The sequence below is a fragment of the Actinomycetospora sp. CA-053990 genome, assembly GCF_050948445.1.
Classification (GTDB): domain Bacteria; phylum Actinomycetota; class Actinomycetes; order Mycobacteriales; family Pseudonocardiaceae; genus Actinomycetospora; species Actinomycetospora callitridis.
Genome location: NZ_CP192043.1, coordinates 4,254,256 through 4,308,756 on the forward strand (window position 1 = coordinate 4,254,256; position 54,501 = coordinate 4,308,756).

The window sequence follows — 54,501 nt, forward strand, 5'->3', positions numbered from 1 at the left end:
AAAGTGTGGTTCGATCTTCGGCGGCGTTCGCCGATCATGGGCTGACCTGCGGCGATTGTGGGGCAGGTCGGGCTCGAACCGACGACCTGACGGATTATGAGTCCGCTGCTCTGACCAGCTGAGCTACTGCCCCCCGGGCACCGCGGACCTCCGGAGACCCGCCCCCGGGCGTCGCGGCGGGGCGAGCGTACGACACCGCCGGGCGAGGCAGGCGGGCTCGGGCGTCCACCTCGCGCGAGGGGCGCCTTGCGCATGATCGACCGGCCGGAACGCCTGCCGAACGTGCCCCTCGCCGGACGAGGCACCGGAGTTGATCGCTCCCGGTGCTCCGTCCGCCCGACGTCATCGCGTCGCCGGAGCACTCGGAGAGATCTTGATAGGTGTCGATCATGTGACGCCCCGTTTCCGAGACATGACATCCCCGAGATCCACCGACGCGCGACCGAACACGGTCTTGACATGCGACATCGACGACGAGGCGCGACGAGCGGTCGTCACGGCTCGTGATGATCTCGTTACCGACCGGCCGAATGGGCCGTTCCGGCTTGAATCGGACGTCTGACGGCGGTCATGGTTCGGCCGTTCGGTCCACTACTGGTCCGAACGTGTTCACCGTCCTGATCGGGAAGGACCCCCATGAAGAAGAGCACGATGCGTCTCGCGTTCGCCGCTGTCGCCGTCCCGGCGGCCGTCACCGGCTTCGCCGCCCCGGCGGCCAACGCGGTCGAGCTGGCCCCCTACGCCCACCAGCTCGACAAGGACGTCGCGGCCACCGAGGCCGAGGTCGGCGCGGTCGTCGACGACCTGGGCTTCGCCGCCGAGTAGGACCGAGCACCACCAGCACCACCAGCACGACCAGTACGACGAGCCGCTCCCCACAGCAGCTTCCGCGAGGGCCCGGGCCGGATCCGCTCCCCACAGGAGCCCGACCCGGGCCCTCGGCGCTGCGCAGGTGAGCGCAAGGGCTGGACATGGTCGCGATCGCCGACGACTCTGTGGGGACGTCACCCCGAACACTCGGAGGCCGCCATGCGCCTGGGACGTCGACTCTCCGCCGGCATCGCTGAAGACCCGCCGGACACCCCGGAGATCCCCGCGGACGAGGTTGCCCCGATCAGGGCCGACGAGGTGAGGGCGGTGCAGGCAGGGACGGAGCAGCGTGAGCCGGCCGAGCAGCTGGTCGATCGCTAGGTACCGCGGGCCGGAGGGTCCGCTCACCGGGTACAAGATCGCCTACCCGATGATCTCGGCGGACGCGCGGCGCGTCGGCTTCAACGGCGTGGCCCTGGGACGCACCCAGGTCTACGGCCAGGTGGCCGACGCCGTCTGCATCCAGAGCCCCCGCCACCACCCGCCGTCGTCCTGGTGCGACTGCGGGTTCTACTGCTTCCACACCCTCGAGGACGCGCGCGACCTCGCCTGCGACCCGCAGTACCAGCACTGCGTCCTGCTCGAGATCGCCGCATCCGGCCGGTTCGTGCGGTACGAGCTCGGGCTGCGCTACGCGCGCCAGACGGTCCGCACCGTGCGCCTCGGCCGGTGCGGCTGCGGTCGGGTGTCGACGGCCCTCGCCGACGGCGGGCCGGGCGTCGTGGGCTGGCGGCGGCTGCACCCGGTGTGCGGTCTGTGCGCCGGACCGCGGCCCGTCCTCACCCTGGCGGCGTTCGGGACGCTGAGCGGCGGCATCACGGTCTGCAGCGACCAGGCCGGCGACGATCCCGACGCCGTCTTCGCCCCGCTCGCCGGCGTGGCCGACGACGTCGACGAGGCCTCCCTGGTCCCGCTGCTCTCCGCCGAGGTCGCGCTCCTCCAAGCGCGCCTCGACCAGGTGCAGAGCCGCCTGGAGCAGCTGACCCACCGCTCGGAGTGATCGCGCCACGCCCGACCTTCGGGCGACGTGCCGCGATCCCCCGGCTGGGGTAGGCAGGACCCGTGAGCACCCTGGAGCTGGGCCCCCTCCTGCGCCACGTCGGCACGACCACCGCCACGATCTGGGTGGAGACGAGCGAGGCGTGCACCGTCGAGGTGCTGGGCGCGTCGGCGCCCACCTTCCAGGTCTGCGGGCAGCACTACGCGCTCGTCGTCGTCGACGGGCTCGAGCCCGGCAGCTGCCTCCCCTACGAGGTCCGCCTCGACGGCGAGCTCGTGTGGCCCCTCGAGGGCGCCGGGACGCCGCCGAGCTACCTGCGCACGCGCACGGAGGTCGAGGACACCGGTCGCCTGCGGTTCGTGTTCGGCTCCTGCCGCTACCCCCCGACCGACGACGCCGAGCTCGAGGCGTCGCTGGGCATCGACGCGCTCGACGCCTTCTCCGTGCGCCTGATGGAGGAGGTCGAGGCGACCGACGACCCGGCGTCGGTCCTGCCCGACGCCCTCTGCCTGCTCGGCGACCAGGTCTACGCCGACGAGATCACCCCGCGCACCGAGCGGTGGATCCGCTCCCGCCGCGACCCGGACGACGAGTCCGGCCCGGGCATGGAGATCGCGGACTTCGGCGAGTACGCGCACCTCTACAGCGAGTCCTGGACCGACCGCGAGATGCGGTGGCTGCTCTCGACGGTGCCCACCGCGATGATCTTCGACGACCACGACGTCCGCGACGACTGGAACACCTCGCAGGCCTGGCGCGACGAGATGGCGAGCAAGCCGTGGTGGCCGCAGCGCATCCGGGCGGCGCTGTCGTCGTACTGGGTCTACCAGCACCTGGGCAACCTCGACCCCGCGACGCGGGACGCCGACCCGCTCTACCGCAAGGTGCTCGAGGCCGACGGGGACGTCTACGACCTGCTCGCGGACTTCGCCGGCCGCGCCGACGCCGAGGTCGGCGAGCCCACCGGTGTGCGCTGGAGCTACCGCTGGGACCTCGGGAGGACCCGGCTGCTCATGGTCGACTCGCGCTGCGCCCGGGTGCTCAACGAGAACGACCGCCTCATGATCAACGATCACTCGTTCACGTGGATCGAGGAGAACGCGACCCCCGACGCGGGCGAGGAGGTCGACCACCTGCTGCTCGGGTCGTCGATCCCGTGGCTGATGCCGCCCGCGGTCAGCCACGTCCAGTCGCTCGACGAGTGGGCGGCCGCGCGGGGCAGCACGCTCGCCGAGAAGGTCCGCCAGGCCGTCGACCTCGAGCACTGGCCGGCGTTCCGGGCCTCGTTCGACCGGCTCGCGGACCTGGTCCGCGGCGTCGCGTCCGGCCCGGACGCGCCCGCGACGGTCTGCGTGCTCTCCGGCGACGTCCACCACAGCTACGCCGCGGAGGTGCGCTACCCCTCCCCCACCCGGTCGCGGATCTACCAGCTGACCTGCTCGCCGGTGCGCAACGGCGTCCCCTGGTTCATGGAGTACGTGTTCGCCCTGGGCTGGCGGAAACGCCTCACCTCCGCGCTGGCCCGGGTCGCCCGGGCGGCCGGGATCGGTGACCTGCCGATGAGCTGGTCGCCGATCGGCGGGCCGTGGTTCGGCAACGCCGTCTCCACGCTCGAGGTGAACGGCCGCGCGGCACGGATCCGGGTGGAGCGCTCGGGCACCCGCGGTGGCCTCGAGGCCGTCGCGGAGCTCCCTCTGACCTGAGGTCCCGGGGTTCGTCAGCCTGGGGGCCATGCTGACGTCCACCGTCAGGAAAGCCCCCCGCTCGAACGAGTCGACGAGGACCGGGAACCGTCGGTGCCGTCGCTGCGTCGAACCCCATGTGCCGGATCGAGTGCGATCGGGTGCATGTCGCTACCTGCCCTGGTCGCGGCGTCGTTCTACGGTCGAAGGTCGAGCAGCGGAGGGAGGCGAGCGTGCGGTTCGTGCACACCGCCGACTGGCAGCTCGGCATGACGCGCCGGATCCTCGGCGCGCGCCCGCCCAAGGAGGCCGGCGGGCTCACGGGTGAGGCGCAGGCGCGCTTCGCCGAGGCCCGGCTCGACGCGGTCCGCGCGCTCGGGCAGATCGCCGACGCGCAGGACGCCGCGTTCGTGCTCGTGTGCGGCGACGTGTTCGAGTCCAACCTCGTCGGCCCGGACGTCGTCGCCCGCGCCTGCGAGGCGCTCGGGTCGTTCCGCACGCCGGTGCTGCTCCTGCCCGGCAACCACGACCCCGCGGACGCCGCCTGCGTGCTCCGCAGGCCGGACTTCGTGCGGCGGTGTCCCGCCCACGTGCGGGTGCTCGACACCCCGGGGGTGCACGAGATCGCGCCCGGCGTCGAGGTCGTCGCCGCCCCGTGGCGCTCGAAGCACCCGCTCACCGACCTCGTCGGCGAGCAGCTGGCCGCCCTCGAGCCGGCGCCCGCGGGCACGCTGCGGGTCCTCGCCGGGCACGGCGAGCTCGACGTGCTCGACCCCGACGACGACGAGCCGGCCCGCATCCGCCGCGCCGGCCTGCTCGCGGCGTTGGCCGACGGCCGCGTGCACTACGCCGCGCTCGGCGACCGGCACTCCGCCTGGACCGACGCCGTCGACGACCGCATCCGCCACGCGGGCACGCCGGAGGTCACCGACTTCGACGAGGTCGATCCGGGCCACGTCCTGGTGGTCGACCTCGACGACCGCGCCGCGCGGGTGAGCACCGAGACCGTGGGCCGCTGGCGGTTCGTGCGCCACGACGCCGCGCTGGACACCGACGCCGACCTCGACGCGCTCGACGCCCGGCTCGCCGCGCTGCCCGACAAGGAGCGCACCGCCGTGCGGCTCGCCCTGGTGGGCACGCTCTCGCTGCGCCAGCGCTCCCGCCTCGACGACCTGCTCGCCGGGCACGGGCTCGCGTTCGCGGCGGTGGAGGTGGTCGAGCAGCACTCCGACCTCGCGACCGTTCCCGACGACGCCGACCTCCACGAGCTCGACCTGCACGGGTTCGCCGCCGACGCCGCCTCGGAGCTCTTCGCCGCGGCCGCGCCGGCCGAGGGCACGGGCGACGCCGAGTCCCGGGACGCGCTGCGGCTGCTGCACCGGCTGGTCGGGAGCCCTCGATGAGGCTGCACCGGATCCGGCTGCGCGACTTCCGCGGCGTGCACGACCGCGAGGTGTCGCTCGCCGAGCACGGGGTCACCGTGCTGCAGGGCGACAACGAGGTCGGCAAGACCTCCACGCTCGTGGCGCTCGACCTGCTCTTCGACGCGGCCGACTCGTCGCGGCGTGCGGAGATTCGCGCCGCCCAGCCGGCCGGGGTCGACGCCGGGCCCGAGGTGGAGGCGGAGGTCTCCACCGGCCCGTACCGCTTCGTCTACCGCAAGCGCTGGCTGCGCCGGCCGCGCACCGAGCTGCACGTCACGGCGCCGGCCCCCGAGCAGCTCACCGGTGCCGACGCCCACGCCCGCGTCACCGCGATCCTCGACGAGACGATGGACCGGGCGCTGTGGCGGGGCCTGCGTGTCGAGCAGAACGGCGTCGTCGGGCAGGCCGACCTCGGCGGGCAGGACGCGCTGACCCGCGCGCTGGACCGCGCCGCGTCGGGGCCGGGCGCCTCCTCCCGCGCCGACCCGAGCGCCGACGACGGGCTGATCGATCGCGCCGCCGAGGAGCTGCGCCGCTACCGCACCCCGAGCGGCCGGGCCACCGGCGAGCTGCGGGCCGCCGAGGTGCGCCTCGCCGACGCCGAGGCCGAGGAGGCGCGGTGCCGCGCCGCGCTGGAGGCGGTGGAGCGCGACGTCGCCGCCCGCGACCGCCTCGACGCCGACGCCGCGGCCCTCAAGGCTCGCAAGCACGCGCACACCGCCGAGGTCACCGGTCTCGAGGACACCTGGGCGGCCCTCCAGTCGCGGCTGCGCGAGGTCGACGCCGCCCGCCAGCACGCGGTGCTCGCCCGGGAGCGCGCCGACGCGGCCCGCGAGCGCCGGGAGGCCCGCGATGCGCTGGTCGCCGCGGTCGAGGACGAGGCCGACACCGGGGCCCGTGCGGCCGAGGCGGTCGCCGCCCACGAGGCCGAGCACTCCGCTGCCCGCGACGAGCGCGACGCCCGCCGCGCCGCCGACACCGCGGCCCGCGCACGGGCGGGCGAGGCCCGCCGGGCCGCCGACGCGGCCGAGCGGGCGGTGTCCGCCGCTCGCGACCGCGCCGAGCTCGCCGACCTCGCCGAGCGGCTGCGGCGCGTCGACGAGGCCGGCGCCGGCCTGGCCGCCGCCGAGCGGGCGCTCGCCGCGAGCACCGTGGACGCCGACGACCTCGACGAGCTCGAGGACCTCGCGCGCGACGTGGTGCGCGCCGAGGCCGCGCGCGACGCCGCCGCCGCGCGGGTCGAGCTGGCGGTACCCGAGGACGCCGGCGAGCTGACCGTCGTGGTCGACGGGGAGACCGTGGTGCTCGCGCCCGGCGGCTCGCACACGCTGCCCGTCGCCGGGTCGCGGGCGCTGTCGCTGCCCGGGGTCCTCGACGTGCGGGTCACCCCGGGCCTCGACGACGCCGGCCGCGACGACGCGGTCCGCGAGCGCTCTCGTGCCCTCGCCGAGGCGTGCGAGGACCTCGGGGTCGCCGATCTCGAGGCCGCCCGCGCCGCCCGACGGGCCGCCGAGGACGCGGCCCGCCGGGCCGACGAGCACCGCGCCGCCCTCGCCCGCGAGCTCGCCGGGCACGGCGACGCCCCGCGCTGCGCGCCGCCCACGACGCGGTGCGGAGCCGGTTGCCGGACGACAGGACGGCGGCGACGTCCGCGACCTCGGGGACGTGACGGAGCTGCGCGCCGCCGCCGACACCGCACGCGCCGACGCCGAGGACGCCGCCCACCGGGCCGACGAGGCCGACGCCGCGTGCCGGAGCGCCGAGGACACGGTGCGCGAGGCCGACACCCGCGCCGCCGTGCTCGCCGAGCGCGCCGCCGAGGCCCGCCACGCGCACACCCGCCGTCTCGAGGAGCTCGACGCCGCCCGCGCCGCCGAGCCCGACGCCACGCTGGCCGAGGCCGAGACCACGCGGCTCGCGCGCGCCCGCGATGCCGAGCGCGAGCACGAGGCGATGGCCGCCGCGCTCGCGGACGACGACCCGGACACCGTCGAGGCCCGCGTCCTGAACGCCCGCGCCGTCGCGGAGCGCCTCTCCGGCGAGGGCACGCGCCTGGAGCGCGAGCACGCCGAGACCACCGGCCGCCTGCAGGCCGCAGGGCTCGCCGGCTGGCACGACCAGCTGGCCGCCGCCGAGCTCGAGCTCGACGCCGCGGTGCGCGAGCACGCCGCCGTGGCCCGCCGCGCCGTCGCCGCGCAACGCCTGCACGAGACCCTCACCCGGCACCGCGAACGCGTCCGCCGCTCCTACGTGGCGCCGTTCCGCGCACAGGTCGAGCGCCTCGCGCGCATCGTGTTCGGCCCGTCGCTGGCCCTCGAGATCGACGAGGACCTGCGGATCACCCACCGCACGCTCGACGGCACCACCGTGCCCTTCGGCGCGCTCTCCAGCGGCGCCCAGGAGCAGCTCGGGCTGTGTGCGCGGCTCGCGTGCGCGGCGCTCGTCGACCCGTCCGAGGGCGTCCCGGTGGTCATCGACGACGCGCTCGGACACTCCGACCCCGAGCGGCTCGCCCGCCTCGGCGCCGTCTTCACCGCGGCCACCTCGGCGCACGGCGCGGCCCAGGTCGTGGTGCTCACTTGCACGCCCGAGCGCTACCACGGCATCGGCGCGGCGACGGTCGTGCCGCTCGCGCCGTCCCGCAGGCCCGGCGAGCGCGCCGCGTCGGAGCGCTCGGGCCCCGAGGTCGTCCGGGCCGCCGAGGACACGCCGGCCGCAACGGCGGGCACGGTCCTCGACCTCCCCGGGCTCCTCGCGCAGGCTGAGCTCAGCGCCGCCGGCGCAGCGACCGCCGGACGCGCGCCCACGCCGACGGCCCCGGCACGTCCGCTGCCGGCACGTCCGCGGCCGGCACGTCCGGCGCCGCCACCTCGGGCCCGGGCAACGACCGCGCCGCGCGCCCGACCCGCCAGGCCTCGACGACGTCGTCGGCGCGGGGCATGCGCACGCTGATCTGGGGGCCGTCGGGGAAGCGCAGCCACTCCGCGACCCGGCGGGCGAGGGCGGCGACGGTGTCGCGGACCTCCCGCTCGGTGTCCATGTCCCGCACGGTCTCGGGAAGGCGGTCGATCTCGCGGCGCAGGCGCAGCGGCGTCGGCAGCAGGACGTCGTTGGGCAGGCCCTCGCGCTCGAGGTAGGAGCGCAGCCACCAGTTCTCGTCGTGCGGACCGTTCAGGCCGCGCAGGGGACGTCCGGCACCGCGCAGGTTCTCGAACGCACCTTCGTCCTGCGCGTCGCGGATCCGCTGCTCCACGACCGACTCGTAGCGCTCCCAGTAGGCCTCGTTCGCCATCGGGAACCAGATTACGACGAGCCGGCCCCCAGGGCGATCGCCGTGATCACCAGGCCGTCGCGCACCACCCAGCGCCCGGTGAACGCGGTGACCTCGGCGTCGTCGACCACCGGACCGGGCACGCGCAAGGAAGCCCGGAAGGTGCCGTCCGGCGCGGGCGCGAGCTCGGCGTCCTCGAAGCCCAGCCACAGCCCGGTGAGCGGGAACCAGGCCTTGTAGACGCTCTCCTTGGCGCTGAACAGGATCTTGTCCCACCGCACCTCGGGCTGCTCGCGGGCGAGGCGCTCGAGCAGCGCGCGCTCCCCGGCGTCCGACACCGCCTCGAGCACGCCGTCGGGCAGGGCCGTGTGCGGCTCGGCGTCGAGCCCGACCGTGCGCACCTGCGCGCGCCACGCCACGGCCGCGGCGCGGAACCCGGCGCAGTGGGTGATCGCGCCGACCACCCCGTCGGGCCACACCGGCGCGCGCCTCTCCCCACCGGTACGGCCGGGGCGGCCAGGCCGAGCCGCGTGAGGGCGTCGCGGGCGCACGCCCGCGCGGTGGTGAACTCCGCCCGCCGGGTCGCGACGGCCTTCGCCACCGCCGGCTCCTCCTCGGGGGCGAGCACGGCGTCCGGGTCGTCGTCGGTGCGCGCGGAGACCACCACGGCCGACGGCAGGACATCGGCGAGGGAGCCGAGGACGCCGGTCACGACCGTGCCCACCGGGCGTACCGCTCGGCGGCCCAGGCGGTGAAGGGATCGGGGCCCTCGCCGACGGGGCCCGGCAGGATCTCGCGCAGCGCGCCGCGCACGAGCCCGTGGCGCTGCCACTCGCGCGGATAGCCGACCGACACCTCCTCGAAGCGCACGCCGTCCTCCTCGGTGGTGCGCGGGATGTGCAGGTGGCCGTAGACCACCGCGACGGCGTCGTGGCGGACGTGCCAGTCGGCGCTCGCGGTCGTCCCGCACCACAGCGAGAACTCGGGATACCGCAGGATGCGCGTCGGCTCCGGGGTGAGCGGCCAGTGGTTCACCAGCACCGTCGGCACCCCCGCCGGACGCTCGGCGAGCCGCGCCTCGGTGATCGCGACGCGGTCGGCGCACCAGGCGGCGGCGTCGGGGAACGGGTCGCTGGACATGAGGATCTCGTCGGTGGCCACGACGCCGGCCTCGCGGGCGACCTCGAGCGCCGCCTCGTTCGACCAGTCCGCGGGGATCGACGGCGGGCGCACCGAGTAGTCGTAGAGCAGGAACATCGGGCAGACGAGCACCGGCCCGCCCGCCCCGTCCCACACCGGCCACGGGTCCTCCGGCGTGAGCACCCCGAGGTCGCGGGCTGCCTTCACGAGGTGGTCGTAGCGGGCGGGACCGACGAGGTCGACCTCGTCGCCGGGCGGGGTCCAGAGCTCGTGGTTGCCCGGCACCCAGATCACCCGCGCGAAGCGCTCGGCCAGGATCCCCAGGGCCCAGGTAGTCGTGGCGACGCGGTCGCCGACGTCGCCGGCCACGATCAGCCAGTCCCCGGGGTGGGTGGGGTGGAGGTCCTGGACCAGGCTCTCGTTCTCCGAGCGGTTCACGTGCAGGTCGCTCGTGGCCAGCAGACGCGGGCCGCTGCTCATGGGGTCCTCCCTGTCTCCGACCCGCACGCTACGTGCCTGCTCTCCCGGGACATCGCCCTCGTGAGCGGACTCCCACACCCTGACCCCACCTCGCATCTTTGGCACCATGAGCCGGTGCCGCCCCGCCACCGCACATCGCTGCCGATCCCGGCGCGGATCCGGGCAGTGATGGCGGAGGGCGACTACGAGCGGGCGGGGCTCCTCGACGGCCTCACGGGCGAGGACCGCCGCACGCGGGTGTCGGTGCTCGAGTCGCTGGCCGCGGACGGCGTCGCCATCGACGCGATGCGCGACGCCATCGACGGCGACCGCCTCGGCCTGCTCCTGCTCGAGCGGACCCTGCGGCCCGAGGACGGGCACTCGTTCACCGACGTCTGCACGCTGACCGGGATCGACCCCGACGTCGTCCGGCTCTGGTTCCAGGCCCTCGGACGACCGCTGGCCCCGAGCCCCGACGACCCGATCTACACCGACGAGGACGTCGAGATCGCCCAGCGGATCCACCGCTACCGCAGCCTGGGCTTCACCGACCAGGAGATGATGCCGGTCGTCCGCGCGATCGGGCGCGGCGTGCTCAACATCGCCGACGCGCTCGGCGGGCTGCTCGGCGAGGCCCTCCTGCGTCCCGGCGAACCGGAGCCGGAGCTGGCCCTGCGCTACGCCACCGAGGCCCGGCGCATCGTCGAGGACGACTCGCTGCACCTGGTGCACCTCGTCGCCGCCGCCCTCGCGGACCGCATCCGCTCGCACGCCCTGGCCGTCGAGGAGTCGAACGCGGGGCGGCTGCGCGGCGCGCAGGAGGTCACCGTCTGCTTCGCCGACCTCGTGGGGTTCACCGACCTCGGCGAGACGGTGTCGGCGGTGGAGCTCAGCGAGGTCGCGGAGCTGCTGTCGGCCACCGCCACCCAGGTCGCGGCATGGCCCGTGCGTCTGGCGAAGGTCATCGGCGACGCCGTCATGCTCGTCTCGCCCGACCCGACGGCCCTGCTGCGGGCCACGCTCGACCTCGTCGAGTCCTGGTCGGAGGCCGACGACGGGCGGCCCGCGCTGCGCGTCGGGGTCGCGATGGGGGTCGGGGTCCCGCACGCCGGCGACTGGTTCGGGCCGCCGGTCAACCTCGCCAGCCGCGTCACCGAGACCGCGCGGCCGGGCCACGTCACCGTCACCGCGGCCGTCCACGACGCGATCGTGGCGAGCGCGCCGGAGGACCCGCCGTTCCGCTTCCGGGCGGCGGCACCCCGGAAGTTCAAGGGCGTCCGGGGCGCGCAGCGTCTGTACCGGGTCCAGCGTCGCCCGTCCGGGTCAGACGGCGACGCCGCGCTCACCGATCCGGTGAACTAGGCCGTCGGCACGTGGTTTCTTAGGCCATTCGGTCTAACTCCTGTCCGGAACGTCGGGGAAGTACCGGTGTCGGAAGGAGTGTTCGACGTGGAGACCACCACCAAGAGGCGCCTCGGCGCCATCGCCGGCGGCATCGCCCTCGCGTGCGTCGCGGGCGTCGCCCTTGCCGCCTGGCTCTCGAGCGGTGCCGGCACCGCGGAGGGGACCTCGACCACCGCCGTCAACTCGACCATCTCCCCGAGCGGGGGCGGCGCCGGCCTCTACCCGGGAGCCACGGTCGACACCACCGTGACGGTCAACAACCCCAACCAGTACCCGGTGGTGGTCGCGTCCATCTCGCCGGGCACCTCCGACGCCACGGCCGGCAACTGCCCCGCCGGCACCGTCACCACCGGCGGCCTGACCAACCCGCCGGGCCGCATCGACCCCGGCGGGACGCGCACCTACACGCTCCCCGCGAAGATGATCAACGACCCGAGCAACAGTTGCCAGGGCAAGACCTTCGTCCTGCCGCTCACCGCCAGCCTGGCCTCCGCGGCCGGCTGACCGGTGTCCCCCGTCGCGCCCGCTGGTCCTCGGACCGCCGGCTCTCGTGGCGGTGGTGGGTCCGCCGCCTCCCGGCCGTCGGGGTGATCGGTGTCGTCGTCGCCGTCCTGCTCGGTGCCGGGCTCGCCTCGGCCGCCTGGCTGTCGAGCGGCGGCGGCACCGCGACGTCGCGGGCGGGGCAGGCCCTGCCCCCGACGACCACCACCGTGGCCGGGTCGGCGATCACCTCCGGCCTGCTCTACCCCGGCTCCAGCGGCGATGTGAAGATCACGGTGAACAACCCGAACACCTACCCCGTCACGCTGACCTCGGTCACCGCGAACGGGTCGCCGACCGCCACCGGCGGCACGGGCTCGTGCTCGACCACCGGGGTCACGCTGACCTCCGGGTCGTCGGGCACGACGATCCCGGCGAACGGGTCGGCGACGCTGACCCTGAACAACGCGGCGTCGATGTCCAGCGCCTCGGACACCGGCTGCCAGAACGCGACGTTCACGATCCCCGTCACCGTCGCGATCACGAGCGCATGAGGCGGCGGGCTCTCGCGGCCGTCGCCGCCGTGGTCGTCACGCTGCTGCTCGCGGGCGGTGGCGTGGCGGCCGCGGCGTGGCGCACCACCAACACCGGTACCGGCACCGCCCGGGCCGGCCAGATCGGCACGCCCGCGAACGTCACCATCGGCGCGATCACGTGCACCACCAGCGGGTTCACGACCACCGCGACGGTCCCGGTCAGCTGGTCGTCGGTGACCGGGGCGACGCAGTACACGGTCGAGTCAGGTCGGGTCCTCAACCTGGTGCAGGCCGAGAAGAAGACCGTCACCGGGACGTCGACGACGCTCACGACCTCGACGCTGCTGCTGAACATCCACGTCCGCGTCACGGCGAGCGCCGGTAAGTGGACGGGTACGCCGAGCAGCACCGTCAGCAAGCCCGTGACCTGCTCCTGAGCGGCGGACACTCGCGATGATGGTGGGCCGGGGCCCGCTCCCCAGCTGCCTGATCCGGCCCACCACCACGCGGACGGTGCCCCCGGGCACCGGCACCGGGAAGGTCCTCACCGGTGTACGGAGGAGCGTGCGGCCAGTTCGGCCCGGGCACCAGGGGTTTCCCCCGAGGTTCACTCGACGAGGGCACGGGTTCACTCGACCTGGCTAACGACGGCGTCGCCCCCAGGCGCTGACCAGCGGTGACGTGGCGAGGTCGGGGAGCCGGCCGGCGGCGAGATTGTCGAGGTGCTCCTCGACCTCGGCCGCGGTCGCGACGCCACCGGCGACCAGCCGCTCGCGGATCTGCTCGACCGTCGCGATCTCCAGGGCCGTGCAGGCAGGACCGCTGATCGGGAAGTAGGCGTCGGCGGCGACGTCGTCGAGTCCCCGCTCGCGCAGCAGCCTCGGCAGCGTGCGCCCGAGGGCGAGGTCGGCGTCACGACCGGCCATGAGCGTGCGGAAGCCCCGACGCAGGCGGTTCGCCAGACGCTCGGCGGGCCCGTGCTCGTCGGGGCACAGCAGCGGCTGCAGGCCCGGGTCGGCCTCCTCCAGCAGCAGCCACCCACCCGGTCGCAGCGCGGAGATCATCGAGGTCAGCGCCTGCTCACGCCGCGGGACGTGCGCCAGGACCAGGCGGGCGTGCACGAGATCGAGGCCGTCGGCCGGCGGGCCCTCGAGCCCGACGTCGTGGCGCCGCACCTGTAACGGGCCGTCGGATTCTCCGAGCCAGGCCGTGTCGATGTCGGTCGCCACGACCAGGCCGTCCGCGCCCACCCGGCCGGCGAGCCACGCGGGGACACCGCGCCCACCAGCCCCGACCTCCCAACAGCGCCACCCGGGCGCGACGCCGAGGTCGGCGAGGTGGCGGAACGTCGACGGGTCGAAGAGCACGGCCAGCGCGCGGAACCGGATCCCGGCCTGGGCCTGCTGGTTGTCGAGCAGATAGCCCTCGTCGGACACCATGGCCGGGGATTCTCGGGTTGAGCAGCGGCCGCGTCGACTGATACAGATATAGGACCATTTGGTTCTCGGGAGTACTCATGGCGTCGCCACCCCTGCCGGACACCGCCCTGCCGCCCATCGTCGCGCCGGAGGAGTGGGCCGCCGCCGCCCACGAGGCCATGCTGGTGGAGGAGAAGGCGTTCACCCGGGCCCGCGACGCGCTGGCCGCGCGGCGCCGCCGGATGCCGATGACGCCGGTCGAGACCGACCACCGCTTCGTGGGCCCGGAGGGCGAGGTCGGCCTGCTCGACCTGTTCGACGGCCGGCGCCAGCTCGTCGTCTACCGCTTCTTCTACCAGTCCGACGTCGACGGCTGGCCCGACAAGGGCTGCCCGGGATGCTCCTACCTGGCCGACCACGTCCCGTACCTCGACCACCTCCGCGCGTGGGACACGACCTTCGTGATGGCCTCGCCTGCCGACCAGGAGAAGATCGTCGACCTGCGGCGGCGCAGCGGCTGGGACCACGTCCCCTGGTACACGCTGGTCGGCGACGACTTCAGCCGCGACTTCGGTGTTGCGGAGATGTTCGGCCTCAACGTGTTCCTGCGCGACGACCACGACCGGGTGTTCCGCACGTACTTCGTCAACGGCCGCGGCGTCGAGTCCGTCCTCCCCACGCTGGGGCTGCTCGACCTCACCCCGCTCTGCCGGCAGGAGACCTGGGAGGACACCCCGGAGGGCCGCCCGCAGCTCCCGCCCTACCGGGCGCAGCGCCGCGGGGAGTACCCCTGATGCTCATCATCGCCGGGCACGTCCGGGTCGCGCCGGAGCGACGGGACGCGCTGGTCGCGGAGTTCGAGGACCTCGTGCGGCGCTCCAGGGCCGCCCCTGGCTGCCTCGACGTCGCCGTGACGGCCGACTCGATCGACCCGGGCCGGATCAACAACTTCGAGCGCTGGGAGTCGCAGGAGCACCTGGACCGGTGGCGGGCCATCTCTGACGCGCCCGACGTCGGCGACGAGTTCGTCGCGGTCGAGGTCGGCCTGTTCGACGTGTCCGGCGAGCGCCCGCCGTTCTGAAGGACCCACTCCACGAGAAAGCCCCAGGTCAGCGCTGTGACCTGGGGCTTCGGCTCCTCCGACCGGACTCGAACCAGTGACCCTTCGAATCAGCGTGGCGAGCGTCCGGGGTCGGCAGCGCCTGCAGCCCAGCGGCCCTTGCACTTCGCCGTGTGGTCGTGCGGGCCGTTCCCGGGCTCCGCACCGCGTTCACTTCCGGAGCGTGGAGCGCTTGGCGGCACCGTATCCGCCGGTGACGAGGAACAGCACGATGCCGATGATCGCGAGCCAGAAGAGGCCCTTGACCACGAAGCCGAGGATGACGAGCACCAGCCAGACGATCAACAGGAGGCCGAGCAGAGCGAGCATCGTGTCCCCACCTGTGCAGCGAAGGATCGCCCCGTCGAGGGCCGGACCAGCGTGGCAGGGAAGCAACGCCGGGGCGAGACGGACGCGCCCGGAGATCACATCTCGTCCACCTGCCACATCGGCTGTACACGACCAGTATTGGTGATCGTCGCGGCCTTCCTGCCTCCGTCGGTCAGATGGCGGCGATCACGTCGACATCTCCGATGATCTTCGAAGTCGATGTACGGTGATCGCGATTTCGGCGCCGGCGCCCCCGTCGGCGAGGAGTTCTGGACCTCGGACTTCGTGGGAGCTCCCGTGATACAGGTGCAGCCGGACCAGTTCGGTGCGTCAATTGCGAGTCCCGGCCGATGTCGACGACGCTGCCGTCCGCCCGTGACCGGGCCAGGCATTCAGTCACGGGAGGAACCGACATGACCGATGGTTCGGCCAAGCCGAAGGCCAGGTCCGCATCTACCGGCAGGTCGGGATGGACCACACGACGGATCGGTGGCGTCGTCCTGGCCGTCGCCGCGATCGTGTTCATCCTGGAGAACCGTGATCCGGCCACGATCCGGCTGCTGATTCCGCTCGTGATCATGCCGCAGTGGGCGGCGCTGGCGTTGATGTTGGTGATCGGAGCGGCGATCGGGTGGCTGTTGGCACGCAGTCGCCCACCGAAGTAAGCGTCTGCCGCGCTTCGGCGGCTAGTACGGGCGACTTTCGCCCACCGTTCGACGCCACACCGGCGTGTCCGCTCCAGCCCATTCAGCTGCGATTGAGCTCGGCGAGGGGAATCCCGTGAGCACCATTGACGCGCCTGTCGTTCCACGACGACTCCGGCTCACCGACGACGCCGCGATCACGGCCGTCGTGGGGCTCATCGGCGTCCAGGCCTTGCTCGCCTCCTTCGCTCGCAGCGCCGGTCACAGAGGGAGCCCCGACGCAAGACCAACGGGGAGATCGGGGAGCGCGCGATGAGCGCCGATCAGCTACCGAGCTGGCACGAGAGCTCGGCGAAGCAGTCGATCGTGGACTTCGTCGGTGCCGTGACCGACCAGGGCTCCCCGGATTTCGTCCCGAGCACCGAGCGCGTCGCGGTGTTCGACAACGACGGCACGCTGTGGACCGAGCAACCGATGTACACCCAGCTCGCCTTCGCGCTCGATCGCGCCGCCGAGCTGGGCCGTCCCACCAGTCTCGAAGAGCTGCAGGCGGGCGGCATGGCCGCCCTGGTCGAGCTGATCTCTCTCACGCACGCGGACGTCACCACCGAGGAGTTCGACGCGGCATGCCGGACCTGGCTGGCCTCGGCCCGACACCCGCGGTTCGCACGGCCTTACCCGCAGACGGTCTACCAGCCAATGCTCGAACTTCTGGACCTCCTGGACCACCACGGCTTCTCCTGCTGGATCTTCTCCGGCGGTGGCACCGACTTCATGCGGACCTGGGCCGGCGAGGCGTACGGCCTACCGCCACACCGGGTGATCGGCAGCGTCGGCGAGACCGAGTTCCGGACGGGCGAGAACGGGCCCGAGCTCGTCAAGGGCGCCAAGATCGACGTCATCAACGACGGGCCGTTGAAGCCCAGCTCGATCCACCGGCACATCGGGCAACGCCCGGTCCTGGCCGCCGGGAACACCGACGGCGATCTCGCGATGCTCCAGTGGACCGCAGGCAGTCCGCATCGAACCCTGGAGCTGGTGGTCCGCCACACCGACGGAGAGCGGGAGTACGCCTACGACCGCGATCCGGTTCTGGGCAGCGGCAACGGTCAGGTCCTGGCAGCCGCCGCAGAACACCGGTGGACAGTGATCGACATGGCCGCAGATTGGGCCGTCGTCCACCCGCCGGTCTCGTGACGAACGACGTGGACGATCTTCCAGCAGCGAGGAGGCACCGTGCCGACTGACAAGCCCAACATCCTGGTGATCTGGGGCGACGACATCGGTATCTCGAACGTCAGCTGTTACAGCGACGGACTGATGGGCTACCGGACGCCGAACATCGACCGGATCGCGGCGGAGGGCGTCCGGTTCACCGACTACTACGGCGAGCAGAGTTGCACGGCCGGCCGTGCGGCGTTCATCTGCGGACAGAACCCCTACCGGACCGGGCTGACGAAGGTGGGCATGCCCGGAGCGAACCTGGGCCTGCAGGAAACCGATCCGACGATCGCGACGGCACTCAAGCAGCAGGGTTACGCCACCGGGCAGTTCGGCAAGAACCACCTCGGCGACCGCGACGAGTTCCTGCCCACCAACCACGGGTTCGACGAGTTCTTCGGCAACCTCTACCACCTCAATGCCGAGGAGGAGCCTGAACAGTACGACTACCCGTCGGAGGAGGAGTTCCCGGACTTCCGCAGCAAGTTCGGGCCGCGCGGGGTGATCCACAGCTGGGCCGACGGCAGGATCGAGGACACCGGCCCCCTGACGATCAAGCGCATGGAGACGATCGACGACGAGGTGACCGTTCACGCCCGGCGCTTCATGCAGGAGGCCAAGGACGCTGACACACCGTTCTTCGTCTGGTTCAACACCACCCACATGCACTTCCGCACCCACACCAAGGCCGAGAGCCTCGGCCAGGCGGGCCGCTGGCAATCGCGATACCACGACACCATGATCGACCACGACAAGGCGGTCGGCCACCTGCTCGACACACTCGACGAGATCGGGCTGACCGAGGACACGATCGTCATCTACAGCACCGACAACGGCCCCCACATGAACACGTGGCCCGACGCCGGGATGACGCCGTTCCGCAACGAGAAGAACTCCAACTGGGAAGGCGCCTACCGTGTACCGGCCATGATCCGGTGGCCGGGGGTGGTCCCCGCGGGTCGCGTTCTGAACGGCATCGTGAGCCACAACGACTGGTTCGTGACGCTGCTCGCCGCAGCCGGCGAACCCGATATCGCCGACAAGCTCAAGGCTGGACACGAGCTGAACGGCCGGAACTACCACGTACACCTCGACGGGTTCAACCAGCTCGAGTACGTCAAGGGCGACGTCGAGAGCAGCCCCCGGCCACACTTCTTCTACGTCTCCGACGACGGAGACCTCACGGCGATGCGATGGGACAACTGGAAGTTCGTTTTCCTCGAGCAGCGCGCGGCCGGCACGCTCAACGTGTGGATGGAGCCCTACACCGAGCTGCGCGTACCCAAGATCTTCAACCTCCGCACCGACCCCTACGAGCGCGCCGACATCACCTCGAACACCTACTTCGACTGGATGCTCGAGCGCGCCTGGACGCTCATCCCGGCCCAGACCTACGTCGCGCAGATGGTCCAATCCCTGGAGGAGTTCCCGCCCTCACAGAGCCCGGCCAGCTTCACGATCAGCCAGGTCATGGAGAAGCTCGAAGCGGGGCTGACGAGCGCATGACGACAGCACCTTCGGCAGTGTGATGGCGGCGCCCGGTCCGTGGTCTCCCCGTCGGCCAGGTCCTCCCGCAGTGCGGCAGGGACGGCGAGGTCTGGTGGCCGACGGGGAGACCGGCACTGCCTCTCCCCGGAGGTCGCCTGGAGTGGGCAGGCGCGCCGCGGCGCTCGAGGCGCCCACCTGGGCCGGCGGGCCGTCACCAGCGACGTCGCCGAGGCGTGGACCGGGCTCGGGGCTGCAGCGGCGACGGGAGGCGAGTGAGCGGTCGATCATGAAATAAGCCCCAGGTCAGCGGTGTGACCTGGGGCTTCGGCTCCTCCGACTGGACTCGAACCAGTAACCCTTCGATTAACAGTCGAATGCTCTGCCGATTGAGCTACGGAGGACCGTCACGCCCGGGCCGTCGTGCTCCCGGACGAGAAACACGCTACAACACCCGCCCCACCGCCTTCCCGCTCGGGGTGGGGCAGGATGGGCCCCCGGACGATGTCGGGGAGGAGAACGTCAGATGGTGATCCCGTTCCTGTTGGGCGCCGGTGTGGGGTACGTCCTCGGCACACGGGCCGGCCGTGAGCGCTACGAGCAGCTCTCCCGCGCGTACCGCCGGGTGGCCGACCACCCGAGCGTGCAGGGAGCCGCGGGCGTGGCTCGTGCGAAGGCCGGAGAGGCCGTCCAGGTGGGGGTGTCGAAGGCCCGCGAGCGGGTCGCTCCCACCGGTGGTCACGAGCCGGCGGCGCCGGGTCGCGCTGCGGCCAACGGGTCGCACGCCCCCGGGCGCTGAAGGCCGGCTCAGCGCGCGCCGAGCACCGCGAAGACGCGGCGGAACCCGAACCAGGTGACGCCCGCGTCGTCCGGTGGGTAGGCGGCACGGAGGCGCGGGGCGAGCTCGGCACGCAGGCGGTCCCACGCCGCGTCGTCGAGCACCCCGCGCACCGGCCGCAGCGTCGACCCCGCGATCCAGTGGCCGACGGGATCGTCGCCGGTCAGCGGGTGCAGGTACGTCGTCTCCCAGCAGTCCACGTGCGCGCCCGGCCGCGCGCCGGCGAGCAGCCGGGCGTACTCCTCGGGGGTGCCGACGCCGTACGCGGGCAGGCCCTCGGGGACGAGCCCCGACCACTCCGGGGACGCGAGCAGGTCCCGGGCGGTGGTGTGCGACGGCGAGACCTCGTTGCCCGGCACCTGGATCGCGAGCCAGCCCCCGTCCGGGAGCGCCGCGGCCCAGCGGGCGAGCAGGTCCCGGTGCTGGGGCACCCAGTGCAGCACCGCGTTGCTCACCACGACGTCGGTCTCCGGGCCCGGCGTGAAGTCGCGGACGTCGGCGAGCTCGGCGTCCACCCCGTTCTCGCGCGCGGCGGCGACCATGTCCGGCGACGCGTCGGAGGCGTGCACCCGCGCGTCGGGCCAGCGCTGCACGAGCATCCCGGTGAGGTGCCCCGGCCCGCAGCCGAGGTCGACCACCTCGCGCGGCGCCGTGGCGCCCACCCGGGCCACGAGGTCGAGGAACGGGCGCGCCCGGTGGTCGTCGTGGTGGCGGTAGAGCGCCGGGTCCCACGTGTGGGTCACGGCCGGCCCGCGCCCCGGAGCTTCTCCCCCACCCCGGCGGCGACGGTGCGCACCGCCTCCGGGTCGGTGCCGGGGTCGGGACGGACGTGGATGACGATCCCGGCGCCCGGGACGCGCCGCTGGACGAACCAGGCGCCGCCGTCGCCGAGCTCGTGGTGCTGGCTGTCCTTCACCGCGCCGGTGACGCGGCGGTGCACGGTCTCGGGCAGGCGACCCGGCGTCGCCAGCGGCACACGCCGGGGCGGACGGTCGGCGAGCAGGACGACGCCGCCCTCGAGCTCCTCGACCTCGTCGGCCTCGATCACCTCGAGCGCGCCGCCCGACCACGTCGCCTTCGTCACGAGGTGCCAGTCGACGCGGCGCGAGCCCTCCCCCGACGCCGCGGGCGGCAGCCAGAGGCCGAGGTCGGTGGCGAGCACGACGGACCCGCGCGGCCCGAGGCCGTCGGCGAGCACGCGCTCGTCCTGCTCGAGCGTGCCCGTGAACCCCTCCGGCACGGGCTCACGGCCGGTCAGCAGGGCGGCGAGCCGCGCACGCACCCCGCTCACAGCGCCACCACCCCGGCCGCCTGGCCGCGCAGGGCCTTCTTGTACTGCTCGAGCGCGACGAGGTCGCCGAAGAGCTCGTGGTACTCGTCGGCGTCGGTGACCGGCGAGAGCCGCTGGAGCCGCGACTTGATCTCGGCGACCTGCTTGCCGACCAGCGACTCCTGCAGGCCCGCGAGCATCCCCGAGATGTAGCGGTGATCGTCGGACTCCCGCGACTGCAGCGCCTCGACCGCGAGCTCGGAGACCAGCGGTCGGAAGCCGGTGGGGACCTGGTCGGCCACCGCGTTCAGCCAGCTGTGGCCGGAGAGCCCGGACGCCGTGCCGCCGGCGGCGAGCACCGCCTGGTGGACCGCGAGGTAGCCGGGGTGGCTGAACGCGTCGTCGGGCAGGGTGTCGTAGACCGGACCGGCCAGCGCGGGGGCCTGGAGCGCGGCCTTGATCACCTCGCGCTGCACCCGCAGGCGCGGGTCGCGGCGATCGGGCATCTCCGGGCCCTCGGTGCGCGTGGCCTGGGCCTGGGTGCGGCGCTGGGTCCGGCGGGCGGGGCGTCGACGGGCGCGCCGGCGCTCTCGCGCACCCGGCGGACCACGGTGTTCTCGTCCGGCCAGCCCGTCCAGCCCGCGAGGCGGCGGGCGTACCCGTCACGGAGGTCCTCGCGGCGGATCCGCGCCACCAGCGGCACGGTGCGCTGCAGCGCGGCGGTCTGGCCCTCGACGGTGGTGAGGTCGTGCTCGGCGAGGATCGTGCGCACGGCGAACGCGAACAGCGGCTGGCGGCGGGCCACGAGGTCGCGCACGGCGACGTCGCCGGAGGCCTGCCGCAGCTCGCACGGGTCCATGCCGTCGGCGGCCGTGGCGATGTAGGTCTGCGCGGCGAACTGCTGGTCGCCCTCGAACGCCTTGATCGCGGCGGCCTGGCCCGCGGCGTCGCCGTCGAAGACGTAGATGACCTCGCCGCGGTCGAACGAGTCGTCCATGAGCAGGCGGCGCAATACGGCGACGTGGTCGTCGCCGAAGGCCGTCCCGCAGCTGGCGACGGCGGTGGGGACGCCGGCGAGGTGCATGGCCATGACGTCGGTGTAGCCCTCGACGATCACGGCCTGGCGGGTCTTCGCGATCTCCCGCTTGGCCTTGTCGAGACCGAAGAGGACCTTCGACTTGTGGTAGACGGGCGTCTCGGGGGTGTTGAGGTACTTGGCCTCGATGCGGTCGTCGTCGAACAGCCGCCGGGCGCCGAAGCCGACGACGTCGCCGCCGAGGTCGCGGATCGGCCAAAGCAGCCGGCGGTGGAAGCGGTCGATGTGCCCGCGCTGGCCGGGGCGCGAGAGCCCCGCCTTCTCGAGCTCGTCGAGCGTGTAGCCCTGGGCGAGCAGGTGCTTGGTCAGCCGGTCCCACCCCGACGGCGCGAACCCGCAGCCGAAGTCCTCCGCCGAGGCCTGGTCGAACCCGCGCTCGGCGAGGAACTCGCGCGCCTTCTGCGCCTCCCCCGGCGTCCGCAGCTCGGCGGCGTAGAACTCCGCGGCCAGCTTGTTCGCGGCCAGCAGCCGGGTGCGCGTGCCGCGGTCCTTCTGGACGCTCGACCCGCCGCCCTCGTAGGTCAGCCGGAAGCCGACGCGGTCGGCGAGCTTCTCCACGGCTTCGACGAAGCCCAGCTGCTCGATCTTCATGATGAAGTCGATGACGCTGCCGCCCTCGCCGCAGCCGAAGCAGTGGAACGTGCCGTGCGTGGGGCGCACGTTGAACGACGGCGACTTCTCGTCGTGGAACGGGCAGAGCCCCTTCACCGACCCCGCACTGGCCCGCCGCAGGGCGACGTACTCGCCGACGACCTCGTCGACCCGGTTGCGGTCCCGCACCTCCGCGATGTCCGCGTCCCGGATGCGTCCCGCCATGGCCCCGAGTGTAGGGATCGGCCTCGGGAAGGGTGGGGCGTCCCGTGCGGTTGCAGGCCCCAGCACCGCTCACGACCGCGAGGAGGACCCATGCAGCTCGACCTGTCCGGACGGACGGCCCTGGTCACCGGCTCGACGGGCGGCATCGGCCGGGCCATCGCCGCCGATCTCGCCCGCGCCGGCGCCCGGGTGGTGGTCAACGGGCGGACCGAGCCGCGGGTGGACGGCGCCGTCACGCACCTGCGCGACGAGACCGGCGGCGAGGTCGTCGGTGTGGTCGCCGACGTCGCGACGGCCGAGGGTGCCGCGGAGGTCGCCGCACGTGAGCCCCACGTCGACGTGCTGGTCAACAACCTGGGCATCTTCGGCGCGCAGCCCGCCCTCGAGATCAGCGACGACGACTGGCGGCGGTACTTCGAGGTCAACGTGCTGGCCGCGACCCGCCTGATCCGCACCTACCTGCCGGGCATGACTGCCCGCGGCTGGGGCCGGGTGCTCGACATCGCCAGCGACTCCGCCGTCGTCATCCCCGCCGAGATGATCCACTACGGGATGTCGAAGACCGCCCTGCTCGCGGTCTCCCGTGGCTTCGCCAAGGAGGCCGCGGGCACCGGTGTGACGGTCAACTCCGTGATCGCCGGGCCGACGCACACCGGCGGCGTCGAGGGGTTCGTGCGCGAGCTGGTGGGCGACGAGCTGCCGTGGGACGCCGCACAGCGGGAGTTCATGATCAAGTACCGGCCGCAGTCGCTGATCCAGCGGCTGATCGAGCCCGAGGAGATCGCGCACATGGTGACGTACCTGGCGTCGCCGTTGGCGTCGGCGACCACCGGCGCGGCGGTGCGCGTCGACGGCGGCTACGTGGACTCGATCATCCCCTGAGTCACTGTCCGAAGGATGCTGCGTCCACGACCGCCCGGTCGATCTCGCCGTCGCCGACGACCTGCCCGTCACCGTCCTCGGCCTTGACGGTGAAGGAGAGCGTGGCGCCGTCGCGCTCGCGCAGCTCCGCGGTGACCTCGATCCGCCCGCCCACGCGCGTCGGGCGACGGTGACGGATGCGGACGCCGGTGCCGACGGTCGTCTCGCCGTCGGCGAGCAGGGGCTCGGCGGCCTCGACCGTGGCAGCCTCGAGCCAGGCGAGCAGCCGCGGGGTGCCGAGCACCTCGATCTCGCCGCTGCCCAGCGCCCGGGCGGTGTCGTCGTCGGTGACCTCGTGTCTCATCGGGCGGACCCTAGATCGGCGAGGCCATCACATGGTCGGCGCGTCCGCGTTGCTCGGCGTCGTCCTCTGCGCCGCGATGTGGTCGTGGTTGCGCAGGATGTACTCCCCGGTGCGCTGCGAGAGCGCGCCGATCGTGGAGGTCGGGTTGACCGCCGCGCCGGTGGTGAGCGTGCTGCCGTCGACGACGAACAGGTTCGGCAGGTCCCAGGTCTGGCACCACTTGTTGAGCACCGAGTCGTCGGGGGTGTTGCCCATCCGGCAGGTGCCCATGAGGTGCCAGCCCGGCGGCGGGTAGAGCACGCCGGTGTCGTTGGTCTCGACGGCACCGACCGCCCGGGTGGCCTCGAAGATCTTCTCGATGCCGTACTCCGCGAGCGCGACGTCGTTGGGGTGGAGCTCGTAGTCCACGTGGGCCGCGGGCAGGCCCGACGAGTCCGTCACGTCCGGATCGAGCGTGACGCGGTTCGTCGCCACCGGCAGGTCCTCGCCGAACATGAAGACCATCAGCGGCCGGTCTCGAAGTAGCCGCCCGCCTCCCCCGGCGTCGCGGTCGTCTCCGGCGCGCCGAACGGTGCCGGCTTCTCTCCCAGGGCGTCGTCCACGGATTACTCCCTTCGTCGCACGTGAGCGGAATTCACGGCTATAGCCGGGAATTCCGCTCACGGAGGGGTCAGCGCTTCGTGTGCTCGCGTTCGTCGACGACGCGCCGGGACTTGTGCTCGGCGCGCTCGAGGGTGTGGGCGTCGACCGACTCGAAGGTCACGCGGACACCGAGCAGGGACTGCAGACCGGCGCCCGTGTCGCGCTCGAAGGCGTCGCGCTGGCCGCCGGGGTGGCCAGAATCGGTGTAACTGCACTCGGCGCGCACGATCATCTCGTCCATGGACCCGGTGCGGCGCACGACGATCTGGTGCTCGCCGCCGTAGCCGGAGACCCCGCGCAGGAAGTTGTCGACCTCGGTGGGGTACACGTTCTCGCCGCGGATGTGGATCATGTCGTCGATCCGGCCGTACACGCCCTCCGGCAGCTTGGGGTAGGTACGCCCGCAGGGGTTGTCCTCCAGGACCCAGCGCGTGAGGTCGTTCGAAGCCAGCCGGATCATCGGCTGCGACGTGCGCTCGAGGTGGGTGTAGACCGGGGTGCCCTCGGAGCCGTAGGGGACGGTCCGGAACGTCTCGGGGTCGCAGACCTCGTGCCAGACGATGTCCTGCCAGAGCAGCATCCCGTCGGGCGTCCCGGCGGTGGCCGACGCCGACATGAACGGCGTCATCTCCGCCATCGTCCCGCAGTCGATCACCGTGGCGCCGAACGCGTCCTCGATCGCCGTGCGCACCGCAGGCACCGACGCACCGGGCTCGCCGGAGAAGAACATGACCTGCAGCCCGAACTCGCGCGGGTCGATGCCCTCGGAGTCGGCCACCTCCGCCAGGCGCAGTGCGTACGACGGCGTCGCGTAGAAGGCCTTGGGCTTCGTGCGCGCCAGCCACGTCACCGCCCGGGCGGTCATGCCCTGCGCGCCGGCCCCGAAGGGCAGCACCCGGCAGTGCAGGCGCTCGGCACCCGCCAACGCCCCCCACGAGCCGAGGTAGAGGCTGAACAGCGCGGCGACGAAGACGGTGTCGCCGGGCCGCACGCCCATGCCCCACAGGATGCGGGCGTGGTTGTCGGCGATGACCTCCCAGTCGCGGCGGCCGATCGCGAACGCCGTGGGCGCGCCGGTGGTGCCCGAGGTGCCGTGGATGTGGTGGATCTCGGACTCGTCGCAGCACAGGTAGTCGCCGAACGGCGGGTGGTTCGCCTGGGACTCCCGCATCTCGGCCTTCGTCACGACCGGGACCTGCTCGAACGCCTCGAACGACGTGATGTCGGCCGGCTTCACCCCGGCCGCGTCCCACTTCGTCCGGTAGAAGGTCGACGTCGAGTACGCGTACTCCATGACCTCGCGCAGCCGCACGAGCACGGCGGCGTCCCGCTCCTGCGGGTCCATCGTCTCGCGGTGCGGGAACCAGTAGGGCGACGACGGGTCGGGCAGGTAGTGCTGGTCGTAGCGGGCCGGGAAGCGCCAGTCCTCCATCTTCGAGGTCACTTCAGGACGTCCTCCGCTCGATCTCGGCGTCGTTCCAGGGCGTGAGCGCCTGGTAGTCGGGCACGAAACCCAGGCCCTTGTCGGCGTCGGGGGACGGCGCGTCCTGGGTGGTGACGACGTCGACGACCGCCGGGGCGTTCTCGAGGGCGCGCCGGATCGCGTCCGGGAGCTCGGACGCGTCGGTGACCCGTTCGCCGTACGCCCCGAGGCTGCGAGCGAGCGCCGCGTAGTCGGAGTCGGCGAGCTCGGTGCCGACGACGAGGCCGTAGTTCTCGGCCTGGTCGTAGCGCTCGATGTTCCACGCGCGGTTGTTGGAGACGATCACGACGATCGTCGCGCCGTGTCGTACCGCGGTGTCGATGTCCGTCGCGGTGATGCCGAACGCGCCGTCACCGGTGACCGCCACGACGGCCCGGTCCGGGTACGCGAGCGACGCGGCGATCGCGAACGGGGTGGCGACGCCCAGGCAGCCGAAGGCGCCCGGGTCGAGGTAGCGGGCGCACCGGGTGATCCCGAGGCGGGCGAACGACAGCAGGTCCCCGCCGTCGGCGATCATCACGGTCTCGCCCAGGTCGAGGGCCGACCCGTCCAGGGCGTCGAGCGCCGCGAAGATCTGGTTCGGGTGCATCCCGTCGGGCCCGGCGGGCGACTCGGCCAGCGCGGTCCGGTACTCGGCGGCGCGCTTCTCGTGCTTGGCGCGCAGCTCGTCGCGCCAGCTCGTGTCGGGGGTGTGGCCGTCGAGGGACGTCGCCAGGGCGTCGAGGGCGGCGGCCGGGTCCGCGAGGATCTCCACCTCGCCGCGGCGGTTGTCGATGAGCTCGCTCGCGGTGTCGGCGATCCGCACGACCCTCGCGTTCCGGAACACCGCCGGCGAGCCGAAGCCGAGCTGGTAGTCGAGCTGGCGGCCGACGGTGATGAGCAGGTCGCAGTCGCGCATCACGGCCGAGCGCGCCGAGCCGACGCCCGCGGGGTGATCGGCGGGGACGAGGCCGCGGCTCTCCTGGGTGTCCAGGTAGGCCGCCCCGGAGGCATCGAGGAAGCGCACCAGGTCGGTGCCGTCGGTGACGCGTGCGCCGCGGCCGGAGATCACCGCCGGCTTCCGCGCGCTCCGCACCAGCTCGGCCACCGCGGCGATGTCGTCGGGGTGCGGCTGCGGGCGACGTCGGGGCTTGGCCCGCAGGTGTTCCTCGGTGACGAGCGCGGGCGGGACCTCCTCGCGCAGCACGTCGGTGGGGATCTCGACGTACACCGGGCCGGGCTCGCCGCGGTCGCCGGAGGCGCGCGCCCAGGCCTCGTCGAGCTCGCGCAGCACCTGGTCGGCGACGCGCAGCGTGCGGGACAGGCGGGTGACCGGCGCGAGGATCTCCGTGTGCGGGATGTCCTGGAGCGGGCCCATGTTCGACTGCTGGCGCGGCGGGCAGCCGCCGAAGACGAGCAGCGGGACGCGGCTGATCGAGGCGTTCGCGACGGCGGTGACGGTGTTCGTGACGCCGGGGCCCGCGGTCACGAGCGCGACGCCGGTCTCCCCCGTCAGCTCGCTGTGGGCGTGCGCCATGTGCACCGCCGAGCCCTCGTCGCGGACGTCGACGATGCGCACGCCGAGCCGGGCGAGCTGGTCCCAGACGGGCTGGATGTGCCCGCCCTGGAGGCCGAACACGCGATCCACGCCGTGGTCGCGCAGGAAGCGCGCGACCAGGTCGGCGACGACGGACCCGTCCTGGGCCGACTGCTCCGGCATCCGATCCCCTCCTCGATGAGCGATCCACAGCACGTGATGCAGCCCATCCACCGTGAGGGATTCTGAATTCAGAAGTCAAGGATGCGGCCGCGATCCGGCGCCGCGCTACGCTGGGTGCCCGGAAACGTCGCGGTGGGAGAGGTCGAGGAGGGTCGTCGTGCTGCTGGCCCCACGACGCGGACGAGGGCGACGATGACCGCGTTGCCGACTCCGCCCTCGCGGACCGAGCAGGTCTTCGACGCGATCATCGATGACATCTGCACCGGGCGGCTCACCCCCGGCACCCCCCTGCGCCAGGAGCAGCTCGCCGAGCGCTTCAACGTGTCCCGGCAGCCGGTGCAGCAGGCGCTGCTCCTGCTGCGCAATCAGGGTCTGGTGCGGGAGTTCGGCCGGCGCGGGCTCGAGGTCGCGCCGCTCGACCGGGAGTTCGTCAGCCACCTCTACGACCTGCGGGAACTGCTCGACGGCTACGCGGCGCGGCTCGCGGCCGAACGACGCACCGACGCGTGGCTCAAGGACGCCGCCGAGGTCGTGCGCTCCGGCGAGCAGGCCTACGCCGAGAGCGCCTTCGCGCGGATGATCTCCGCGGACGTCGAGTTCCACCGCACCGTGGTCGAGGCGGCGGGCAACCCGCTGCTCACGGAGAGCACGGGCGTGATGTGGCGGAACGTTCAGCGGGTCATGGGCGAGGTGCTGCTCCAGGGCGGCTCACCGGCCTGGGTGTGGGAGGACCACGCGGCGATCCTCGACGCGATCGAGGCCGGCGACCCCGCCCGGGCCGAGGACCTCGCACGCCGTCACGCCGCCCACGGCGAGCAGCTCATCCTCGACGCGATGGACGGCCGGCCTCCGGTCGCGACGGGCCTGCGGCCCATGTGAGGGATGTGGGTCGTCGGGACGACCCGAAGCCCTCACGTGGCCTCCGGCCATCGTCCTCCCGGGGTGATGCGGCCCCGCCCGCTCGCGCGTCACCATCACGGGAATCCCGTTCGCACGGCTCCGGGAGGTCGGGATGGTCACCGCGGACGCCCCACCGGCGCGGGACGGTGCGGTGCGCGGCGGGCCGGCCTGGGTGCGGTTCCTCGTCGGGTTCGCGGTGCTCTGGACGGTGCTCGCGGGCGCCGCGCAGCTCGACCCGACGGCAGCGTGGGGCATCGCGGTCCTCGCCGCGGTCCTGGCGGTCGGCGTCGTCGTCGAGCGGGTGCTCCACGGACCCGGGCACGCGCTGCGCCGCCTCGGGTTCGGGCGTCCGACGACCCGCGGTCTGTGGCTCGCGGCGGGCGTGTCCGCGGTGGTCCTCCTCGTCTACCCGCTCACCACCGCGCTGACCGGCGCCCCGATCGCGCTGCGTCCCGGATGGCTGTGGCTGCTCGTCGGGGTCTTCGCCCTGCACGGCCTGGCGGAGGAGATCGTGTGGCGGGGCTACGTCTTCCGCCGGCTGCGCGTCGGCCGCTCGTTCCCGGCGGCGGCCGCCCTGTCGATGCCCCTGATCGCCGTCACGCACGTCCCGATCGCCGTGGCGTCGGGCCCGGTGATCGGCCTCGGCGCCATGGCCGTCGCCGCCACCACCGCGGTGCCGCTGGCCTACCTGTTCGAGACCGGGCGCGGCACCCTGTGGGCCCCCGCGATCGTCCACACCGCGATCGACTCGTTCAAGCTCGTGGCCATCCCGGTGGCGGCCCTGACGACCTTCTCGCTGCTGCTGGTGGCCGTCTCGCTCCTCGTGCCCCTGCTGGCGCTCGCCGTCCCCCGCCGCGTGCTGGCCCGCTGACGTGCTCGCCACCTGGGGGCTGCTCGCCTCCCTCGTCGCCACCGCCCTGTGGTCGGGCCTGCTCCTGACGCTGACGACGCTCCTGCACCCGCTCTACGCCGGGCGGGACGCCGCGGGCTTCGCGAGGGACATGCACCGCTTCCTGCCGATCGCCCGGCGCTCCCCCACCAACTACCTGCTCGTCGTCGCGATGGCCGTCGCCCCGGTCGTGGCCCTCGTCGGGCTGTGGCCGCCGCCGGTCGGCGTCCCGTTCGTGCTGACCGCCCTCGGCCTCGCCGTCATCGTCGCCGGCCCGCTGCTGACCTCGCGCTACGGCGCCGAGCCGAACTACGACGTGATCCTCGCCTGGGATCCTGCGGCGCCGCCGGCGGACTGGCGCGACGTCCGGGCCCGCTACCTGCGCCTGAACTGGATCCGCGGCGCGGCCACGTGGACGGCGCTGGTCCTGTTCGTCGTCGCGGCGCTGTGGTCTCCGGCCTCGTGAGCTCACACCGCCGAGCGGTGCACCCCGAGCAGGTGGCGGTACGTCGCGGCGCTGGCGGCGATCATGGCGCGCTCGTCGTCGGTGACCTCGCGGCGGACCTTGCCCGGCACGCCGGTGACGAGGGAGCCCGGCGGGATCACGACGCCCTGGGACACCACCGCGCCGGCCGCGACGATCGAGCCGCGGCCGATGGTCGCGCCGTTGAGGATCACCGCGCCCATCCCGATCAGGCAGTCGTCCTCCACCGTGCAGCCGTGCACGACGGCGCGATGCCCGACCGTCACGTTGTCGCCGATGGTCGCCGGGAACCCCGGGTCGGCGTGCACCACCGTGCCGTCCTGGACGCTCGTGCCGGCCCCCACGGTCACCGACTCCATGTCGGCGCGGACGACGGTCGTGTACCAGACGCCCGTCTCCGGCCCGAGGCGCACGCGGCCCGCGACGACCGCGCCGGGCGCGACCCACGCGGCCTCGTCGATCTCGGGGGTGTGGCCGTCGACGGTGATCAGCTGCACGCGCGGCAGCCTAGCGTCAGGACGCCGCCGCGCAGCCGGCCGTGACCTCGCCGACCGCCTCGTCGAAGCAGGTGTCGAACGGGACGCCGTCACCGTCGACCCACCGCTCGATCGCGGCGCACAGGATCGCGACCCCGACGCCGGCGAGCAGCGTCGCGGTGGGCCCGGCGACGCCGCGCCCCCGCAGTCCCTCGGCCACCGCGTCGGTGATCGCGGCCTGCTTGGTGCGCTCGCGCTCCTGCAGCTCGGGGCTGGCCGCGATCACCCGGCGACGTTCCCGGGTGCGGGTGGCGTGCTCGACGATCACGGCGCCGACGGACCGGAGCGCCGCCAGCACGACCTCGAAGGGCGCGGGTCCCTCGTCGACCTCGCGGACCGCCCTGGTCACGACGCCGGGTAGCTGCGCGGCGCCGCCGAAGAGCACCTCGCGCTTGTCGGTGAAGTACCGGAAGAACGTGCGCCGGGTCAGGCCGGCGCGCTCGGTGATCTCCGCGACGGTGACGTCGTCGAACCCGCGCTCGAGGTAGAGGTCCAGGGCGGCGCGGCAGAGCCGATCCTCGGCTCCCGGCTCCCATCGCGCCACGCCTCGAGCCTAACCGTGATGGCACACCGTGTCATCGAGTGCTAGCGTCTGGCGGCGATGACACACCGTGCCATCGCCGACGAGGAGGTCGCGGCATGGCGTCGGACGAGATCTGGATCCTGGGGGCGACCGGCCGGTCCGGACGCGCGGTGGCGCGGCGGCTGGCGGAGGCGGGGATGAGACCCGTCCTCGTGGGGCGGGACGCGGAGCGACTGACGGCGCTCGGCACCGGGGGCCGGACGGTCGTCGCCCCGACGGTCGCCGCCATGGCCGACGAGGTCCGCCGCCAGCAGCCCGGCGTCGTGCTCAACACGGTCGGCCCGTTCACCGCGACGGCAGGGATCGTCGCCGACGCCGGCCTGCCCGGGAGCCACTACCTCGACCTGGCCAACGACGTGGTTTCGGCGTCGCAGCTGCTCGGACGGCACGACGCCGCGGTCGCCGCGGGCCGCACGCTCGTCACCGGGGCCGGGTTCGGCGTGGTCGCGACGCAGAGCGTCGTGGCGATGCTGGTCCGGGACCACGCGACGCCGGTCCGCGTCCGGGTGGACGGGGTCCCGTCCGTGGCCACCGAGGAGGGGCCGATCGGCGACGCCCTGGCCGCCACCCTCGTCGACGGTCTGCCCGCCGGCGGCCTGCGTTTCACCGGCGGACGCCTCGCGCGGGACCGGGTCGGCGGCGACCGGCGGTCGCTCACGCTCCCCGACGGCACGACGGTGATCACCGCGTCCGTCCCGCTCGGCGAGCTCGTGGCGGCGTGGCGGGTCAGCGACGCCCCGGACGTCGTCGCCGCCTCCAGCGGCGTCCCGAGCGGGATCGCGGCCCGCGCGGTCCTGCCCGTCGCCGGCACGCTGCTCGCGGCGCGTCCGCTGCGCGACCTCGTCCGGCGCCGCGTCGCCCGCGCCTCGATGCCCGCCCGTCCGCGCCCGCGCGAGCACTCCTACGCCCACGCCGAGGTCGAGTGGGCGGACGGCACGCGGCGGGAGGGCTGGCTGCGGATGGGCGACGCCTCGGACTTCACGACGGCCGTCGCCGTCGAGGTGACCCTCCGGCTCCTGCGCGGCGAGGCCCCGCCCGGCGCCTACACGCCGGCGGAGGCGTTCGGGCCCGAGCTCGCCGTCGCCGCGGGCGGGGAGTTCCTGCTCGACTGATCCCGCAGGCGGGCCCACCACCGCTCGGCGCCCGCGTCGGTGAGCACCGCGACCTGGTCGACGACGGCCCGCAGCCGGCCGGCGTCGTCCTCGGCGCCCTCCCAGGCGGGCACGAACGCGGGGTCGAGGGAGTGCGGGGCGCCCGCGACCAGCCGTTCGACCAGCTCGGTGACGACGTCGCGCTGCCGCGCCTGCACGGCGAGCCGGGCGGGGTCGCGCATGACCCAGCGCAGCGCCGCCGCCTTGAGCACCGCCACCTCCGCACCCAGCGGGGCCGGGACGACGAGGTCGGCGTCGTACCCGGCGGGCACCACGTCGTCGCCGAGCTGGGTGCGGGTGGCCTCGACGGTGCCGGTGACGAACCGTCCGACGAGCTCGCTGGTCAGCCGCTTGAGCGCCGCGGTGGCCGCGAGCGAGCCGTCGTGCGCGCCGTGCGCCGCGGCGGCCCGCACCGACGGGAGCTCGTCGAGGGTGCCTGCGGCGTCCTCGAGGTCCCGGGGTGACGCGCTCGAGAAGGCCTCCGCGGCGAGGGCCGCGAGCTCGGCGCGCTCGGCGGGGCGCGCGAGCCAGCCGAGGACGATGCGGCCGGCGAGGATGCCGTCCTCGAGGTCGTGCACGGAGTAGGCGACGTCGTCGGCCCAGTCCATGATCTGCGCCTCGAGACACCGGCGGTCCGCCGGCGCCCCCTCGCGCACCCAGGTGAACACCGGCAGGTCGTCGGCGTAGACGCCGAACTTGCGGATGCCGGGCCGCCGGGGCCACGGGTACTTGAGGCAGGCGTCGAGGACGCCGCGGGTGAGGTTCAGCCCGCGACAGCGCTCGTCGTCGAGCATCTTGGGCTCGAGCCGCGTGAGGATGCGCAGCGTCTGCGCGTTGCCCTCGAAGCCGCCGGCGTCGGCGGTGATCGTGTGCAGGGCCCGCTCGCCGTTGTGGCCGAACGGGGGGTGGCCGATGTCGTGGGCGAGCCCCGCGGTGTCGACGACGTCGGGGTCGGCCCCCAGGTCCTCGGCCATGCCCCGCCCGATCTGGGCGACCTCGAGCGAGTGCGTCAGCCGGGTGCGGGGCACGCCGGTGACCTCGGCGTCCTCGTCGGGGCCGACGACCTGCGTCTTGCCGGCGAGGCGGCGCAGGGCCGCCGAGTGCAGGACTCGTCCCCGGTCGCGGGCGAAGGGCGAGCGCCGGTCGCGGCCCGGCTTGGGCGCCTCGTCGAACAGGCGCGCGGCGCGGTGCCCGAGGGTGCTCATCCCAGCCCGGGATCGGAGAAGTCCGACGAACCGTGGGTGAGGTGGTAGTAGATCAACGCGCCGGTCTCGCGGACGATGTAGCGGAGCTGGGTCTCGCGGGTCTGCACCACCGGGCCGCGCTTGGTCGGCGAGGTCGTGGCCTCCAGCCCGACGTCGTCGGCCATGGTGCGCGAGCGCAGCGAGTGCCACGGGTCGCTGACCAGCACCGCGGAGCGCCAGCCCCGTTCCTCGGCGACGGCGGCGACCGCCTCGAAGCTGCCGTAGGTGTCGCTGCCCTCGTCGACGGGCAGCAGCGCCTGACCCGGCACGCCGTTCTCGACGAGCCACTGCTCACCGGCCTGGGCCTCGGTGAACGCGTCGCCGGCGGCGGCCCCGCCCACGGTGACGATGCGCGGCGCGACACCCTGCTCGTAGAGCTCCAGCGCGTGCTGGAGCCGGGCCCGGAACACGGGCGAGGGCTCGCCGTCGTACTGCGCGGCCCCGAGGACGACGATCATGTCGACCGGCTCGCGCTCGTCGACCCGGCCCAGCTGCCACACCCGGAACGCCGTGCCGCCGACGAGCAGCAGCGCGACGACCAGGGCGCCGAGGACGATCCGGGGCGCCCAGGCGACGGCCTTGATCGCGGACCCGGACCCGGACGGTGCGGGAGCGGAACGGGGACCCGGCATGCGGCTCACGCGCCGATCGGCCCCGCCGCCACGCCGAGCGCCGAGGGGTCGCGCCCGCTGCGGGCGGCGAGCACCTCGCCGACGATCGAGACCGCCGTCTCCGCCGGCGTGCGCGCGCCGAGGTCGAGACCGACGGGGCCGTGGATGCGGGCGAGCCGGTCCTCCGTGACGCCGGCGGCGAGCAGGCGCTCGCGGCGCGCGGCCTGGGTGCGTCGCGAGCCGAGCGCGCCGAGGAACCCGCGCCCCGTCCCGGCTCCGTGGCCGAGGCCGGTGCGCAGGACGGCGTCGAACGCGGGGTCGTGGTCGAGCAGCACCAGCACGTCGGCGTCGGTGAACGCGGCGACCGCGGCGTCGGCCTCGGCGACGGTGTCGGCGCGGCCCGCGACCCAGCCGAGCAGTCCGGCCTGCGCGATCAGCGCGTCGGCGATCGCCCCGGGGCCGACGATCACCATCGTCGGCACCGGCACCCAGAGGTCGACGAGCACGTCGGCGCCCGCCTCGAGTGTCACGCGCTCGGTGACGGTGGCGCCGCGCCGCAGCAGCTGGCGCACGCGGGACGCCGCCTCCGCGTCGACCGTGGCGAAGCCCAGCGAGCCCTCGACGTCGTCGAGGTCGCCGCCGGTGATCGCCAGCGACGCCGAGCCGTCGGCGCGCGTCACGAGCGCCGCGGGCACCCCGGCCGCGAAGGCCTGCGCGAGCGCGCGGGCCGGCGCGGCGTCCAGGGGTGGCCGAGCAGCGTCGCGCCGCCCGCACAGGCGAGGCCGGCGGCCACGGCGTCGTCCTCGGCGACGTGCGCCTCGATCACCGACGGGGCCCGCCGGGCGTCACGGGCGAGGGCCGCGGCACGGTCGTCGAGCGCACCGCGCAGCAGCACCCCGCCGAGCGTCCCGTCGGCGCCCGCGACCAGGAGCTGGCCGGGTTCGACGGTGCCGAACCCGTGCCGGTCGAGCACGCGCACCACGGACCGGGCCTCGTCGCCGCGGGCGAGGACGTCGGCTACCTCGGTCAGGTCGCTCACGCCTCCCAGGGTAGGCGAGCGCGGCTCAGCAGCCGATCAGGCGGGCGGCGAGGTAGGACTCGAGCTGGTCGAGGGCCACGCGCTCCTGGGTCATGGCGTCGCGGTGGCGCACGGTGGCGGCCTGGTCCTGCAGCGAGTCGAAGTCGACGGTGACGCAGAACGGGGTGCCGATCTCGTCCTGGCGCCGGTAGCGACGGCCGATGGCGCCGGCGTCGTCGAACTCGACGTTCCAGTGCTTGCGCAGGGTGGTCGCGAGGTCGCGGGCGACGGGCGAGAGGTCGGCGTTGCGGCTCAGCGGCAGCACCGCGGCCTTGACCGGGGCGAGGCGCGGGTCGAGGCGCAGCACCGTGCGCTTGTCGACGCCGCCCTTGGCGTTCGGTGCCTCGTCCTCGGTGTAGGCCTCGAGCAGGAACGCCATCATCGGCCGCCCGACACCGGCCGCCGGCTCGATGACGTAGGGCTTGTAGCGCGAGTCGGTGGCCTGGTCGTAGTAGCTCAGATCGACGCCGCTGTGGTTCGAGTGGGTCGTCAGGTCGAAGTCGGTGCGGTTGGCGACGCCCTCGAGCTCGCCCCACTCCTGGCCGGCGTTGAACTGGAACTTGTACTCCACGTCCACCGTGCGCTTGGAGTAGTGCGAGAGCTTCTCCTTGGGGTGCTCGTAGTGCCGCAGGTTCTCCGGCGCGATGCCCAGGTCGGTGTACCAGCGGGTGCGCTCGTCGATCCAGTACTGGTGCCACTGCTCGTCGGAGCCGGGCTCGACGAAGAACTCCATCTCCATCTGCTCGAACTCGCGCGTGCGGAAGATGAAGTTGCCGGGCGTGATCTCGTTGCGGAAGCTCTTGCCGATCTGGCCGATGCCGAACGGCGGCTTCTTGCGCGCCGCGGACATGACGTTGGCGAAGTTGACGAAGATGCCCTGGGCGGTCTCGGGCCGCAGGTAGTGCAGCCCCTCCTCGGACTCCACCGGGCCCAGGTAGGTCTTGAGCATCATGTTGAACTCGCGCGGCGCGGTGTACTGGCCGCGCACGCCGCAGTTCGGACACGGCACCGTCGAGAGCTCGTAGCCGACCTTGCCCTCGGCGTCGACGGTCTCCAGCGACGGGCCGCCGGTGCGCTCGCTGAAGTCCTCGGCGAGCTGGTCGGCGCGGAAGCGGCGGTGGCAGTTGGTGCACTCGACCAGCGGGTCGGTGAACACGTCGACGTGGCCGGACGCGACCCACACCTGGCGCGGGAGGATCACGCTGGAGTCCAGGCCGACGACGTCCTCGCGGCCGGTGACCATCGTCTTCCACCACTGGCGCTTGATGTTGTCCTTGAGCTCCACGCCGAGCGGGCCGTAGTCCCAGGCCGAGCGCGTTCCGCCGTAGATCTCCCCGGACGGGAAGACGAAACCGCGGCGCTTGCAGAGGTTGACCACGGTCTCGATGCGGGCGCTGCCGGTGGGGGTGGGCACGGTGGTACTCCGGGATCGCTGGGTGAAGGGATCGCTGGGTGAAGCGGGTGCACCCAGCGTAGCGAGCGCCCCGCCCTGCTCCGTGCCGCGGCTCGTGAGCGGCGTCAGCGGTCGGTGAGCAGGCTCGGGTGCTCGGTGACGCCGTCGGCGTCGGCGACGAGGGCGCGCTCGTGGGCGGCGGGCGCGTCGGTCAGCGCCTCGGAGAGCAGCGGCACCACGTGCTCACGCACGTCGAACGGCTGCAGCGCGCGCCGGTAGGCGGTGACCGTCGTGAAGCGGGCGACGAGCACCCAGTGCCCCGGCTCCTCGATCGCCCGCCCGAGGTCGACGCCCTCGCACCCCGGCTGCGCGGCGAGCAGGGCGACGGCGCGCCGGGCGCGGGCGAGGAACGCCTCGCGCTCCGCCTCCGCGGGCACGAAGCGACAGACCAGCAGCATCGCGGACCCTCCTCGCTCCCACCACGTTCCCCACGGCATCGACAACGGGTGCCATTATCGGGAGTGACACGCCGACGAGCAGTATCGGGAGGCAGCCGTGAGTGGTCGGGGACCGGGGCGCGCCCGGACGCCGTTCGCCCGCCGCCGGGGGCCGATGGTCCCCGGCGAGGGGCCGCTGGCGCGCGTGCCCCCGGTGCTCGTGTTCGTGGCCGTGGTCGCGGTGTTCACCGCGGCCGTGATCCTCGGCGGCGTCGTCGGGGCGCTCCTGCTCGGGCTGCTCGCGCTCGGGGTGGCCGGGCTGCTGGCCGCGACGTGGCCGCGCCTGACCCCGGGCGCGCGGGCCGTTCGCGTGCTGGTGCTCGTGGTGCTCGTGGCCATCGCCGTGGGCCTGGTGTTCCGGTGACCGCCGCCGGCCCGGCCGCGGTGGGACTGCACGACGACCACGTCGTGGAGCCGCCGGCCGAGGCACCCGAACCCCCGCGCTCCGACGCGCTCGTCGCCGCGGGCGACCTCCTGCGCGCCCTGGCCGCCCCGGTGCGCATCGCGATCGTGCTGCAGCTGCGCACCTCGCCGCGCTGCGTCCACGAGCTGGTCGACGCCCTCGCCGTCACCCAGCCGCTGATCAGCCAGCACCTGCGGGTGCTCAAGGCCGCCGGAGTGGTGCGCGGCGACCGCCGGGGGCGCGAGGTGGTCTACCGCCTCGTCGACGACCACCTCGCCCACATCGTCGTCGACGCCGTCGAGCACGTGGAGGAGGAGTCGTGACGACCTCCAGCCCGCGCACCCCCTCGGTGCCCGGCCTGCGGGCCACCCGCCAGCGAGCGGCCGTCGCGGGGCTCCTCGACGAGCTCGCCGACTTCCGCTCCGCTCAGGAGATCCACGAGGAGCTGCGCCGGCGCGGCGAGGGCATCGGGCTCACCACGGTGTACCGCACGCTGCAGGCCCTCGCGGACGCCGACGAGATCGACGTCCTGCGCACCGGCACCGGCGAGGCGTCCTACCGGCGCTGCTCCGAGCACCACCACCACCACCTGGTGTGCCGCGTCTGCGGCAAGACCGTCGAGGTCGAGGGCCCGGCCGTCGAGCACTGGGCCGACCGCGTCGCCACCCTGCACGGCTTCGCCGAGATCTCCCACACCGTGGAGATCCTCGGCGTCTGCGCGGCCTGCCGCGCCGCCGGCTGACCCCACTCGCGACCGGAGCCGGGCCCCCGCGAGGGGACCCGGCTCCGTCTGCCGTCGTGCGTGCCTACTCCCGGTCGGCGCTGGGCCGGCCCGCGGCCTCGGCCCGGGAACCCGGCCCGGTGTCGACGATCTCGGTGCCGCTCGGGTCGTCGTCCTTGGGCACGGAGCGGGCCCTGGCCCGCGCCTCCTCCGGATCCGAGGGCACGGCCGGGGTCTCCCCCGTCGAGAACGGGTCCTGCACGCCGTACACCTCGGCGTACGTCGGCCCGGTGCTCTCGCCGGTGGCCCGCTGCCGGGCCCTCGTCGTCGGGAAGGCCTGCACGTGCAGGTAGAAGTCCTCGCCGTGCTTGTCGGTGCCGTGGTCGATCGCCTGCTCCATGACCTCGAGGCCCTTGCGCTCGCGCAGGATCACGGGGTCGTGGTTGAGGTCGCGCATGAAGGCGATGCAGAGGAACACCATGATCACGACGAACGGGGCCGCGACCAGGATGGTGAGGCTCTGCAGGCCCGACAGGGCGTCCTCGCCGCCGACCAGCAGCATGATGATCGCGACGGCGCCCATCACGGAGCCCCAGAAGATCACGACCCACTTGGACGGCTCGTCCGTCCCGCGCTGCGAGAGCGTGCCGGTGACGATCGACGCGGCGTCCGCGCCGGACACGAAGAAGATCGCCACGAGGATCATGACGAGCAGCCCGGTGAAGGTCGCCCACGGATACGCCTGGAGCACCGCGAACAGCTGGGTCTCGGTGTCCGCCGCCGCGGGGTCGAGGCCCGCCTGCTGCTGGGTGATCGCCGTGCCGCCGAAGATCGAGAACCAGACGAGGCTCACGAGGCTCGGCACGAGGATGACGCCGCCGACGAACTGGCGGATCGTGCGGCCCCGGCTGATCTTGGCCAGGAACATGCCGACGAAGGGCGTCCAGGAGATCCACCAGGCCCAGTAGAAGACCGTCCAGCTGCTCAGCCAGTCGAGCATCGCGGCGCCACCGGTGGCCTCCGTACGCCCGACCATCTCCGCGAAGTCGCCGAAGTAGGCGCCGACGGCGGTGGGCAGGAGGTCGAGGATGATCACCGTCGGGCCGACGACGAACACGAACAGCGCCAGGATGCCGGCGAGCACCATGTTGATGTTCGACAGCCACTGGATGCCCTTGGCGACGCCGGACACCGCCGACAGCACGAAGGCCGCGGTGAGCACGATGATGAGCGGGACCAGGACCTCGTTGCCGGCGCCGGGCAGGAAGCCCGTCGCGTCGAGGCCGCCGCCGATCTGCAGCGCGCCGAGGCCGAGGGACGCGGCCGAGCCGAAGATCGTCGCGAAGATCGCGATGATGTCGATGATCCGGCCGATGACCCCGTTGGCCGCCTTCTCACCGATGAGCGGGATGAAGGCGGAGCTGATGAGCTGGCGACGGCCCTTGCGGAACGTCGAGTACGCGATCGCGAGGCCGACCACGGCGTAGATCGCCCACGGGTGCAGCGTCCAGTGGAACAGCGACGTCGCCATCGCGGTGTTCAGCGCACCGACCTGGTCGCCCGGCACGACCGAGCCGGGCGGGGGCTCCGTGAAGAACGACAGCGGCTCGGCGACGCCGTAGAACATCAGCCCGATGCCCATGCCGGCGCTGAACATCATCGCGATCCACGAGACGGTCTTGAACTCGGGCTGCTCGTCGTCGCGCCCCAGCCGGATGCGCCCGAAGCGGCTGAACGCCAGCCACAGCGCGAAGACCACGAAGCCGGTGGCCGCGAGGATGAAGCCCCAGCCACCGCCGCGGATGACGGCGCTGAGCATCGCGCTCGAGGCCGCGCTCAGGCTCTCGGTGCCGATGACCCCCCAGGCGACGAAGATGACCGCGAGCCCCGCACCGACGCCGAAGACGACCCAGTCGGTGCCGTGCTTGCGGTCGGCGGCGGATTCGGCCGGGACGTCTCCGGGGTCGGCCCCGGGATCACCGGTCGGGGGCCCCGGCGGTGATGAGAGATCCTGTGTCATCGCGAGTCGCGCCTCCTCGTCGGGCTCACCGACGAGAGACGCCCCTCCTCTCCGGCTGGACGGCAGGTGCGGAGTCTACGTGTCGTTCCGACGGGTTCGTCCCGCTTTCGGCCGTTCACCGACCCCGCGCGTCGTTTCGGGTCAGTATTCGTACACCGGATCGGGTGTCGCAATAGGCCACCACCCGGTGACCGACAGTGTCGGCGCGTTCGGCGGATCAGCCCTCGGCCACCAGGTCGTCCCGCACCCGCTCCGCCGTGGACACGACGAGCATGAGCAGCGTCCCGAGCGGGCCCGCCGCGAGGCCCTCCGCGGGGAACGCGTAGCGCAGGGTCACGTCCCACCCGCGGTCGGTCGCGACGGCGCCGAGGGTCCCGAACAGGCCCTGGCCCGCGCGTTCGGCGACCCGGCGCGGGGTGTCGGCGTCCTCGAGGTCCCAGGCGACGACGCAGGTCAGGCTCAGGACGGCGAGGCCCTCGACGAGCTCGACCCCCTGCACCGCGCACGGCACCGCGCCGGACCGGAACGACAGGGCGCCGTCGTCGTCGACGTGCACCTCGACGAACTGCTCGAGCGACTCCCGCGCGGTGATGAGCAGGCCGGCGGTGGTCGCCGCCTCGCGGCTCACGACGTCCCGTTCGTGTCGGTGCGGTCGAGGGCGCCGCCGTAGCGGCGGTCACGGCCCGCGTAGATCTCGCACGCCTCCCACAGGTGGCGGCGGTCGAAGTCGGGGAAGAGCGTGTCGAGGAAGACCATCTCGGCGTACGCCGACTGCCAGAGCAGGAAGTTCGAGGTCCGCTGCTCGCCCGAGCTGCGCAGGAACAGGTCGACGTCGGGCATGTCCGGCTCGTCGAGGTGCCGGGCGAGCGCCTTCTCGTCGATCTTCTCGGGATCGATCTCCCCGCGGGCGGCCCGGCGGGCGAGCTCCTTCGCGGCACCGACGATCTCCTGGCGCCCGCCGTAGTTGACACACATCGTCAGCGTGACGACGTCGTTGTCGCGGGTCAGCTCCTCGGCGATCTCGAGCTCCTTGACGACGCTGCGCCACAGCCGCGGCCGCTGGCCCGACCAGCGCACCCGCACCCCCATCGCGTGCATCTCGTCGCGCCGGCGGCGGATCACGTCGCGGTTGAAACCCAGCAGGAAGCGCACCTCGTCCGGGCTGCGCCGCCAGTTCTCGGTGCTGAACGCGTAGGCGGAGATCCACTTGACGCCGATGTCGATGCAGCCGCGCACGACGTCGAGCAGCTGCGCCTCGCCGTGCCGGTGGCCCTCGATCCGCGGCAGGCCCCGCTGGTTGGCCCACCGGCCGTTGCCGTCCATGACGAGCGCGACGTGGTTCGGCACCAGCTCGGCCGGGATGTCGGGCGCGGTGGCGCCGCTCGGGTGCGGCGTCGGCGCCATCACCGTCGGGTCGTCGCGTCCGCGCAGCGCGCGGCCGGTCGAGCGTCCGCGCTCGGGGCGCAGGCGGGGGCTCACAGGGTCACTCCCGGTTCGTCTCGGAGGGCGGGCTCGTCGTCGTCGTGCGCACCCTCCACCGTCGCCGGGATGCCCCCGGCCAGGTCGACGCGGGGGATGCCGCCGCGCCGGTCGACGAGCGGGAGGGAGCGCAGGGTCCGCTCGAGGTGCCACTGCAGGTGCGCGGCGACGAGACCCGCGGAGTCGCGCCGGGCGGCGGGATCGGTGCCCTCCGCGGTGCCCCAGTCGCCGTCGCGCAGCGCCTCGAGCAGCCGCCACGTCTCCTCGGACGGGACGACGGCGCCGGACGGGCGGCAGCCCTCGCACACCGCGCCGCCTGCGGGCACCGAGAAGCGCCGGTGGTAGGGCTCGCCCTCGATCCCGCAGCGGGCGCACTCGGTGATCGCTGGCGCCCAGCCGGCGATGACCATCGCGCGCAGGAGGAAGGCGTCGAGCACGAGGTAGGGGTCGCGGACGCCGCCGGCCAGCCCGCGCAGACCGCCGACGAGCAGCAGGAACAGCTCGCGGGCGGGCTCGCCCTCCTCGGAGGCGAGCCGGTCGGCGGTCTCGAGCAGCGCGCACCCCGCCGTGTAGCGCGGGTAGTCGCCGGTGAGCCCGCCGCCGAAGGCGTCGAGGGTCTGCACCTGGGTGACGATGTCGAGGCTGCGGCCGGTGTGCAGCTGGAGGTCCACGTGACCGAACGGCTCGAGCCGGGCGCCGAACCGTGAGCTGGTGCGGCGCACGCCCTTCGCGACCGCGCGGACCTTGCCGTGACGCTGGGTCAGGAGCGTGACGATCCGGTCGGCCTCGCCGAGCTTCTGCAGCCGCAGCACCACGCCGGTGTCGCGATAGAAGCCCACGCGGTCATCGTCGCACGGGGTGGTTCGCGATCACGTCCTGTAGGAGGCTCCGGGGATGAGCGGAACGATCGCGCGGCAGGTCGTCGAGGCCCTGGCCGATCCCTCCTCGACGCCGCCGGAGGGCCTGTTCGCCCCCGGCGCGGTCACCTGGCACTCGTTCGACGAGGTCGAGGCCCCGACGGTGCCGGACACGTTCGCGTCGCTGGTCGCGATCCGGGCGGTGGTCCCGGACTTCACCATGACCGAGCTGCGCACCGGCGACGGCTACGCGCAGTACGTCGTCACGGGGACGCTGCCCGACGGGTCGACGCTGCGGGCCCCGGCGGCACTGGTCGTCCACGTCGACGGGGGCATGGTCACGCGGATCGAGGAGTACGTCGACACCGGCCAGCTGGCGCCGCTGTTCGCGCTCCTGGGCTGATCGGATCGCGAGCGACGAAGCGGCTTTCCTGGCACCCAGTGCAAGCGTGGACGCAGGGCTTGCACTGACAAGTGCTCAGAAGCCGAGGCGGCGGAGCTGGCGGGGGTCGCGCTGCCAGTCCTTCGCGACCTTGACGAACAGGTCGAGGTGCACCTTCTCGCCCAGCATCGCCTCGATCTGGCGCCGGGCCTCGGTGCCGACGTGCTTGAGCCGGGAGCCGCCCTTGCCGATCACGATCGACTTCTGGCTGTCGCGCTCCACGAAGATCTCGGCGCGGATCGTGAGGACCTTGCCGGGCGTCATCTCCTCGACCACGACGGCCAGGGAGTGCGGGAGCTCGTCGCGCACGCCCTCGAGCGCGGCCTCGCGGACGAACTCGGCGATCATCGTCGTCTCGGGCTCGTCGGAGAGGTCGCCGTCCGGGTAGAGCGGCGGGCCGGGCGGCATCTGCGCGAGCAGCAGGTCGGTGAGCAGGTCGATCCGCACGTTCCCGGTGGCCGACACGGGGACGATCTCGGCGAACTCCGCCAGCTCCTGCAGGGCGAGCAGCCGCTCGGCGATCACCTCGGGCTTCACGAGATCGGTCTTGGTGAGCACGCCGAGGATCGGGGTGCGTCCCGCGATCTCGCGCAGCTCGCCGGCGATGAACTTGTCGCCGGGCCCGATCGTCTGGTCGGCGGGCACGCAGAAGCCGATGGCGTCGACCTCGGCCCAGGTCGTGCGGACGACGTCGTTGAGGCGCTCCCCCAGCAGCGTGCGCGGGCGGTGCAGGCCGGGGGTGTCGACCAGGATCAGCTGGCCGTCCTCACGGTGCACGATGCCGCGGATCGCGTGCCGGGTGGTCTGCGGGCGCGACGACGTGATCGCGACCTTCGACCCCACCAGCGCGTTCGTCAGCGTCGACTTGCCGACGTTCGGGCGGCCGACGAAGCAGGCGAACCCGGACCGGAAGCCCTCGGGAGTCTCAGGCTGCGTCAACGGACTTCCCCTCCAGCCGCGCCACGATCTCACGCCCGATGGGCAGCGCCGCGGTCGCCGCCGGCGAGGGGGCGTTGAGCACGTGCAGCACCGCGGGCCCCTCGCCCATCCCGGAGTCCGTGTCGCCGTCCTGCACGAACAGGAAGTCGTCGACCAGCGACCCGTCGGGCCGGACGGCCTGCGCGCGCACCCCGGCGCGGCGGGCGACGTCGTGCGGAGGCCGCAGGTCGTCGGCGGTGACGCCGGGCAGCATCCGGGCGACCGCGGAGGCCATCGCGCTCTTGGACAGCGAGCGGTACATCTCCCCCAGCCCGTAGCGCCACTGCTTCCCGGCGAGCTTGACGAACCCGGGGTCGACCAGCGTCCCGGCGAGCTCGCGCACCCGCAGCGTCCGCCAGTCGTAGCCCTCGCGGGCCAGGGCGAGCACCGCGTTCGGGCCCACGTGGACCGACCCGTCGACCCCGCGCGTGGCGTGCACACCGAGGAACGGGAAGGCCGGGTCGGGCACCGGGTAGACGAGGCCGCGGACCTGGTCGGCCAGCGGCCCGACGAGGTCGGAGTACTCGCCGCGGAACGGCACGATGCGCACGCCGGGATCGAAGCCCGAGGCCCGCGCGATCTCGTCGGAGCGCAGGCCCGCGCACACCACGACCTGGCCGGCGAGCAGGTCGCCGCGGTCGGTGTGGACGACGGCGTCGCGGCGCCGCCGGGTCACCGACGTCACCGCCCGCCCCGTGTGCACCGTGGCGCCGCGGTCGACGGCGAGGCGCGCGAGCGTGCGGGTGATCGCGCCGTAGTCGCAGATCCCGGTGGACGGCACCCAGAGCCCGGCGAGCGCGGCGACGGCGGGCTCGCGCTCGCGGACCCCGGCCTCGTCGAGCTCGCTGACCTCGACGCCGTTCGCACGCCCGCGGCGCACGAGCTCGGCCATCCGCGGCAGCTCCGCCTCGTCCGTGGCGACGACGACCTTGCCGCACTCCGACCAGGGCAGATCGTGCTCGGCGCAGAACGCCTTCGTCTCCGCGCAGCCCGCGACCGCGAGGCGCGCCTTGAGCGACCCGGGCGCGTAGTACAGCCCGGAGTGGATCACGTTGGAGTTCCGGCCGGTCTGGTGCGTCCCGGGGGTGTCCTCGCGCTCGACCAGCGCGACCGACGTGTGCCCGGCCGCGAGCAGCTCGTGCAGCACCGCGAACCCGACGATCCCGCCGCCCACGACGACGACGTCGTGACGCGGGCTGCCCGTCACCGGCAGGGTCACGACCTGCCCTCCACGCGGTGGACCGCCGACGCGTCCGGGCCCGCGACCAGCACCGTCGCCCCGGCCGTGACGTCGGCGACCGCGGCGAGACCCGGGTCGTCGAAGCCGTTGTCGAGGTCCGCCACACCGACCACCGCGGCGGCCTCGAGCCCCGGCGCCCCGGCGGCGACGGCGGCCGCGACCGCGGCCTGCAGCGCCGTGAGCGACAGCGAGGGCAGCGCGACGGTGCAGGCGGCGTAGGTGCGGCCGTCGAGGTCGCGCACCGCTGCACCGTGGGCCGCGCCGGTGCGCGCCCGGGCGGAGCGCGCCAGCGTGACGATCTTGGCGTCCTCGGCGTCGAGCGCGTCGGGGGCGACGGGCTCGGTGAGGGTCGCAGCGGCGTCAGCCACGGTCGTCCTTTCCGTCGCGGGCGCCGGTCTGGGCCAGGTCGCCCGGGGTGGGGTCGGAGCTGCCGGGGCGCGCTGTGTGGTCCCCGTCGTCCCTGTCGTCCCCATCGTCGCCGTCGCGGTGGGCGCCGTTCGTGGGGGCCCCGTCGGCGGGACGGGCCGAGGTGTCGTCGCTGGGCACGGGCTCCTCGTCCGGCGCGGGACGCCAGACCAGCAGGCTGCGGATCCGCATCCGGCCGCGGGCGTCCTCGCCACCCTCGGCGCGCAGGCGCAGGCCGGCGATCTCGGCCTCGGCGCCGGGCAGCGGCACGCGGCCCAGGCGCTGGGCGAGCAGGCCACCGACGGTGTCGACGTCCTCGACGTCGAACTCGACCCCGCACGCCTCCTCGAGGTCCTCGACGGGCAGGCGCGCGGCGACCCGCCACGTGGACTCGTCGAGGTGCTCCAGCGGGCGGTGCTCGGCGGAGTCGTACTCGTCGGTGATCTCCCCGACGATCTCCTCGATGAGGTCCTCGATGGTCACCAGGCCCGCGGTGCCGCCGTACTCGTCGACGACGAGCGCCATGTGGTTGCGGTCGCGCTGCATGTCGCGCAGCAGGGCGTCGGCCCGCTTGGAGTCGGGCACGAAGTTGGCGGGACGCATGACCTCGCCGACCGAGCCGGCTCCCGCGCCCGCGCCGCGCGGCGTCTCCCCGTGGTCGACGGTGCGTCGCACCAGGTCCTTGAGGTAGACCACGCCGACGGTGTCGTCGACGTTCTCCCCGATGACGGGGATGCGGGAGTACCCGCTGCGCAGCGCCAGGGCCAGCGCCTGCCGCACGCTCTTCTCGCGCTCGATCCACACCATCTCGGTGCGGGGCACCATCACCTCGCGCACGCGGGTGTCGCCGAGATCGAACACCGACTGGATCATCGCCCGCTCGTCGTCGTCGACGAGCCCCCCGGCCTCGGCCATGTCGACCATCTCGCGGAGCTCGACCTCGGAGGAGAACGGCCCCTCGCGGAAGCCTCGCCCGGGCGTGATCGCGTTGCCGACGAGGATCAGCAGGGTGGCCAGCGGGCCGAGCAGGCGGGCGAGCATCCGCACGGGCCCGGCGACGGCGAGAGCGAGGCCGTACGGGTGCTGACGGCCCAGGGTGCGCGGCCCGACGCCGATCAGCACGTAGGACACGAGCACCACGACCAGCGCCGCCACGAGCAGCGCGAGCCCGTCGGGCCCGATCAGCTGCAGCGAGACGAACGCCCCGAGGACCGCGGCGGTCGCCTCGCAGGCGACCCGCAGCAGCAGGAGCAGGTTGAGGTGGCGCGGACGGTCGGCGACGATCGCGGCGAGCGCCTTCGAGCCCGTCGCCCCCTCGCGGACCAGGGCGTCGACGCGGGCGCGGGACACCGTGGACAGGGCCGCGTCGGCCGCCGCGAACACCCCGGCCAGGGGCACCAGCAGGATCGCCGCGACGAGCTGGCCGACCAGCGACCCCGTCACCGCGACGCGCCGCCGCCGGCGTCGTCCCCGAGGCCCACGGTGCCGAGCAGACGGTCGTCCGCGGCCCGCTCGCGGGCCGACCGTGCCGCGGCCGCCCGCTGGGTGCGCCAGTCGGCGAGCAGCTCGGCCTGCAGCCCGAACATCGTGCGCTCCTCGTCGGGCTCGGCGTGGTCGTAGCCGAGCAGGTGGAGCACGCCGTGGACGGTGAGCAGGTGCAGCTCGTCGTCGAGGCCGTGGCCCGCGGTGGCGGCCTGGTCGGCGGCGAAGGCGGGGCAGAGCACGATGTCGCCGAGCAGCGCCGGGCCGGACGACGGCGCGTCCGGACGGCGCGCCGAGTCGTACTCGTCCATCGGGAACGACATGACGTCGGTGGGCCCGGGCTCGTCGAGCCAGCGCTCGTGCAGCTCGGCCATCGGCTCGAGCTCGATCAACATGATCGAGAGCTCGGCGAGCGGGCTCACGCCCATGCGGTCGAGGGCGTAGCGGGCGACCTCGACGATCGGGCCCTCGGCCACGGCCACGCCGGACTCGTTCGCGATCTCGATGCTCATGTCGGTCCCGTCGGGCTCGGGTGCGGTCATCGTCCCCGGCGCTCGCGGTTGCGCGGGCCCACCGGTGGCCCGGTGCGCGGGGCGCTCGAGACGGCCTGGGGGCGCCGCTGCTCCTGGGCCGCGTCGTAGCGGCCGTAGGCGTCGATGATGTCGGCGACGAGGCGGTGGCGCACGACGTCCTGGCTGGTCAGCTCGGCGAACTCGACGTCGTCGACGCCGTCGAGGATCTCGCGGACGATGCGCAGGCCCGAGGTCGAGCCGCCCGGGAGGTCGACCTGGGTGACGTCGCCGGTGACGACCATCTTCGAGTTGAAGCCCAGCCGCGTCAGGAACATCTTCATCTGCTCCGGCGTGGTGTTCTGCGCCTCGTCGAGGATGATGAACGCGTCGTTGAGCGAACGGCCGCGCATGTAGGCCAGGGGCGCGATCTCGATCGTGCCGGCCGCCATCAGCTTGGGCACCGACTCCGCGTCGAGCATGTCGTGCAGCGCGTCGTAGAGCGGGCGCAGGTACGGGTCGATCTTCTCCGAGAGCGTGCCGGGCAGGAAGCCGAGCCGCTCGCCGGCCTCGACGGCCGGGCGGGTCAGGATGATCCGGTTGACCTGCTTGGCCTGCAGCGCCTGCACGGCCTTGGCCATCGCCAGGTAGGTCTTGCCCGTGCCGGCGGGGCCGATGCCGAAGACGATGGTGTTGACGTCGATCGCGTCGACGTAGCGCTTCTGGTTCAGCGTCTTGGGCCGGACGGTGCGCCCGCGGCGAGACACGATGTCGAGGCTGAGCACCTCGGCCGGCGACGGGCCGGTCTCGCCGGCGTCGTCGCCGTCGTCCTGCAGCATGCGCACCGAGCGGCGCACGGCGTCGGGGTCGATCTGCTGGCCGCGGCTGGCCAGGACGACCAGCTCGGCGAACACCCGCTCGGCGAAGGCCACGTCGGCGGGCTCGCCGCTGAGGGTGAGCTCGTTGCCGCGGACGTGGACGTCGGCCGCCAGCAGGCTCTCGGCCTCGCGCAGGTTCTCGTCGCGCTTGCCCAGCAGCGCCAGCAGCGCCGCCTCGGGCACCACGATCCGGGAGGTTCCGTCACCGGTCACGTGCTGAACAGTCCTGCTTCCTCGCCGTCGTCCGTACCCCGTCATCGTACCGCCCGGGCCCCGGGCTCCGGACCGCCGCTCACAGCAGGCTCTCGACCTCCGCGCGCACGGCGGTCCACGCCGGCTGCGCGGGGTCGATCACGGCGAAGTGGTCGGCGCCGGGCACCACCCGCAGGCGGGCGTTCCCCCGGGCCGCCTCCGCGGCGGCCACGTACCGCTGCGACTGGTCCAGCGGCACGATCGTGTCCGCGTCGCCGTGCACGCAGACCACCGGGCCCGCGGCCGGCACGAGGGCGGCGGGCGAGGCGAGCGCGTAGCGGTCGGCGACGGTCGCGGGCGTGCCCCCGAGCAGGTCGACCACCGCGCCGCCGCCGAGGCCCTGGTCGGCGCCGGCGACGAGGTCGAGCACCCCGGCCTGGGAGACCGTGCCGACCGGCCGGACGCGGGGGCGGCGGCCACCGAGCCGTCGCGCAGCCGGTCGCGGCTCGCGGCCCACGTGGCCAGGTGCCCGCCGGCGGAGTGCCCGAGGAACACGACCCGGTCGAGGTCCAGGCGTCCCAACGCGGCCTTCTGGACCGCCTCGGGCAGCAGGTCGATCGCGGCGGCGACATCGGTGAACGTCGTCGGCCAGCCCCCGCCGGCGCCCACCCGCCGATACTCGATGTTCCAGGCCGCCATCCCGCGGTTGGTGAGGTCGACCGCGAGCGGGGTGCCGAGCTCGAGCCCGTACGCCGCCCGCCAGTAGCCGCCGTGCACCACGACGACGACGGGCAGGGACTTGCCGTCCCCCGGCGGGAGGTGCAGCACCCCGTACTGGGCGGGGTCGGTGCCGTAGGTCAACCGGCCGGGCGTCGGCGTGCCGGGCTGGGTGGCGGGGATCTGCACGCCGCCGCCGGGCGTCGGGACGGTCGAGCACGCGGCGAGGCCGAGCGCCGCGCCGAGGCCCCGAGTCCGACCGCACCGAGCAGGGTCCGTCGCGGCATGCTCACCCCCACCGCGCCGTCCGGGCACCCAGGGCACCGAGCGCGACCGCGGCCGCGGTGGAGGTGCGCAGCACGTCGGGGCCCATCCGCACCTCGCGGGCCCCGGCGCCGGCGAGGACCGCGCGCTCGTCGTCGGTCACCCCGCCCTCGGGGCCGACGACGAGCACCAGCTCGCCCTCGCCCGGGAGCGCGACGCCGGCCAGCGTCTCGGCCGCGGTGGCCTCGAGCACGAGCATCGCCGCCCCGCGGTCGGCCAGCTCGCGGGTGGTCACGGGGACGGCGACGTCGGGCACGCGCGCCCGGCGGGCCTGCTTGGCGGCCTCGCGGGCGGTCGCGCGCCAGCGCGCGAGGGCCTTCTCCCCGCGCGGGCCGTCGTCCCAGCGGGCGACGCTGCGCTCGGCGCGCCAGGGCAGCACCGCGTCGACCCCGGCCTCGGTGGCCGTCTCGACCGCGAGCTCCCCGCGGTCGCCCTTGACCAGCGCCTGGGCGAGGACGATGCGCAGCGTCGGCCCCTCGTCGTGGCGCCGCTCGAGCACCGTCGCCGTCACGCGTCCCTTGGCGACGTCGACGACCTCGGCGCGCGCCCGCGTGCCGGCGCCGTCGCCGAGCAGCACGACCTCGCCGGCACGCACCCGGCGGACGTCCGCGGCGTGCCGGCCCTCCGGCCCGTCGAGGACGACCTCGCCCCCGGCCGGCACGTCGTCGACCCAGAAGAGCGCCGGGCGGGTCCAGGCGGCGGTGCCAGCATGGGGGCCATGCTGACGCTCGACGTCAGGGAAACCCCCCGCTCGATCGGCCTGACTCACCGAGCGCGGCCACCCGACCGCCGCCGGCCGAAGAGACCGTTGCGGTGCGCGGCGAGGTCGGGGCGCTCCTCGCCGCGGAGCTCGGCGAGCTCGCGGAGCAGCTCGGTCTGGCGGGCGTCGAGGCGGTCGGGCACCTGGACGTCCAGGTGCACGAGGAGGTCGCCCCGCCCGTCGGTGCGCCCCGTGGACCGCAGCCGCGGCATCCCCTTGCCGCGCAGGGTCATCGTCGTGTTCGCCTGCGTGCCGGGCTCGATCGAGATCTCCTCGTCGCCCTCGAGGGTGCGCTGCGGGAGCGTGGTGCCCAGCGCCGCCGCGGTCATCGGCAGGCTGACGTGGCAGTGCAGGTCGACGCCGTCGCGGGTGAAGTACTCGTGGCGCTCCTCGGAGACCTCGATGTAGAGGTCGCCCGCCGGCCCGCCGCCGGGGCCGACCTCGCCCTGGCTGGCCATCCGGATGCGCATGCCGTCGCCGACGCCGGCCGGCACCTGCACGGTGACGGTCCGCCGCGAGCGCACGCGCCCGTCGCCGCCGCACTGGTTGCAGGGGCTCGGGATGATCTCGCCAGTACCGCGGCACACCGGGCAGGCCCGCGCCGTGACGACCTGGCCGATGAACGAGCGCTGCACGTTCTGGATCTCGCCGCGCCCGTCGCAGGTGTCGCAGGTCTCGGTGTGCGTGCCGGGCTCGGCGCCGCCGCCGTGGCACTTCTCGCAGAGCACGGCGGTGTCGACGGTGAGGTCGCGGGCGACGCCCGTCGCGCACTCCTCGAGCGTGAGGTCGATGCGGATCAGCGCGTCCTCGCCGGGCTGGACGCGGCTGCGCGGGCCCCGGCCACCGGTGGCGCCTGCCGCGCCGAAGAACGCGTCCATGATGTCGCCGAGCCCGCCGAAGCCGGCCGAGGAGAAGCCGCCGCCACCGCCGCCGCCACCGCGCGCGGTCTCGAGCGGGTCCCCACCGAGGTCGACGATCCGCCGCTTCTGCGGGTCGGTGAGGACCTCGTAGGCGCTCTTGACGTCGTGGAACTTCGCCTGGGTCTCGTCGTCCGGATTGACGTCGGGGTGCAGTTCCCGGACGAGCTTGCGGTAGGCCCGCTTGATCTCGCCGTCGTCAGCGTCCCGGGACACGCCCAGGATTCCGTAGTAGTCCTTCGCCACGCTGGTCCTCGTCCGTCCTGTCGTTGCGTGCTGTCGCCGCCCTGCGAGGCGAGCGTTCAGCGTCCCCCGACGATCTCACCGACGTAGCGGGCCACCGCACGCACCGCCGCGATCGCACTGGGGTAGTCCATCCGCGTCGGCCCGACGACGCCCATGCCGCCGAGGGCAGTAGTCCCCGCTCCGTACCCGATCGACACCGTGGCGGCGCTCCACAGGTCCTCGGACTCGTTCTCCTCGCCGATGCGCACGGTCACGGTGCCCGGGTCGCTCGCCGAGGTGAGCAGACGGAGCACCACCACCTGCTCCTCGAGCGCCTCCAGCATCCCCCGCAGCGCTCCGGCGTCGGTGCCCGCCCGGGTGAGGTTCGCCGTGCCGCCGAGCACCAGGCGCTCCTCGGGCCGCTCGAGCAGGGCCTCGACGAGCACCGCGGCCACGCTGAGCAGCGGGGAGCGCAGGCCGTCGGGGGCGTCCTCGGGCAGCTCGGACATCCTCATCGAGGCCGTGGCCAGGGGCTGGCCGACCAGCGAGTTGTTGAGCAGGGCACGCAGCCGTGCGACGTCCTCCTCGTCGAGCACGTCGCCGAGGTCGACGACGCGCTGGTCGACCCGCCCGGTGTCGGTGATGAGCACCAGCATCAGGCGGGCCGGGGTCAGCCGGACGACCTCGAGGTGGCGCACCGTCGAGCGGGACAGCGTCGGGTACTGGACGACGGCCACCTGGCGCGTGAGCTGCGCGAGCAGCCGCACGCTGCGCTTGAGCACGTCGTCGAGATCGACCGCGCCCTCGAGGAACTGCGTGATCGCCCGGCGCTCGGCCCCGGAGAGCGGCTTGACCTGGTGCAGGCGGTCGACGAAGAGCCGGTAGCCCTTGTCGGTGGGGATGCGCCCGGCGCTGGTGTGGGGCTGGGCGATGTAGCCCTCCTCCTCCAGCGCCGCCATGTCGTTGCGCACCGTCGCGCTCGAGACGCCGAGGTTGTGACGGTCGACGAGCGCCTTCGACCCGACCGGCTCGTTGGTGGCCACGAAGTCGGCGACGATCGCGCGCAGGACGGCGACGCGGCGCTCCTCGGCGTTCACCGCGTCCACCTCCCGTGCCTCCGTGACGTCTCGCGTGACGTCCCGACCCTCCATGGTAGGCGAGGCGCGGCGAGTGGGTGGGGGCGTCAGCGGAGAGCCGGTTCCGTCGCCGGGACCGCCGCCAGGACGCCCTCCACGCTGCGGGCGACGACACGGGCGAGGTCGGTGCGGGCGCGGTCGGCCCGGGGGTCCTCGCCGGCGCGGCGCCAGCGTGTGAGGGCGTCGAGGGCGAGGCCGCGGACGTCGGCCGCCGGCAGGTCGGGCGGGGCGCCGAGGCGGGCGGAGGCGGACGGCCCGTCGCCGCCGAGCAGGCGGCGGGCCTCCTCGACCTCGCCGCGCTCGCCGGTGGCCGGCCGCGTGTGCAGGGCGACCAGCGTGTCCTGCTCGACGAACTCGTGGGCTCCGGTGAGCACACGCTCGACGGCACCGCCGAGATCGGTCGCGGCCGCCTCCCCGCCGGCCCGGGGTGCGGGACGGCGCGCAGGACGCGCTCGAGGGCGCCGAGGGCCGCGCGGGCCCGGAAGACGTCGCCGTGTGCGACGAGCTGGGTGCCGACGACGGCGCGCAGCTCCTCCAGCCCGCTGCGGCGGACGAGCTCGCCGGCCAGGGCGGCCGAGTCGGAGGCGCCACGGCGGACCAGCGTCGTCGCCAGCCGCAGGCCGTGGACCCCGAACCGGTCGAGCAGGGCGCGGCGGGCCCGCCGGTCGAGGTCGGGCACCCGGCCGTCGAGGAAGCGGTCGGCGGAGAGCAGGAGGTCCTCGACGTCCTCCCGCGGCAGCGCCGCGAGGTCCCGCACGGCGGCGAACTCGGCGCCGCGCAGCGTCCGCGCGGTCTCGGCGAGCAGGCCCGCCACGGGCACCACCGTGCGGCAGTGCCGGCGCAGGCCGGGGTCCGCGCGGTAGCGCCGGGCCACCTGCTGGGCCGTGACCAGCGCGTCGAGGCGGCCGCCGCCGATCTCGTCGGCCCGCGAGAGCACCGCGACCGTGCCCGCGGGGCCGATCCCCGCGCCGCGCGCTCGCCCACCGTCTCGGCGAAGGCGACGTCGGCGTCGTGCAGATGGCGGACCAGGTGCAGCACGACGTCGGCACCGTCACCCGGCGCGGAGCCGAGCACGGACGCGATGTCAGCCCCCTCCCCCGGGGCGGACGGGTCGGACGCGCCGAGGAACGCCCGTGCCCGGCCGGCGATGCCGGGGCGCGTGGAGTCGACGCCGGGCGTGTCGATCAGGGAGACCGCCCGCAGGCTCGCCGAGGGCCAGTCGACGTGCAGCGCGTGCACGCGGTCGACGCCGGTGGCCCCGAGGTCGATCACGAGCGCGCCCCGCCGGTGGACGACGGGCAGCTCCGCGGGCGGCGTGCCGTCGCGGTGCTCGACGGCGATCCGGGCGGCGGGCGCGTCCTGGTAGGTCGTCACCACCCGGGTGCACTCGGCGGTCCCGGTGGGGGCGATCTGCTCGCCGACCAGGGCGTTGAGCAACGTCGACTTGCCCGCCTTGAGCGTGCCGGCCAGGGCGACGCGCAGCGGGCCGTCGAGCCGGTCGCGGTGCGCGCGGAGCACCTCGGCCGCCGCCGGGTCCTGGGCGTAGACCGCGAGCGCCTGGTCGAGGACCGCCCGGGTGCGGGCCGCGAGCCCGCTCACGAGGTCTCCCGACAGCGCGCGAGGAGGTCGTCGATCCCGGCGAGCTCCGCGCGGACCTCCTGCGTCCGGCGTCGGCGCACCTCGACGTCGAGCTTGCGGGCAGCGGTGGCGGCCGCGACGGCCGCGGCGGCACCGGTCGCGACCTGGTCCGCGCGGGCGGTGAAGTGGTCGCGCAAGGTGCGCTGCACCTCGCGGAGCATGTCCTTGGTGTGCTTGCCGAGCAGGAACTGCACCTCGTCGGCGTGCTGGCGCACGACCCGCCGGGCGTCGAGGCGCCGTCGTCGCAGGGCCCGGCGGCGCTCGTCGCGCAGCGTGCGGC

59 protein-coding genes, 2 tRNA genes and 4 pseudogenes (1 of these 65 only partly in view) are annotated in these 54,501 nt (G+C 74.0%); 24 read left to right on the forward strand and 41 right to left on the reverse strand.

The annotated features are described in order from the left end of the window. Positions 1–58: 58 nt before the first annotated feature. A tRNA-Ile gene (locus ACQPYN_RS21850) sits at positions 59–133 on the reverse strand. Between the two features lie 503 nt (positions 134–636). Here ACQPYN_RS21850 and ACQPYN_RS21855 point away from each other — a divergent pair. The 5 genes from ACQPYN_RS21855 to ACQPYN_RS21875 all read left to right on the forward strand — a co-directional run bounded on the left by ACQPYN_RS21855 (position 637) and on the right by ACQPYN_RS21875 (position 7,741). Beyond that, a complete protein-coding gene (locus tag ACQPYN_RS21855) occupies positions 637–825 on the forward strand; it encodes a hypothetical protein (RefSeq protein WP_328306057.1) in 189 nt (62 codons plus the stop codon). A 334-nt stretch (positions 826–1,159) separates the two neighbouring features. Continuing rightward, positions 1,160–1,870 carry a hypothetical protein gene (locus ACQPYN_RS21860; RefSeq protein WP_433027585.1) on the forward strand — a complete coding sequence of 237 codons (711 nt, stop codon included), beginning with the start codon at positions 1,160–1,162 and terminating at the stop codon, positions 1,868–1,870. 62 nt (positions 1,871–1,932) lie between these two features. Next, positions 1,933–3,573: an alkaline phosphatase D family protein gene (locus tag ACQPYN_RS21865; RefSeq protein WP_433027588.1), complete on the forward strand. Its 1,641-nt coding sequence runs from the start codon at positions 1,933–1,935 to the stop codon at positions 3,571–3,573. Between the two features lie 212 nt (positions 3,574–3,785). Then, a complete protein-coding gene (locus ACQPYN_RS21870; protein ID WP_433027591.1) occupies positions 3,786–4,955 on the forward strand; it encodes a metallophosphoesterase family protein in 1,170 nt (389 codons plus the stop codon). Beyond that, positions 4,952–7,741 carry an AAA family ATPase gene (locus ACQPYN_RS21875; protein WP_433027594.1) on the forward strand — a complete coding sequence of 930 codons (2,790 nt, stop codon included), beginning with the start codon at positions 4,952–4,954 and terminating at the stop codon, positions 7,739–7,741. Before ACQPYN_RS21870 ends, ACQPYN_RS21875 begins: the two co-directional genes overlap by 4 nt. Before the next feature lie 2 nt (positions 7,742–7,743). Here ACQPYN_RS21875 and ACQPYN_RS21880 read toward each other — a convergent pair whose 3' ends face one another. From ACQPYN_RS21880 to ACQPYN_RS21895, 4 genes and pseudogenes are all read right to left on the reverse strand, one after another. Further along, positions 7,744–8,268: a DUF1992 domain-containing protein gene (locus tag ACQPYN_RS21880; protein WP_433027597.1), complete on the reverse strand. Its 525-nt coding sequence runs from the start codon at positions 8,266–8,268 to the stop codon at positions 7,744–7,746. Positions 8,269–8,279: 11 nt separating this feature from the next. Further along, on the reverse strand, positions 8,280–8,711 hold the full coding sequence (locus tag ACQPYN_RS21885) for a 4'-phosphopantetheinyl transferase family protein (protein WP_433038983.1): 432 nt from the start codon (positions 8,709–8,711) through the stop codon (positions 8,280–8,282). 9 nt (positions 8,712–8,720) lie between these two features. Continuing rightward, positions 8,721–8,971: pseudogene (locus ACQPYN_RS21890) on the reverse strand (4'-phosphopantetheinyl transferase); the annotation flags it as partial. Further along, the gene (locus ACQPYN_RS21895; protein ID WP_433027600.1) at positions 8,956–9,867 is read right to left on the reverse strand and encodes a metallophosphoesterase family protein; all 912 of its coding nucleotides are present in this window, start codon (positions 9,865–9,867) and stop codon (positions 8,956–8,958) included. The pseudogene ACQPYN_RS21890 and the gene ACQPYN_RS21895, both read right to left, overlap by 16 nt. 114 nt (positions 9,868–9,981) lie before the next feature. On the opposite strand from ACQPYN_RS21895, the gene ACQPYN_RS21900 reads away from it, so the two are divergent. The 4 genes from ACQPYN_RS21900 to ACQPYN_RS21915 all read left to right on the forward strand — a co-directional run bounded on the left by ACQPYN_RS21900 (position 9,982) and on the right by ACQPYN_RS21915 (position 12,703). Beyond that, positions 9,982–11,208, forward strand: a complete 1,227-nt coding sequence (locus ACQPYN_RS21900; RefSeq protein WP_433027603.1) for an adenylate/guanylate cyclase domain-containing protein — start codon at positions 9,982–9,984, stop codon at positions 11,206–11,208. Between the two features lie 87 nt (positions 11,209–11,295). Next, positions 11,296–11,754: a hypothetical protein gene (locus ACQPYN_RS21905; protein ID WP_433027606.1), complete on the forward strand. Its 459-nt coding sequence runs from the start codon at positions 11,296–11,298 to the stop codon at positions 11,752–11,754. An 83-nt stretch (positions 11,755–11,837) separates the two neighbouring features. Continuing rightward, positions 11,838–12,284, forward strand: coding sequence for a hypothetical protein (locus tag ACQPYN_RS21910; RefSeq protein WP_433027609.1), 447 nt, complete (start codon positions 11,838–11,840; stop codon positions 12,282–12,284). Further along, complete coding sequence (locus ACQPYN_RS21915; protein ID WP_433027612.1) at positions 12,281–12,703, forward strand: hypothetical protein; 423 nt, start codon at positions 12,281–12,283, stop codon at positions 12,701–12,703. The genes ACQPYN_RS21910 and ACQPYN_RS21915 overlap by 4 nt, the downstream gene beginning before the upstream one ends. A 204-nt stretch (positions 12,704–12,907) precedes the next feature. On the opposite strand, the gene ACQPYN_RS21920 is transcribed toward ACQPYN_RS21915, so the two are convergent. Next, positions 12,908–13,705, reverse strand: a complete 798-nt coding sequence (locus ACQPYN_RS21920) for a methyltransferase domain-containing protein (protein ID WP_433027615.1) — start codon at positions 13,703–13,705, stop codon at positions 12,908–12,910. Positions 13,706–13,782: 77 nt separating this feature from the next. On the opposite strand from ACQPYN_RS21920, the gene ACQPYN_RS21925 reads away from it, so the two are divergent. Continuing rightward, complete coding sequence (locus tag ACQPYN_RS21925; RefSeq protein ID WP_433027618.1) at positions 13,783–14,478, forward strand: DUF899 family protein; 696 nt, start codon at positions 13,783–13,785, stop codon at positions 14,476–14,478. Beyond that, entirely contained in the window at positions 14,478–14,765 is a 288-nt protein-coding gene (locus ACQPYN_RS21930) for a putative quinol monooxygenase (protein ID WP_433027621.1), read from the forward strand. Before ACQPYN_RS21925 ends, ACQPYN_RS21930 begins: the two co-directional genes overlap by 1 nt. 189 nt (positions 14,766–14,954) lie before the next feature. Here ACQPYN_RS21930 and ACQPYN_RS21935 read toward each other — a convergent pair whose 3' ends face one another. Beyond that, positions 14,955–15,113, reverse strand: coding sequence for a hypothetical protein (locus ACQPYN_RS21935; protein ID WP_433027624.1), 159 nt, complete (start codon positions 15,111–15,113; stop codon positions 14,955–14,957). Between the two features lie 413 nt (positions 15,114–15,526). On the opposite strand from ACQPYN_RS21935, the gene ACQPYN_RS21940 reads away from it, so the two are divergent. The 3 genes from ACQPYN_RS21940 (at position 15,527) to ACQPYN_RS21950 (ending at position 18,484) form a co-directional block, all read left to right on the forward strand. Then, positions 15,527–15,778, forward strand: coding sequence for a DUF1049 domain-containing protein (locus tag ACQPYN_RS21940; RefSeq protein WP_433027627.1), 252 nt, complete (start codon positions 15,527–15,529; stop codon positions 15,776–15,778). 291 nt (positions 15,779–16,069) lie between these two features. Further along, positions 16,070–16,954 carry an HAD family hydrolase gene (locus tag ACQPYN_RS21945; protein ID WP_433027630.1) on the forward strand — a complete coding sequence of 295 codons (885 nt, stop codon included), beginning with the start codon at positions 16,070–16,072 and terminating at the stop codon, positions 16,952–16,954. Positions 16,955–17,020: 66 nt separating this feature from the next. After that, positions 17,021–18,484 (forward strand): arylsulfatase, encoded by a 1,464-nt coding sequence (locus tag ACQPYN_RS21950; RefSeq protein ID WP_433027633.1) that lies wholly within the window; start codon positions 17,021–17,023, stop codon positions 18,482–18,484. A gap of 310 nt (positions 18,485–18,794) precedes the next feature. Here ACQPYN_RS21950 and ACQPYN_RS21955 read toward each other — a convergent pair. Beyond that, a tRNA-Asn gene (locus ACQPYN_RS21955) sits at positions 18,795–18,867 on the reverse strand. A gap of 122 nt (positions 18,868–18,989) precedes the next feature. On the opposite strand from ACQPYN_RS21955, the gene ACQPYN_RS21960 reads away from it, so the two are divergent. After that, the gene (locus ACQPYN_RS21960) at positions 18,990–19,262 is read left to right on the forward strand and encodes a hypothetical protein (protein ID WP_378014917.1); all 273 of its coding nucleotides are present in this window, start codon (positions 18,990–18,992) and stop codon (positions 19,260–19,262) included. 8 nt (positions 19,263–19,270) lie between these two features. Here ACQPYN_RS21960 and ACQPYN_RS21965 read toward each other — a convergent pair whose 3' ends face one another. The 3 genes and pseudogenes from ACQPYN_RS21965 to dnaG all read right to left on the reverse strand — a co-directional run bounded on the left by ACQPYN_RS21965 (position 19,271) and on the right by dnaG (position 22,483). After that, positions 19,271–20,044, reverse strand: a complete 774-nt coding sequence (locus ACQPYN_RS21965; protein ID WP_433027636.1) for a trans-aconitate 2-methyltransferase — start codon at positions 20,042–20,044, stop codon at positions 19,271–19,273. Further along, positions 20,041–20,592: a hypothetical protein gene (locus ACQPYN_RS21970; protein WP_433027639.1), complete on the reverse strand. Its 552-nt coding sequence runs from the start codon at positions 20,590–20,592 to the stop codon at positions 20,041–20,043. Before ACQPYN_RS21970 ends, ACQPYN_RS21965 begins: the two co-directional genes overlap by 4 nt. Then, a pseudogene (gene dnaG, locus ACQPYN_RS21975) lies at positions 20,589–22,483 on the reverse strand (DNA primase). The gene ACQPYN_RS21970 and the pseudogene dnaG overlap by 4 nt, the downstream one beginning before the upstream one ends. Positions 22,484–22,573: 90 nt before the next feature. On the opposite strand from dnaG, the gene ACQPYN_RS21980 reads away from it, so the two are divergent. Beyond that, positions 22,574–23,365 (forward strand): SDR family NAD(P)-dependent oxidoreductase, encoded by a 792-nt coding sequence (locus ACQPYN_RS21980; RefSeq protein WP_433027642.1) that lies wholly within the window; start codon positions 22,574–22,576, stop codon positions 23,363–23,365. A 1-nt stretch (position 23,366) separates the two neighbouring features. Here ACQPYN_RS21980 and ACQPYN_RS21985 read toward each other — a convergent pair whose 3' ends face one another. From ACQPYN_RS21985 to ACQPYN_RS22000, 4 genes are all read right to left on the reverse strand, one after another. After that, positions 23,367–23,708 carry a thioesterase family protein gene (locus tag ACQPYN_RS21985; protein WP_433027645.1) on the reverse strand — a complete coding sequence of 114 codons (342 nt, stop codon included), beginning with the start codon at positions 23,706–23,708 and terminating at the stop codon, positions 23,367–23,369. A gap of 27 nt (positions 23,709–23,735) precedes the next feature. Further along, complete coding sequence (locus ACQPYN_RS21990) at positions 23,736–24,212, reverse strand: GMC oxidoreductase (RefSeq protein WP_433027648.1); 477 nt, start codon at positions 24,210–24,212, stop codon at positions 23,736–23,738. Between the two features lie 166 nt (positions 24,213–24,378). Next, positions 24,379–25,794: a phenylacetate--CoA ligase family protein gene (locus ACQPYN_RS21995; RefSeq protein ID WP_433027651.1), complete on the reverse strand. Its 1,416-nt coding sequence runs from the start codon at positions 25,792–25,794 to the stop codon at positions 24,379–24,381. A 1-nt stretch (position 25,795) separates the two neighbouring features. Beyond that, complete coding sequence (locus tag ACQPYN_RS22000) at positions 25,796–27,532, reverse strand: thiamine pyrophosphate-binding protein (RefSeq protein WP_433027654.1); 1,737 nt, start codon at positions 27,530–27,532, stop codon at positions 25,796–25,798. A 192-nt stretch (positions 27,533–27,724) separates the two neighbouring features. Between ACQPYN_RS22000 and ACQPYN_RS22005 the strand changes: the two genes are divergently transcribed. The 3 genes from ACQPYN_RS22005 (at position 27,725) to ACQPYN_RS22015 (ending at position 29,787) form a co-directional block, all read left to right on the forward strand. Further along, entirely contained in the window at positions 27,725–28,411 is a 687-nt protein-coding gene (locus ACQPYN_RS22005; RefSeq protein WP_433027657.1) for a GntR family transcriptional regulator, read from the forward strand. A 133-nt stretch (positions 28,412–28,544) separates the two neighbouring features. Next, positions 28,545–29,303 carry a lysostaphin resistance A-like protein gene (locus ACQPYN_RS22010; protein ID WP_433027660.1) on the forward strand — a complete coding sequence of 253 codons (759 nt, stop codon included), beginning with the start codon at positions 28,545–28,547 and terminating at the stop codon, positions 29,301–29,303. A gap of 1 nt (position 29,304) precedes the next feature. Continuing rightward, positions 29,305–29,787: a hypothetical protein gene (locus ACQPYN_RS22015; protein ID WP_433027663.1), complete on the forward strand. Its 483-nt coding sequence runs from the start codon at positions 29,305–29,307 to the stop codon at positions 29,785–29,787. 2 nt (positions 29,788–29,789) lie between these two features. On the opposite strand, the gene ACQPYN_RS22020 is transcribed toward ACQPYN_RS22015, so the two are convergent. Together ACQPYN_RS22020 and ACQPYN_RS22025 are read right to left on the reverse strand one after the other, a co-directional pair. Next, positions 29,790–30,302, reverse strand: coding sequence for a gamma carbonic anhydrase family protein (locus tag ACQPYN_RS22020; protein ID WP_433027666.1), 513 nt, complete (start codon positions 30,300–30,302; stop codon positions 29,790–29,792). Between the two features lie 16 nt (positions 30,303–30,318). After that, on the reverse strand, positions 30,319–30,885 hold the full coding sequence (locus ACQPYN_RS22025; RefSeq protein ID WP_433027668.1) for a TetR family transcriptional regulator: 567 nt from the start codon (positions 30,883–30,885) through the stop codon (positions 30,319–30,321). 95 nt (positions 30,886–30,980) lie between these two features. Here ACQPYN_RS22025 and ACQPYN_RS22030 point away from each other — a divergent pair, with 95 nt between their 5' ends. Next, positions 30,981–32,036: a hypothetical protein gene (locus ACQPYN_RS22030; RefSeq protein ID WP_433027671.1), complete on the forward strand. Its 1,056-nt coding sequence runs from the start codon at positions 30,981–30,983 to the stop codon at positions 32,034–32,036. Here ACQPYN_RS22030 and ACQPYN_RS22035 read toward each other — a convergent pair. From ACQPYN_RS22035 to ACQPYN_RS22060, 6 genes are all read right to left on the reverse strand, one after another. Beyond that, positions 31,967–33,280, reverse strand: a complete 1,314-nt coding sequence (locus ACQPYN_RS22035; protein WP_433027673.1) for a deoxyguanosinetriphosphate triphosphohydrolase — start codon at positions 33,278–33,280, stop codon at positions 31,967–31,969. The genes ACQPYN_RS22030 and ACQPYN_RS22035 overlap by 70 nt on opposite strands. Then, positions 33,277–33,951: a YdcF family protein gene (locus ACQPYN_RS22040; protein ID WP_433038985.1), complete on the reverse strand. Its 675-nt coding sequence runs from the start codon at positions 33,949–33,951 to the stop codon at positions 33,277–33,279. The genes ACQPYN_RS22035 and ACQPYN_RS22040 overlap by 4 nt, the downstream gene beginning before the upstream one ends. A gap of 5 nt (positions 33,952–33,956) precedes the next feature. Next, positions 33,957–34,610 carry an XdhC family protein gene (locus ACQPYN_RS22045; protein WP_433027676.1) on the reverse strand — a complete coding sequence of 218 codons (654 nt, stop codon included), beginning with the start codon at positions 34,608–34,610 and terminating at the stop codon, positions 33,957–33,959. Then, entirely contained in the window at positions 34,607–34,969 is a 363-nt protein-coding gene (locus ACQPYN_RS22050; RefSeq protein WP_433027679.1) for a hypothetical protein, read from the reverse strand. The genes ACQPYN_RS22045 and ACQPYN_RS22050 overlap by 4 nt, the downstream gene beginning before the upstream one ends. Before the next feature lie 25 nt (positions 34,970–34,994). Continuing rightward, the gene (locus ACQPYN_RS22055) at positions 34,995–36,422 is read right to left on the reverse strand and encodes a glycine--tRNA ligase (RefSeq protein ID WP_433027681.1); all 1,428 of its coding nucleotides are present in this window, start codon (positions 36,420–36,422) and stop codon (positions 34,995–34,997) included. 104 nt (positions 36,423–36,526) lie between these two features. Continuing rightward, the gene (locus ACQPYN_RS22060; protein ID WP_433027684.1) at positions 36,527–36,859 is read right to left on the reverse strand and encodes an antibiotic biosynthesis monooxygenase; all 333 of its coding nucleotides are present in this window, start codon (positions 36,857–36,859) and stop codon (positions 36,527–36,529) included. Positions 36,860–36,956: 97 nt separating this feature from the next. Between ACQPYN_RS22060 and ACQPYN_RS22065 the strand changes: the two genes are divergently transcribed. From ACQPYN_RS22065 to ACQPYN_RS22075, 3 genes are read left to right on the forward strand one after another with little or no spacing between them, the layout of a single operon-like run. Next, positions 36,957–37,262 (forward strand): DUF6703 family protein, encoded by a 306-nt coding sequence (locus ACQPYN_RS22065; protein ID WP_433027687.1) that lies wholly within the window; start codon positions 36,957–36,959, stop codon positions 37,260–37,262. A 44-nt stretch (positions 37,263–37,306) separates the two neighbouring features. After that, on the forward strand, positions 37,307–37,624 hold the full coding sequence (locus tag ACQPYN_RS22070) for an ArsR/SmtB family transcription factor (protein WP_433038987.1): 318 nt from the start codon (positions 37,307–37,309) through the stop codon (positions 37,622–37,624). After that, positions 37,621–38,043, forward strand: coding sequence for a Fur family transcriptional regulator (locus tag ACQPYN_RS22075; RefSeq protein WP_433027690.1), 423 nt, complete (start codon positions 37,621–37,623; stop codon positions 38,041–38,043). The genes ACQPYN_RS22070 and ACQPYN_RS22075 overlap by 4 nt, the downstream gene beginning before the upstream one ends. A gap of 64 nt (positions 38,044–38,107) precedes the next feature. Here the strand turns inward: ACQPYN_RS22075 and ACQPYN_RS22080 are convergent, their stop codons facing one another. From ACQPYN_RS22080 to recO, 4 genes are all read right to left on the reverse strand, one after another. Continuing rightward, positions 38,108–40,042: a BCCT family transporter gene (locus ACQPYN_RS22080; RefSeq protein ID WP_433027693.1), complete on the reverse strand. Its 1,935-nt coding sequence runs from the start codon at positions 40,040–40,042 to the stop codon at positions 38,108–38,110. A gap of 217 nt (positions 40,043–40,259) precedes the next feature. Continuing rightward, entirely contained in the window at positions 40,260–40,670 is a 411-nt protein-coding gene (locus tag ACQPYN_RS22085) for a hypothetical protein (RefSeq protein WP_433027696.1), read from the reverse strand. Next, complete coding sequence (locus ACQPYN_RS22090) at positions 40,667–41,446, reverse strand: isoprenyl transferase (RefSeq protein ID WP_433038989.1); 780 nt, start codon at positions 41,444–41,446, stop codon at positions 40,667–40,669. Before ACQPYN_RS22090 ends, ACQPYN_RS22085 begins: the two co-directional genes overlap by 4 nt. A 71-nt stretch (positions 41,447–41,517) precedes the next feature. Then, on the reverse strand, positions 41,518–42,360 hold the full coding sequence (gene recO, locus ACQPYN_RS22095) for a DNA repair protein RecO (protein WP_433027699.1): 843 nt from the start codon (positions 42,358–42,360) through the stop codon (positions 41,518–41,520). A 55-nt stretch (positions 42,361–42,415) separates the two neighbouring features. Between recO and ACQPYN_RS22100 the strand changes: the two genes are divergently transcribed. After that, entirely contained in the window at positions 42,416–42,781 is a 366-nt protein-coding gene (locus ACQPYN_RS22100; protein WP_433027702.1) for a hypothetical protein, read from the forward strand. Between the two features lie 75 nt (positions 42,782–42,856). On the opposite strand, the gene era is transcribed toward ACQPYN_RS22100, so the two are convergent. The 14 genes and pseudogenes from era to ACQPYN_RS22170 all read right to left on the reverse strand — a co-directional run. After that, complete coding sequence (era, locus tag ACQPYN_RS22105) at positions 42,857–43,759, reverse strand: GTPase Era (RefSeq protein WP_433027705.1); 903 nt, start codon at positions 43,757–43,759, stop codon at positions 42,857–42,859. Then, positions 43,746–45,017, reverse strand: coding sequence for an L-2-hydroxyglutarate oxidase (lhgO, locus tag ACQPYN_RS22110; RefSeq protein WP_433027708.1), 1,272 nt, complete (start codon positions 45,015–45,017; stop codon positions 43,746–43,748). Before lhgO ends, era begins: the two co-directional genes overlap by 14 nt. Further along, positions 45,014–45,406, reverse strand: a complete 393-nt coding sequence (locus ACQPYN_RS22115; protein ID WP_433027711.1) for a cytidine deaminase — start codon at positions 45,404–45,406, stop codon at positions 45,014–45,016. The genes lhgO and ACQPYN_RS22115 overlap by 4 nt, the downstream gene beginning before the upstream one ends. Then, a complete protein-coding gene (locus ACQPYN_RS22120) occupies positions 45,399–46,886 on the reverse strand; it encodes a hemolysin family protein (protein ID WP_433027713.1) in 1,488 nt (495 codons plus the stop codon). Before ACQPYN_RS22120 ends, ACQPYN_RS22115 begins: the two co-directional genes overlap by 8 nt. Further along, positions 46,883–47,437 (reverse strand): rRNA maturation RNase YbeY, encoded by a 555-nt coding sequence (ybeY, locus tag ACQPYN_RS22125; RefSeq protein ID WP_433038991.1) that lies wholly within the window; start codon positions 47,435–47,437, stop codon positions 46,883–46,885. The genes ACQPYN_RS22120 and ybeY overlap by 4 nt, the downstream gene beginning before the upstream one ends. Before the next feature lie 26 nt (positions 47,438–47,463). Continuing rightward, entirely contained in the window at positions 47,464–48,570 is a 1,107-nt protein-coding gene (locus ACQPYN_RS22130) for a PhoH family protein (RefSeq protein WP_433027716.1), read from the reverse strand. Positions 48,571–48,604: 34 nt separating this feature from the next. Continuing rightward, complete coding sequence (locus ACQPYN_RS22135; RefSeq protein ID WP_433027719.1) at positions 48,605–49,021, reverse strand: alpha/beta hydrolase family protein; 417 nt, start codon at positions 49,019–49,021, stop codon at positions 48,605–48,607. 32 nt (positions 49,022–49,053) lie between these two features. After that, positions 49,054–49,545: pseudogene (locus ACQPYN_RS22140) on the reverse strand (alpha/beta hydrolase); the annotation flags it as partial. After that, entirely contained in the window at positions 49,511–50,314 is an 804-nt protein-coding gene (locus tag ACQPYN_RS22145; protein WP_433027722.1) for a 16S rRNA (uracil(1498)-N(3))-methyltransferase, read from the reverse strand. The pseudogene ACQPYN_RS22140 and the gene ACQPYN_RS22145, both read right to left, overlap by 35 nt. Next, positions 50,311–51,468, reverse strand: coding sequence for a molecular chaperone DnaJ (gene dnaJ / locus ACQPYN_RS22150; protein WP_274187718.1), 1,158 nt, complete (start codon positions 51,466–51,468; stop codon positions 50,311–50,313). Before dnaJ ends, ACQPYN_RS22145 begins: the two co-directional genes overlap by 4 nt. A gap of 56 nt (positions 51,469–51,524) precedes the next feature. Then, positions 51,525–52,598 carry a heat-inducible transcriptional repressor HrcA gene (gene hrcA, locus ACQPYN_RS22155; RefSeq protein WP_433038993.1) on the reverse strand — a complete coding sequence of 358 codons (1,074 nt, stop codon included), beginning with the start codon at positions 52,596–52,598 and terminating at the stop codon, positions 51,525–51,527. A 32-nt stretch (positions 52,599–52,630) separates the two neighbouring features. Continuing rightward, positions 52,631–52,957 carry a hypothetical protein gene (locus tag ACQPYN_RS22160; RefSeq protein ID WP_433039163.1) on the reverse strand — a complete coding sequence of 109 codons (327 nt, stop codon included), beginning with the start codon at positions 52,955–52,957 and terminating at the stop codon, positions 52,631–52,633. 808 nt (positions 52,958–53,765) lie between these two features. Next, positions 53,766–54,182: pseudogene (locus ACQPYN_RS22165) on the reverse strand (dynamin family protein); the annotation flags it as partial. Next, positions 54,179–54,501 carry the 3' end of a GTPase domain-containing protein gene (locus tag ACQPYN_RS22170; RefSeq protein WP_433027725.1) on the reverse strand. Its footprint extends 994 nt past the window's final position, so the window shows 323 of its 1,317 coding nt (coding positions 995–1,317); its start codon lies beyond the right edge, outside the window; its stop codon occupies positions 54,179–54,181. The pseudogene ACQPYN_RS22165 and the gene ACQPYN_RS22170, both read right to left, overlap by 4 nt.

Excerpts from the sequence above, each read along its gene's own strand:
- ACQPYN_RS22100 (WP_433027702.1), top strand. The coding sequence starts at position 42,416 with ATGAGCGGAACGATCGCGCGGCAGGTCGTCGAGGCCCTGGCCGATCCC.
- ACQPYN_RS21925 (WP_433027618.1), top strand. The coding sequence starts at position 13,783 with ATGGCGTCGCCACCCCTGCCGGACACCGCCCTGCCGCCCATCGTCGCG.
- ACQPYN_RS22090 (WP_433038989.1), bottom strand. The coding sequence starts at position 41,446 with ATGGCGCCGACGCCGCACCCGAGCGGCGCCACCGCGCCCGACATCCCG.
- ACQPYN_RS21895 (WP_433027600.1), bottom strand. The coding sequence starts at position 9,867 with ATGAGCAGCGGCCCGCGTCTGCTGGCCACGAGCGACCTGCACGTGAAC.
- ACQPYN_RS21930 (WP_433027621.1), top strand. The coding sequence starts at position 14,478 with ATGCTCATCATCGCCGGGCACGTCCGGGTCGCGCCGGAGCGACGGGAC.
- hrcA (WP_433038993.1), bottom strand. The coding sequence starts at position 52,598 with ATGGAGGGTCGGGACGTCACGCGAGACGTCACGGAGGCACGGGAGGTG.
- ACQPYN_RS22040 (WP_433038985.1), bottom strand. The coding sequence starts at position 33,951 with ATGCCGGGTCCCCGTTCCGCTCCCGCACCGTCCGGGTCCGGGTCCGCG.
- ACQPYN_RS22000 (WP_433027654.1), bottom strand. The coding sequence starts at position 27,532 with ATGCCGGAGCAGTCGGCCCAGGACGGGTCCGTCGTCGCCGACCTGGTC.
- ACQPYN_RS22130 (WP_433027716.1), bottom strand. The coding sequence starts at position 48,570 with ATGACGGGGTACGGACGACGGCGAGGAAGCAGGACTGTTCAGCACGTG.
- ACQPYN_RS21960 (WP_378014917.1), top strand. The coding sequence starts at position 18,990 with ATGGTGATCCCGTTCCTGTTGGGCGCCGGTGTGGGGTACGTCCTCGGC.
- ACQPYN_RS22005 (WP_433027657.1), top strand. The coding sequence starts at position 27,725 with ATGACCGCGTTGCCGACTCCGCCCTCGCGGACCGAGCAGGTCTTCGAC.
- ACQPYN_RS21940 (WP_433027627.1), top strand. The coding sequence starts at position 15,527 with ATGACCGATGGTTCGGCCAAGCCGAAGGCCAGGTCCGCATCTACCGGC.
- ACQPYN_RS21915 (WP_433027612.1), top strand. The coding sequence starts at position 12,281 with ATGAGGCGGCGGGCTCTCGCGGCCGTCGCCGCCGTGGTCGTCACGCTG.
- ACQPYN_RS21920 (WP_433027615.1), bottom strand. The coding sequence starts at position 13,705 with ATGGTGTCCGACGAGGGCTATCTGCTCGACAACCAGCAGGCCCAGGCC.
- ACQPYN_RS21990 (WP_433027648.1), bottom strand. The coding sequence starts at position 24,212 with ATGGTCTTCATGTTCGGCGAGGACCTGCCGGTGGCGACGAACCGCGTC.
- ACQPYN_RS21935 (WP_433027624.1), bottom strand. The coding sequence starts at position 15,113 with ATGCTCGCTCTGCTCGGCCTCCTGTTGATCGTCTGGCTGGTGCTCGTC.
- ACQPYN_RS21980 (WP_433027642.1), top strand. The coding sequence starts at position 22,574 with ATGCAGCTCGACCTGTCCGGACGGACGGCCCTGGTCACCGGCTCGACG.
- ACQPYN_RS21985 (WP_433027645.1), bottom strand. The coding sequence starts at position 23,708 with ATGAGACACGAGGTCACCGACGACGACACCGCCCGGGCGCTGGGCAGC.
- ACQPYN_RS22080 (WP_433027693.1), bottom strand. The coding sequence starts at position 40,042 with ATGACACAGGATCTCTCATCACCGCCGGGGCCCCCGACCGGTGATCCC.
- ACQPYN_RS21945 (WP_433027630.1), top strand. The coding sequence starts at position 16,070 with ATGAGCGCCGATCAGCTACCGAGCTGGCACGAGAGCTCGGCGAAGCAG.
- ACQPYN_RS22035 (WP_433027673.1), bottom strand. The coding sequence starts at position 33,280 with ATGAGCACCCTCGGGCACCGCGCCGCGCGCCTGTTCGACGAGGCGCCC.
- ACQPYN_RS21875 (WP_433027594.1), top strand. The coding sequence starts at position 4,952 with ATGAGGCTGCACCGGATCCGGCTGCGCGACTTCCGCGGCGTGCACGAC.
- ybeY (WP_433038991.1), bottom strand. The coding sequence starts at position 47,437 with ATGAGCATCGAGATCGCGAACGAGTCCGGCGTGGCCGTGGCCGAGGGC.
- ACQPYN_RS22030 (WP_433027671.1), top strand. The coding sequence starts at position 30,981 with ATGGCGTCGGACGAGATCTGGATCCTGGGGGCGACCGGCCGGTCCGGA.
- ACQPYN_RS22010 (WP_433027660.1), top strand. The coding sequence starts at position 28,545 with ATGGTCACCGCGGACGCCCCACCGGCGCGGGACGGTGCGGTGCGCGGC.
- ACQPYN_RS21880 (WP_433027597.1), bottom strand. The coding sequence starts at position 8,268 with ATGGCGAACGAGGCCTACTGGGAGCGCTACGAGTCGGTCGTGGAGCAG.
- ACQPYN_RS21855 (WP_328306057.1), top strand. The coding sequence starts at position 637 with ATGAAGAAGAGCACGATGCGTCTCGCGTTCGCCGCTGTCGCCGTCCCG.
- ACQPYN_RS22060 (WP_433027684.1), bottom strand. The coding sequence starts at position 36,859 with ATGCTGCTGGTCTGTCGCTTCGTGCCCGCGGAGGCGGAGCGCGAGGCG.